Below are 44,770 nucleotides of genomic sequence, written 5' to 3'. Positions count from 1 at the left end.
GGCCCCGCGCTTCGACCACCTTGCAGGCGTCCTCAAGGGACCAGACCCCCGCAACATGCGCCGCCGCCAGCTCACCGATCGAATGACCAAGCAGGAAGTCGGGCTTCAGACCCCAGGACTCCAGCAACCGGTACACCGCGACCTCAACCGCAAATAACGCCGGCTGCGTCCACCGCGTCTCATCCAGCGCAGCACCCTCGACGTCCCGCAGACCCTCGATGTACGCGCACACCTCGTCATACGCCGCCGCGAACACCGGGAACGCCTCGTACAGACCGCGACCCATCCCCGACCACTGCGCACCCTGACCCGTGAACAGCATCGCGTTCCCGCCGTCGCGGACCCGGCCACGGATCACCGCGTCACCGAGCAGCACCGCCCGATGCTCGAACATCGACCTGCCGGTCGCCAAAGAAAATCCAACGTCCATTGGATTCCCGGTGACCTCACGCAGCCTCGACACCTGGCCGTCGAGGGCGTCCGCGGTCCGCGCCGACACCGGCCACGGCACCACCGGCAACGCCACCCGATCCTCCACCGGGGCCGCGGCGGCAGGCGGCTCCTCGATGATGACGTGGGCGTTGGTGCCCGAGATCCCGAACGACGACACTCCCGCCCGGCGCGGTCGGTCGGCGGCGGGCCACGGCCGGGCGTCGGTGAGGATCTCGACGGCGCCCGACGACCAGTCGACGTGTGACGACGGGGCGGCGACGTGCAGGGTCCGCGGCAGCTGACCGTGCCGCATGGCGAGGACCATCTTGATCACGCCCGCGACGCCGGACGCGGCCTGGGTGTGGCCGAGGTTCGACTTCACCGACCCGAGCAGCAGCGGTGTCCGCCGGCCGGGCCCGTATGCGGCGATGAGCGCCTGCGCCTCGATCGGGTCGCCGAGGCTCGTGCCCGTGCCGTGCGCCTCGACGGCGTCCACGTCGGACGGCTGGAGGTCCGCGGCGGCGAGCGCGGCGCGGATGACCCGCTGCTGCGACGGGCCGTTCGGGGCCGTGAGGCTGCTGGAGGCGCCGTCCTGGTTGACGGCCGAGCCCTTGATCACCGCGAGGACCGGGTGGCCGTTGGCGACGGCGTCGGAGAGCCGCTCCAGGAGCAGCAGGCCCACGCCCTCGCCCCAGCCGGTGCCGTCGGCGTCGTCGGAGAACGCCTTGCAGCGCCCGTCGGGGGCCAGGCCCCGCTGACGGGAGAAGCCGACGAACGTGCCGGGCGTCGACATGACGGTGACCCCGCCGGCGAGGGCCATGCCGCACTCGCCGCGGCGCAGCGCCGCCGCCGCCAGGTGCAGCGCGACCAGCGACGACGAGCAGGCGGTGTCGACGGTGACCGCGGGTCCTTCGAACCCGAACGTGTACGCGACCCGGCCGGAGGCGACGCTCGGGGCGCTGCCGTTGCCGAGGTGCCCTTCCAGGCCGTCGGGGACGTCGTGGACGCGGGCGGCGTAGTCGCTGTACATGAGGCCGACGAACACCCCGGTCGGGGTGCCGCGCAGCGTGGCAGGGTCGATCCCGGCGCGCTCCAGCAGCTCCCACGACGTCTCCAGCAGCAGCCGCTGCTGCGGGTCGGTGGCGAGGGCCTCGCGGGGCGAGATGCCGAAGAAGTCCGCGTCGAACGCCGCCGCGTCGTACAGGAAGCCGCCCTCACGCGCGTAGCTGGTGCCGCGGTGGTCGGGGTCGGGGTGGTAGAGCCGGTCGACGGGCCAACCGCGGTCGCCGGGGAACGGGCCGACGGCGTCGATGCCGTCCGCGACGAGCCGCCACAGGTCCTCCGGGTTGCCGACGCCGCCCGGGTACCGGCAGCTCATCGCCACGATCGCGACCGGTTCGTCGGCGGCGGACGCGGTGCCGGTGGCGGGCGGTGCGGTGGCCGCGGCGGGCGCCAGGCGCAGCTCGTCGAGGAGGTGCCGGGCCATCGCCGCCGGCGCCGGATGGTCGAACAGGACGGTGGCGGGTAGCGTCAGCCCGGTCGCGGCGGCGAGCCGGTTGCGCAGTTCGAGGGCGGTGAGCGAGTCGAACCCGGCCTCCAGGAACCCGCGGTGCGGGTCGACGTCGTCGCCGGCGGCGTGGCCGAGGACCGTCGCCGCCTCGCCGCGCACCAGCCGCAGCAGTGCCGGGATCCGGTCGCCGTCGGGCATCCGCAGCAGCCGCTGCCGGAGCGTGTCGTCGTCCTCGCCGCGGGCCGCCCGCCGCCCGGCGACCGCGAGTCCACTGAGGACGGCGGGACCGTCGGCGGCCGGACGCAGCCGGGCCGGGACCGCCAGGGCGGCGGGCGCGGCGCAGGCGAGGTCGAGCAGGGCGAGCGCGTCCGCGGCCGGCAGCGGCGCGACGCCGTTGCGGGCGAGGCGGCGGCGGTCGGCGTCGTCGAGGTGGGCGGTGATGCCGCTGGCGGTGTCCCACAGCCCCCAGGCGAGCGACAGCGCCGGCAGTCCTTCGGCGCGGCGCTGGGCGGCGAGGGCGTCCAGGACGCTGTTGGCGGCGGCGTACCCGGCCTGCGCGGCGCCGCCGAGGATCCCGGCGAGCGACGAGTACAGCACGAACGCGGTCAGGGGCAGGCCCCTGGTCAGCTCGTGCAGGTGCAGGGCGCCGTCGGCCTTGGGGCGCAGGATCGCGGCGACCCGGTCGGCGGTGAGGTCGGTGACGACGGCGTCGTCGGCGACCCCGGCGGTGTGCACGACGGCGGTCAGGGGGTGCGCGGCGGGCACGGCGGCGAGGAGTGCGGCGACGGCGGCCCGGTCGGCGACGTCGCAGGCGGCGACGGTGACGGTGGCGCCGTGCCCGGCCAGTTCGTCGCGCAGCGCGGCGGCGCCGTCGGTGGCGAGGCCGCGGCGGCCGGCGAGCAGCAGGTGCCGGACGCCGTGGACGGTGACGAGATGCCGGGCGGCGAGCGCGCCGAGCCCTCCCAGCCCGCCGGTGACGAGCACGGTCCCGTCACCGCCGAACGTGGCCGCCGGCGCTGCTTCCGCCGCGGCGGCGACGGCCCGGGCGAGCCGCGGGACGAGCACGTCGTCGCCGCGGACCGTGACGGTCGGCTCATCGACAGCAAAGGCGTTGGCGAGGGCCTCGCCGGTGGGCTCCTGGTCGTGGACCTGGATGACCCCGAACGTCCCGGGGTGCTCGGCCTCCGCGGAGCGGATCAGCCCGGCCACGCCGGCCGAGGCGACCGCGTCCGCTCCGGAGGCGGGCACGACGACCCGCAGCGCGGCCCCGGCGGGCGGGTCGGCGAGCCACTCCTGGACGACTGCGAGGGCGGCGGAGGTCCGCCGGTGCACGGCCGCCACGAGGCCGTCGCCGGCGGCGTCGATGGTGACCACGACGCGGCCCGGGGCGGGGGCTCCCCCGGCGACGGCGGCGTGGAGCGTGGTGAGGTCGGCGTACGCGTCGACCGTTGCGCCGGCCTCCGCCAGCGCCGCCGCGACCCCGGACGGGTCGGCGCCGAGCACGGCGTAGCGGTGCCGGTGTCCGCCGGTGGGGCGGGCGGGGACGAGGTCGAGCCGGAACAGGTCGGTGGCGCGGCCGGCGGCCAGTTGCCCGGCGGTCACCGGGCGCAGGTCGAGCGCGTCGATCGACACCACCGGCCGGCCGGACTCGTCGGCGACGTCGACGGCCACGGTCGTGGCGCCGGTGAGCGTGAGGCGGGCGCGGACGGTGACGGCGCCGGTCGTACACAGGGAGACGCCACGGAACGCGAACGGCAGCAGCGTGTCGCCGGCGGTGTGCTCCGCCAGGCCCAGGGTGTGCAGGACGGCGTCGAGCAGGGCGGGGTGGACGCCGAAGCGGTTCACGTCGTCGCGGGCCGTCTCGGGGAGCGCGACCTCGGCGAACAGGTCGCCGTCGCTGCGCCAGACGGCCCGCACGCCCCGGAACGCGGGACCGTAGTCGAGTCCGGCGCCGGCAAGCGTGTCGTACAGACCGTCGACGGGGACCGGGGTCGCGCCGGCCGGCGGCCACACGGCCAGGTCGGTGGTGTCCCGGGGCTGCCCGGGCCGCAGCCGCCCGGTCGCGTGCCGGGTCCAGTCGGCGGTGGTGTCGTCGGCGCCGCGGGAGTACACGGCGACGGGGCGGGCCCCGGTGTCGTCGGGGGCGCCGACGGTGAGCTGCAGGTGCACGGCGCCCGGGTCGGGCAGAGCGAGGGGGGCCTCCACCGCGAGCTCGTCGAGGCGCCCGCAGTCGAGCATCTCCCCGGCGCGCAGCGCCAGGTCGACGAGGGCGGTGGCGGGCACGAGCGGCACGCCGAGCACGACGTGGTCGCGCAGCCACGGCTGGTCGCGCAGCGAGAGCCGGCTGGTGAAGACGAAGCCGCCGCCGTCGGCGAGGCCGAGCGCGGCGCCGAGCAGCGGATGGTCGACGGGCAGGAGCCCGGCCGCGGCGGCGTCGGCGCGGGCGGCGGGGTCGTCGAGCCAGAACCGGGTGCGGCGGAACGCGTACGTCGGCAGGTCGACGACATTGCCGCCGAGGACCCGCGTCCAGTCCGGGGACCAGCCGGTGACGTGCATCTGCGCGACGGCGGTCATCAGCGTCAGCGGCTCGTCGCGGCCCTTGCGCATCGCGGGGACCCCGTCGACCATCGCCGACAGCACCCCGTCCGGACCGACCTCCAGGAACCTGGTCACGCCCTTCGCGGTCAACCTGGAAGCGGCGTCGGAGAACCGGACCGTCCCCCGAACCTGACCCACCCAATACTCCGGGTCAGTGACATCACCGGTCGACGTGATCGCGATCGGAATCCCCGGCTCGTTGAATTTCACGGTCGCCAGGACCTCACGGAACGCGTCGAGCATCCCGTCCATGCGTGCCGAGTGGAACGCGTGACTCACCTTGAGCCGGCGCGTCTTGGCGAACCCCGCGGCGACCGCTTCGACCGCTTCCTCGTCACCGGACACGACCACGGCGTCCGGGCCGTTGACGGCGGCCAGCGAAACACCGTCGACCAACGCCGCCCGAACCTGCTCCTCCGAAGCCTGGATCGCCACCATCGCACCACCGGCCGGCAGCGCCTGCATGAGACGGCCGCGAGCCTCCACCACCTTGCAGGCGTCCTCCAGGGACCAGACCCCCGCAACATGCGCAGCGGCCAGCTCACCGATCGAGTGACCGAGGAGGTAATCGGGGCGCAGACCCCAGGACTCCAGCAGCCGGTACACCGCGACCTCAACCGCGAACAGCGCAGGCTGCGTCCACTGTGTCTCATCCAGGTCGGCGCCCTCGACGTCCCGCAGGCCCTCGATGTGGGAGCACACCTCGTCATACGCCGCAGCGAAGACCGGGAACGCCTGGTACAGGCCGCGACCCATCCCCGACCACTGCGCGCCCTGGCCGGTGAACAGCATCGCGGAGCGGCCGGGCGTCACGACACCCGTGACCGTGAGGTCGTCGAGTGCCGCCCGCAGCGAGGACCGGTCGGCGCCGAGCACGACCGCCCGGTGCTCCGTCGTGGTCCGCGCCGTCGCCAGGGTGAACGCGACGTCGGCCGGTTCGAGGCCGGGCGCCGCGTCCAGGGCGGCGGCGAGCCGGCGGGCCTGCGCGGGCACCGTCGCCGCGGTACGGCCGGACAGCAGCCACGGGACGACCGGCGGTGCGACCCTCTCCCCCGACGGGGTGGCCGCGGCCGGCGGCTCCTCGATGACGACGTGGGCGTTGGTGCCGGACACTCCGAACGACGACACCCCCGCCCGGCGCGGGCGGCCGGTGGACGGCCACGGCTGTGCCTCGGTCAGCAGCCGGACCGCGCCCGCGGACCAGTCCACATGCGACGACGGGGTGGTGGCGTGCAGGGTCCGCGGCAGCCGCTCGTGCCGCATGGCGAGGACCATCTTGATGACGCCGGCGACGCCGGACGCCGCCTGGGTGTGGCCGAGGTTCGACTTCACCGACCCGAGCCACAGCGGCTCGTCGCGACCCTGCCCGTAGGTCGCCAGCAGCGCCTGCGCCTCGATCGGGTCGCCGAGGCTCGTGCCGGTGCCGTGCGCCTCCACGACGTCGACGTCGGCGGGGGCGAGGCCGGCACTCGCCAGGGCGGCCTTGATGACGCGCTGCTGCGAGGGGCCGTTCGGGGCGGTGAGGCCGCTGGACGCGCCGTCCTGGTTGACGGCGGAGCCTCTGAGGACCGCGAGGACCGGGTGGCCGTTGGCGACGGCGTCGCTGAGCCGCTCCAGGAGCAGCAGGCCGGCGCCCTCGCCCCAGCCGGTGCCGTCGGCGTCGTCGGAGAACGACTTGCAGCGGCCGTCGGCGGCCAGGCCGCGCTGCCGGCTGAAGCCGATGAACGTGTTCGGGGTCGACATGACGGTCACACCGCCGGCGAGGGCGAGGCCGCATTCGCCGCGGCGCAGCGCCGTCGCCGCCAGGTGCAGCGCGACCAGCGACGACGAGCAGGCGGTGTCGACGGTGACCGCGGGTCCTTCGAGGCCGAACGTGTAGGCGATGCGGCCGGAGGCGATGCTGGGTGAGCTGCCGTTGCCGACGTAGCCTTCCATGCCTTCGGGGATCTCGCGGAGGCGGGCGCCGTAGTCGTTGTACATGACGCCGACGAACACGCCGGTGCGGCTGCCGCGCAGCGTGGCCGCGTCCAGGCCGGCGCGTTCGAAGGCCTCCCACGCCGTCTCCAGCAGCAGCCGCTGCTGCGGGTCCATGCCGAGCGCTTCTCGGGGTGAGACGCCGAACGGGGCGGGGTCGAACTCGTCGGCGTCGTAGAGGAAGCCTCCTTCGCTGCCGTACGACGTGCCGCGGTGGTCCGGGTCGGGGTGGAACAGGTTGTCCAGGTCCCAGCCGCGGTTGCCGGGGAACGGCCCGATGGCGTCGCGGCCGTCGGCGACGAGCCGCCACAGGTCCTCGGGTGTCTGGACGCCGCCGGGGTACCGGCAGCTCATCGCGACGATCGCGACGGGCTCCTGCGCCCGGTCCTCGACCTCCTTGAGCCGCTCCCTGGTCCGGTGCAGATCAACCGTCACGCGCTTCAGGTACTCGCGCAGCTTGTCTTCGTTCATCGGTGACCGGACCTTTCTGAAAGCGGTGGGCGTCGCTACGACAGACCGAGGTCGTTGTCGATGAACGCGAAGATGTCGTCGTCGCTGGCCGAGTCGAGGCGTTCGGCGACGCCCGCCCCGGAGCCGGCCCCGCGGTCGGTGAGCTTCGTGAGCAGCAGCTGCAGCCGGTCCGTGAGCCGGTCCCGGGTGTCGTCGTCGATCGCGTCGACCGCGGCCTCGAGGTCGTCGAGGACGGCGAACGGCGCGTCGGCGTCGTCCTGGACGAGCTGGCCGAGGACGTGCCCGGCCATCGCGTCCGGCGACGGGTAGTCGAACAGCAGCGTCGCCGGCAGCCGCAGCCCGGTGGCGGCGGCGAGCCGGTTGCGCAGTTCGAGGGCGGTGAGGGAGTCGAAGCCGAGCTCGAGGAACCCGCGGTCCGGCTCGACCGCGTCCGGCCCGGGGTACCCGAGGACGACCGCGGCCTCGGCCCGGACCAGGTCCAGGAGGGTGCGCTGCCGTTCGGCGCTGCTCAGCCGGGCGAGCCGGGCGGCGAGGGTCTCCGCCTCGGCGGCGGCCGGTCCGGTGGTGACGGCCTGCCGGGCGGGGCGGCCGACGAGGCCGCGCATGATGGCCGGCACCGCCTCGGTCCCGGCGGCCGCCCGGATCGCGTCGACGACGAGACGGGCCGGGATGAGCACGGCCTCGTCGACGACGCAGGCGACGTCGAACAGGGCGAGCCCCTCGGCGTGCGACAGCGGGGCGAGCCCGCCGCGGGCCATCCGCCGCAGGTCGCCGCCGTCGAGCTTGGCGGTCATGCCGTTGCCCTGCTCCCACAGGCCCCAGGCGAGCGACAGCGCCGGGAGGCCGGCGGCTCGGCGCTGGTGCGCGAGGGCGTCCAGGAACGTGTTCGCGGCCGCGTAGTTGGCCTGGCCGGTGCCGCCGAACGTGCCGGCCATCGAGGAGAACAGCACGAACGCCGACAGCGGCAGCCCGCGGGTGAGCTCGTCGAGGTTGAGGGCGGCGTCGACCTTCGGCCGCAGGACGGTGTCGACCTGCTCGCGGGTCAGCGCGGACACGACCCCGTCGTCGACGACCCCGGCGGTGTGCACGACACCGGTGAGGGGCCGGTCCGCGGGGATCGCGGCGAGCACCGCGGCGAGGGCGTCCCGGTCGGCGACGTCGCACTCGGCGATCGTCACCTCGGCGCCGAGGTCGAGCAGCGCCTGCCGCAGCTCGGCGGCACCCTCGGCGGCGGGGCCGCGGCGGCTGGTGAGCAGCAGATGCCGGACGCCGTGCTCGGCGGCGAGGTGCCGGGCGATGAGACCACCGAGGTCACCGGTGCCGCCGGTGATCAGGACGGTGCCCTTCGGGTCCCACGTCGCCGACGGGGTCACGCCGGGGGTGGCGGCGACCCGGGCGAGCCGCGGCACATGGACGCCGCCGACGCGGACGGCGACGTTGCCTTCGCCGCAGGTGAGGGCGGCCGGCAGCGCGGCGTAGGAGACGTCGCGGTCGTCGAGGTCGAGCAGGACGAACCGGTCCGGGTTCTCGGTCAGCGCCGACCGGACCAGGCCCCACACCGGCGCCCAGGCGAGGTCGTCGACGGTGTCGCCGCCGGTGCTGTGGGTGACGAACACCAGCCGGGACCCGGTGAGGCGTTCGTCGGCGAGCCACCCTTGGACGAGGTCGAGCGCCCAGTAGGTGGCGTTGCGGGCCCGCGCGGCCATGTCGGCGCCCTCGGGCCGGTCCGCGCAGGAGACGATGGCCCGGTCGGGGACCGGCGCGCCGGCGGCCACGGCGTCGCGGAGCGCGTCGAGGTCCGGGTAGGTCTCGACGGCGGCGCCGGTGGCGCCGAGCGCCTTGACGAGCTTGACCGGGTTAAGCCCGAGGACCGCCCAGCGCTGCCCGGTGTGGTCGCGGGCCGGCACGACCGGGTTCATGACCATGTCGACCCGGAACAGCGAGTCGTGGTGCTGCGAGCGGGCCGCCTTCACCTGGCTGGCGGTGACGGGGCGCAGCGCGAGCGCGCCGATCGCCGCGAACGGCCGGCCGGTCTGGTCGGCGAGGTCGACGGCGACGGTGTCGGTGCCGCTGGCGGTGAGCCGGACCCGCACGGCGGTGGCCCCGACGGCGCTGAGCGCCACCCGCTCGAACGAGAACGGCAGCACCCCGCGCCCGGCGACGCCGTCGGCGAACGCCAGCGTGTGCAGGGCGGCGTCGAGCAGCGCCGGGTGCAGCAGGAACCGGCCGGCCTCGGAGCGCTCGGGGTCGGCGAGGGCGGCCTCGGCGTAGACGACGCCGTCGCGGCGCCACACCCGGTGCAGTGCCTGGAACGCCGGCCCGTATTCGAACCCGGCGTCGGCGAGGGTGTCGTAGAGGCCGCCGATGTCGACGGGTTCGGCGCCCCCGGGCGGCCACGCCGTGAAGTCCGGGGCGTCCCAGGTGCGGGCGGCGGCGAGGCGGCCGGTGGCGTGCGCGGTCCACGTGTCGTCGGTGCCGCCGGCGTCGCGGGAGTGCACCTGGACCGTGCGGGTGCCGAAGCCGTCAGCGGCGCCGACGGTCACCTGCAGCTGCAGCGCGCCGGGCTCCGGCAGGACCAGCGGCGCCTGGAGGGTGAGCTCCTCGATCCGGTCGCAGCCGACGGCGTCGCCGGCGGACAGGGCGAGCTCGACGAGGGCGGTGCCGGGCAGCAGGACGGTGTCCATGACCCGGTGGTCGGCGAGCCACGGCTGGTCAGCGATCGACAGCCGGTTGGTGAAGAGGTGGCCGCCGGTGTCGGCGAGGGGGACGCCGGCGCCGAGCAGCGGGTGCCTGACCGTGCCGAGGCCGAGCGCGGCGGGGTCCGCGGCGTCGGCGGGGTCCGCGGCGTCGGCGGGGTCCGCGGCGTCGGCGGGGGCGTCGAGCCAGTACCGCTGCCGCTGGAACGCGTACGTGGGCAGGTCGACGCGGCGTCCCCCGGCGAGGAGCCGGGTCCAGTCCGGCGACCAGCCGGTGACGTGCATCTGCGCGACGGCGGTCATCAGCGTCAGCGGCTCGTCGCGGCGCTTGCGCATCGCGGGGACCCCGTCGACCATCGCCGACAGCACCCCGTCCGGGCCGACCTCCAGGAACCTGGTTACGCCCTTAGCGGCCAGCGTGGAAGCGGCCTCCGCGAACCGGACCGTCCCCCGGACCTGGCCCACCCAGTACTCCGGGTCGGTCACGTCGCCGGTCGACGTGATCGCGATCGGAATCCCCGGCTCGTTGAATTTCACGGTGGCCAGGACCTCACGGAACGCGTCGAGCATCCCGTCCATGCGTGCCGAGTGGAACGCGTGACTCACCTTGAGCCGCCGCGTCTTGGCGAACCCGTTGGCCACCGCCTCGACCGCGCCCTCGTCGCCGGAGATGACGACCGCGTCAGGGCCGTTGACGGCGGCCAGCTCAACGCCCTCGACCAACGCCGCCCGGACCTGCTCCTCCGAAGCCTGGATCGCCACCATCGCACCCCCACGCGGCAGCGCCTGCATCAACCGGCCCCGCGCCGACACCACCTTGCAGGCGTCCTCAAGGGACCAGACTCCGGCGACGTGGGCCGCCGCCAGTTCACCGATCGAATGACCAAGGAGGTGGTCGGGGCGCAGCCCCCAGGACTCCAGCAGCCGGTACACCGCGACCTCAACCGCGAACAGCGCAGGCTGCGTCCACTGTGTCTCATCCAGGTCGGCGCCCTCGACGTCCCGCAGGCCCTCGATGTGGGAGCACACCTCGTCATACGCCGCGGCGAACACCGGGAACGCCTCGTAGAGACCGCGACCCATCCCCGACCACTGCGCACCCTGACCGGTGAACAGCATCGCGTTTCCGCCGTCGCGGACCCGCCCCCGGACCTGCACGTCACCGAGCAGCACCGCCCGGTGCTCGAACATCGACCTGCCGGTCGCCAAAGAAAATCCAACGTCCATTGGATTCCCGGTGACCTCACGCAGCCTCGACACCTGGCCGTCGAGAGCGTCCATGGTCCGGGCCGACACCGGCCACGGCACCACCGGCAACGCGGCTCGCGAGCCCGTCGCGGCGAGCACCGCGGGCGGCTCCTCCACGATCACGTGGGCGTTGGTGCCGGAGATGCCGAACGACGACACCCCCGCCCGGCGCGGCCGGTCGGTGGCCGGCCACGGCCGCGCCTCGGTGGCGAGCTCGACGGCGCCGGACGACCAGTCGATGTGCGGGGAGGGCGCGTCGACGTGCAGGGTGCGCGGCAGCGTCCCGTGGCGTAGGGCCAGGACCATCTTCATCAGCCCGGCGACGCCGGACGCGGCCTGGGTGTGGCCGAGGTTCGACTTCACCGACCCGAGCCAGAGCGGCTCGTCGCGGTCCTGGCCGTAGGTGGCGAGGATGGCCTGCGCCTCGATCGGGTCGCCGAGGCTCGTGCCGGTGCCGTGCGCCTCCACCACATCGACGTCGGCGGGGCGCAGCCCGGCGTCGGCGAGCGCGGCTCGGATGACCCGCTGCTGCGCCGGACCGTTCGGAGCCGTCAGACCGTTGGAAGCGCCGTCCTGGTTGACGGCGGAGCCGCGGATGACGGCCAGGACCGGGTGGCCGTTGGCGACCGCGTCGGAGAGCCGCTCGACCAGCAGCAGGCCGACGCCCTCGGCCCAGCCGGCGCCGTCCGCGGACGCGGAGAACGCCTTGCACCGCCCGTCGGGCGACAGGGCGCGCTGCCGGCTGAACTCGACGAACGTGTCGGTCGAGGAGATGATCGTGACCCCGCCGGCGAGGGCGAGGGTGCAGTCGCCGCGGCGCAGCGCCTGCATGGCGAGGTGCAGCGCGACCAGCGACGACGAGCAGGCGGTGTCGACGGTCAGCGCCGGTCCTTCGAGCCCGAACAGGTACGCGATCCGGCCGGACGCGACGCTGCCGGCGCTGCCGAGGGCGAGCTGCCCCTCGAAGCCTTCGGGCGCGACGTGCAACCGGCAGACGTAGTCATGGTAGTTGGAGCCGACGAAGACGCCGGTGCGGCTGCCACGGGCGGCGGCGGGGTCGATCCCGGCGTGTTCGAACGCCTCCCACGCCGTCTCCAGCAGCAGCCGCTGCTGCGGGTCCATGGCGAGGGCCTCGCGCGGGGAGATGCCGAAGAACGCGGGGTCGAAGGCGGCGGCGTCGTGCAGGAAGCCGCCTTCGCGGGTGTAGAAGGTGCCCGACCGCTCGGGGTCCGGGTCGTAGAGCCCGTCGAGGTCCCAGCCGCGGTCGGTGGGGAACGGGCCGACGGCGTCGACCTCGTCGATGAGGACCCGCCACAGGTCCTCGGGGCCGGCGACGCCGCCGGGCAGCCGGCAGGTCATCGCGACGATCGCGATCGGGTCGTCGCCGTCAGCCGCCCGCACGGCGGTCTCGGGCGCCGGGGCCTCGCCGCCGACGAGCTCCCCCAGCAGGTGCCGGGTGAGGGCCGTCGCGGTCGGGTGGTCGAAGACGAGCGTCACCGGCAGCCGGAGCCCGGTCGCGGCGCCGAGCCGGTTGCGCAGCTCGACGGCGGTGAGGGAGTCGAAGCCGAGGTCGCGGAACGCCCGGCCGGGGTCGACGGCGGTGTCGTCGGGGAAACCGAGGACTGCGCCGGCGTGCCGGCGCACGAGCTGCAGCAGCCGCGCCTCCCGCTCGGCGGCGGGGAGCCCGGCGAGCTCGCGGCCGAGCGGGACGCCGGCGCCGTCCTCGGCCGGTGCCGCCTCGGGCAGGTCGCGCAGCGCCGGGCTGGGCCGGGACGCGGTGAACGCGGGCGCGTACCTGGGCCAGTCGACGTCGGCGACGACGACGCAGGTGTCGCCGTCGTCGAGGGCGCGGTGCAGGACGCTGATCGCCTTGCCCGGGTCCATCGGCAGCATGCCCTGGCGGCGGGCGGACTCGCCGATCTCACCGCCGGCGAGGCCGCCGCCGGCCCAGACGCCCCAGGCGACGGCGGTGGCGGGCAGTCCCGCGGCGTGCCGCTGCTGCGCGAGGGCGTCCAGGAGGCTGTTGGCGGCGGCGTAGCTGCCCTGCCCGGGGCCGCCGAGGGTGCCGCCGAGCGAGGAGAACAGCACGAAAGCGGTCAGGTCCAGCTCGCGGGTGAGCTCGTCCAGGTGCAGGGCGGCGTCCGCCTTCGGCGCGGCGACGGCGGCGGCCCGCTCGGCGGTGATGCCGTCGATGACGCCGTCGTCGAGGATCGCGGCGGCGTGGAACACCGCCCGCAGCGGCCGGTCCTCGGGAATGCTCGCGAGGAGGCCGGCGAGGGCGGCGCGGTCGGCGACGTCGACGGCGGCGATGGTGACGTCGCAGCCGGCGTCCCGCAGCTGCTGGGCGAGTTCGGTGGCGCCGGGCGCGTCCGGTCCGCGCCGGCTGGTGAGCAGCAGGTGCCCGGCGCCCTCGGCGGCCAGCCACCGGGCCAGGTGCGCCCCGATCCCGCCGGTCCCGCCGGTGACGAGCACGGTGCCGTCGGGCCGCCACCGGCCGGCCGCCGGGGAGCCGCCGCTCGCGCGCACGAGGCGGCGGGCGTAGGTCGCGGCGCCGCGGACGGCGACCTGGTCCTCGCCGTCGTGGCCCGTGACGACCGATGCGAGTCTGGCGACTGTCGCGGCGGTGACCTCAGCGGGCAGGTCGACGAGGCCGCCCCAGCGGTCGGGGTGTTCGAGGGCGGCGATGCGGCCCAGGCCCCATGTCATCGCCTGCAGCGGTGCGGTGACGGTGTCGGCGGCGCCGACCTGCACGGCGCCCCGAGTGACCGTCCACAGTGGAGCATGGCACGCCACGTCCCCGAGCGCCTGCAGCAGCGCGACGGTCGCGGTGAGCCCGGACGGCAGCGCGGTGCCGACGCGGCACGGGTGCTCGTCGAGGGCGAGCAGCGACAGAACCCGGTCGGGGGCGGGGTTGCCGTCCAGGGCGGCGCGCAGGTGCGCGGCGGTCGTCGCCCGGTCCGCCTGTGCGGGCAGCGTCAGCACGTCCGCGCGCACCTCGGCGGCGAGCAGCTGGGCGACGAGGTGCTCGGTCCAGGCGCCGGCCCGGTCGGCGGCGGGCAGCACGACCAGCCATCGCCCGGCCGGAGTGGTGGGCAGGTCGGTGAGGGGCTGCCAGCGGATGCGGTACCGCCACCCGTCCAGCGCCGCCCGGCCGGCCTGTTCCCGCCGCCAGCGCGACAGCGCCGGCAGGAGCCCTTCGACGGCATCGGGCGCCACCGCGAGGGTCGCGGCCAGTTCCTGAAGGTCCTGCTGCTCGACGAGCTGCCAGAACCGGGCGTCGACACCGTCCCCGGCGCTCATGATCGGTGGGGCGTCCAGCCAGTACCGCTGCCGCTGGAACGGATACGTGGGCAGGTCGACGATCCGTCGCCCCGCGCCGAACGCGGTCGTCCAGTCCACGGCGGTGCCGTGCGCGTGCAGGGTGCCCAGCGCGGTGAGCAGCCGGACCGGCCCGCCGTCGTCGCGGCGCAGCGTGCCGGTGACCACCGCGTCGACCCCGGCGGCGTCGACGGTCTCCTGGATGCCGGGTGTCACCACCGGGTGGGCGCTGACCTCGACGAAGACGGTGACGCCGGCGTCGGCGAGCGTGCGCACGGCCGGCGCGAACTGGACGCTGTGGCGCAGGTTGCGGTACCAGTACTCGGCGCCGCCGACGTCGATGCCGGTGATGTCGGCGCCGACGGTGGAGTGGAACTCGACCCGCGCCGGCCGCGGCTCGACGGGCGCGAGGACCTCCAGGAGCCGGTCGTGGATCGCCTCGACGTGCGCGCAGTGCGAGGCGTAGTCGACCTCGACCCGGCGGGTCCGGACCCCGTCCGCGGCGCACGCGTCGGCGAGCGAGGCGAGCGCGTCGACGTCGCCGGAGACGACGACGGAGCCGGCACCGTTGACGGCGGCGACGCTGAGCCGGTCCGCCCACGGGGCGAGCCGGTCGGTCGCCTGCTCCGGCGGGAGCGCGACGGAGAGCATGCCGCCGCGGCCGGCGAGGACCGACAGCGCCTGGCTGCGCAGCGCGACGACCCGGGCGGCGTCGCCGAGGGTGAGGATCCCGGCGACGCAGGCCGCCGCGATCTCGCCCTGCGAGTGGCCGACGACGACGTCGGGGGTGACGCCGCGGGACTCCCACCACGCGGCCAGGGACACCATGACGGCCCACAGGACCGGCTGCACGACGTCGACGCGGTCCAGGCCGGGCGCGCCGGCGTCGCCGCGCAGGACCGCGGTGAGGGACCAGTCGACGGACGGCGCGAGGGCCGCCTCGCACGCCTCGATCTGCTCCCGGAACACGGGCTCGGCGTCGAGGAGCTCCACGCCCATGCCGAGCCACTGTGATCCCTGCCCGGGGAACACGAACGCGACCTTCCCGCCGGCCCGGATGACCCCTGTGACGGTGGCGGCGGCGGGTGTACCGGTGGCGAGCCCGTCCAGTTGCCGCACGATGCCGTCCCGGTCGCTGCCGGCGACGACCGCGCGGTGCGCCAGGGCGGCCCGTGCGCTGAACAGCGTCCAGGCGGCGTCGGCGAGGTCGTCGCCGGTCGCCGCCAGGTGCGCCGCGAGCCGGGCGGCCTGCGCGCGAAGCGCCTCGTCGCTGTGCGCGGACAGCAGGACCGGCACCGCGGCGGGTCCGGCGGCCGCGGCGGGTCCGGCGGCCGGGACGGGAGCGGCCTCCGGCTCCTCGGCGGCCTCCAGGATGAGGTGGGCGTTGGTGCCGGACACCCCGAACGACGACACCCCGGCGCGGCGCGGGCGGCCGGTCTCGGGCCAGTCGCGGGCCTCGGCGAGCAGCTCCACGGCGCCGGCGGTCCAGTCGACGTGCGTCGACGGCCGCCCCACGTGCAGGGTCCGCGGCAGGGTGCCGTGCCGCATCGCGAGGACCATCTTGATGATCCCGCCGATCCCGGCGGCGGCCTGGGTGTGCCCGACGTTGGACTTCAGCGACCCGAGCCACAGCGGGGTCTGCCGGTCCGCGCCGTAGGTGGCGAGGAGTGCCTGCGCCTCGATCGGGTCGCCGAGGGCGGTGCCGGTGCCGTGCGCCTCGACCGCGTCCACATCGGACGCCTCCAGGCCGGCGGCGCGCAGGGCCGCCCGGATCACCCGCTGCTGCGCCGGGCCGTTCGGGGCCGTAAGGCCGTTGGAGGCGCCGTCCTGGTTGAGGGCCGATCCACGCACGACCGCCAGGACGCGGTGGCCGCGCGCCCGGGCGTCGCTGAGCCGCTCCAGCACGAGCATGCCGGCGCCCTCGGCGAGACCCATGCCGTCGGCGTCGTCGGAGAACGCCTTGCAGCGGCCGTCGGCGGCGAGGCCGCGCTGCCGGCTGAACCCGACGAACGCCGCCGGTGACGACATCACGGCGACCCCGCCGGCGAGGGCCAGGTCGCACTCGCCGCGGCGCAGCGCCTGGGCGGCCAGGTGGGTGGCGACCATCCCCGAGGAGCAGGCGGTGTCGACGGTGACGGCCGGTCCTTCGAGCCCGAACGTGTAGGCGATGCGGCCGGACGCGACGCTGCTCTCGGTGCCGATGATGAGGTGGCCCTCGGCGCCGTCGGGGACCTGTTGCAGGCGGCTGCCGTAGTCGCCGCCGGCGGCGCCGACGAACACCCCGGTGGGGGTGCCGCGCAGCGTGGTGTGGTCGATGCCGGCGGCCTCGAACACCTCCCACGCGACCTCGAGCAGCAGCCGCTGCTGCGGGTCCATGGCGACGGCCTCCCGCGGCGAGATCCCGAACAGCTGCGGGTCGAAGCGGACGGCGTCGCGCAGGAAGCCACCGTCGCGGACGTAGCTGCGGCCGGGCCGGTCCGGGTCCGGGTCAAACAGGCCGTCGACGTCCCAGCCGCGGTCGGTGGGCATCGGGCCGATCGCGTCGCCGCCGTCGCTCAGCAGCGCCCACAGGTCCTCGGGTGACTCGACGCCACCCGCGAACCGGCAGCTCATGCCGACGATCGCGATCGGCTCGTCGGTGGCGGCGGCCTGGGCAGCGGCGGCCGGCAAGGCGCTGGTCGCGCCGCCGAGCTCGCGGTGCAGGTGCGCGGCGAGGGCGTCGACGTTGGGGTAGTCGAAGATGACGGTCGTCGGCAGCCGCAGGCCCGTGGACCGGGCCAGGGAGTCGCGCAGTTCGAGGGCGGTCAGGGAGTCGAAGCCGAGGTCCCGGAACGAGCGGGTGCCGTTGACCGCGTCGATGCCCCGGTGGCCGAGCGCTTCGGCGGCGCCGGCCCGGACGAGCTCCTCCAGCGCGCCGAGCCCGAGCTGCCGGGCGTCCACCCCGCCGGGGGCGGGCGCGGCGGGCGGCGCGAGCAGCGACGCGACCTCGGGCAGGTCGGCGATGAGCGGGCGGTGCCGTGCGGCGGTGAACAGCGGCGCGAACTGGGCCCAGTCGACGTCGGCGACGACGGCGGTGCCGGGGTCGCGGTCCAGGACATGGTGCAGGGCGTCGAGGGCGGCGGCGGGGTCCATGAACTCGATGCCGTGCCAGTTCGCCGACGCGCGGACGTCGGCACGGGCCATGCCGCCGCTTTCCGGGCTCCAGATGCCCCACGCGATCGACGTGCCGGCCCGGCCGCGGGCGCGGCGGGCCTGGACGAGCCCGTCGAGGTAGGCGTTCGCGGCGGCGTAGGCGCCGTGGTCGCCGCTGCCCCAGACCCCGGCGACGGACGCGTACGTGACGAACCGGTCGACGGTGTCGCGGTCGAAGACGGCGTCGAGGTTCGCGGCGCCGCCGAGCTTCGCCGCGGTCGCGGCCGCCAGGTCGGCGGCGGTGGTGTCGCGGAGCCGGCCGAGGACGCCGACGCCGGCGGCGTGCACGACGGTGCGGATCGGGCCGTGCTCGGCCTCGACCGCCTCGACGACGGCGGTTAGGGCGTCCCGGTCGGCGACGTCGCAGGCGGCGACGGTGACCCCGGCGCCGAGGGCGGTGAGCTCGTCGCGCAGCGCGGCGGCGCCGGGCGCCGCGTCGCCGCGGCGGCTGAGCAGGACGAGGTGGGTGGCGCCGTGCCCGGCGAGCCAGCGGGCGGTCTGGGCGCCGAGGCCGGTGGTGCCGCCGGTGACGAGCGCGCCGCCGCGGGGCCGCCAGCCGGCCGGTGCCCCGCCGGCGCCCCGGGTGATCCTGCGCGCGTGGACGGCGCCGTCGCGGACCGCGACCTGGTCCTCAGAACCACCGAGGAGGCCGGGCACCGGCGACAGGTCGCCGGTGACGTCGATGAGGCCGCCCCACCGGTCGGGGTGTTCGAGGGCGGCGACCCGGCCGAGGCCCCAGACGGCGGCCTGCATGGGGTCGCGGACGTGGTCGCCGGGGCCGGTGCTGACCGCGCCGCCGGTGACGCACCACAGGGGCGCGCCGATGCCGGCGTCGCCGAGGGCCTGCACGAGGGTGAGGGTGTCGGCGACGCCGGCGGTGACGGGCGCCGGGCCGGGCGCCGGGGTCGCGGACGCGGCGAGGGTCGACACGACGCCGGTGAGGCCGGTCGCGGCGGCGGCGAGGAGACCGGTCATCGCCGCCCGGTCGGTGTGCTCGACGACGGTGAGCGTCCGGACGGTGGCGCCGGCACGGGTCAGGGTGTCGTGCAGCGCCTGGTCGCCGGTGTGGGTGACGAGCAGCCAGGTGCCGTCGAGCGCCGCTCCGGTCGCGGGGAGGCGCTTCCAGGTCTCGCGGTAGAGCCAGCCGTCCACTGTGGAGTCGCGGCGGGTCTGGGTGAGCCAGAACCGGTCCCGCTGGAACGCGTAGGTGGGCAGCTCGACCCGCCGGCCCGGGAGGAACGCGGCCCAGTCCGGGGACCAGCCGGCGACGTACGCGGCGGCGACGGCGGCCATGAGGGTGGCGGGCTCGTCGCGCCCCTTGCGCATCGCGGGGATGCCACCGACCAGCGCCGACAGCACCCCGTCGGGCCCGACCTCCAGGAACCTCGTGACACCCTTCGCCTTCAAGCTTTCGTAGGCGTCAGCGAACCGGACGGTCCCCCGGACCTGATCCACCCAATACGACGGGTCGGTAACGTCGCCGATCGACGTCGTCGCGATCGGGATCTGCGGCGGGTGGAACGTGACCGTGTTCAGGACCTCGTGGAACGCGTCGAGCATCCCGTCCATCCGCGCCGAGTGGAACGCGTGACTCACCTTCAGCCGGCGCGTCTTGGCGAACCCCGCCGCCACCGCTGAGACGGCTTCCTCGTCGCCGGAGATGACGACCGCGTCGGGACCGTTGACCGCGGCCAGCGAAACACCGTCGACCAGCGCCGCGCGGACCTGCTCCTCAGACGCCTGGATCGCCACCATCGCGCCACCGGATGGCAGCGCCTGCATCAGACGACCGCGGGCGTCAACCACCTTGCAGGCGTCCTCAAGGGACCAGACCCCCGCAACGTGCGCCGCCGCCAGCTCACCGATCGAATGACCGAGGAGGAAGTCAGGTCGCAGACCCCAGGACTCCAGCAACCGGTACACCGCGACCTCAACCGCGAACAACGCAGGCTGCGTCCACTGCGTCTCATCCAGCCGCGAATCGTCCACCTCGACGAGGGCGCACACCTCGTCATACGCCGCCGCGAACACCGGGAACGCCTCGTAGAGACCGCGGCCCATCCCCGGCCACTGCGCACCCTGACCGGTGAACAGCATCGCGGAGGCGGCCTCGAGGTCGGCGGTGCCGGTGATGACGTCCGGATCGCGGAGGCCGGCGGCGAGGGCGTCCAGGGCGCGGGTCAGGGCGGCCCGATCGGCGCCGAGCACGACGGCCCGGTGCTCCAGGTGCGCCCGGGCGGTGGCCCGGGTCCGGGCGACGTCGGCGGCGTCGAGGTCGGGGCGGCCGGCGAGGTGCTCGGCGAGCGCGGCCGCCTGCGCCGGCATCGCCTCGGCGGTGTGCGCCGACACGGTCCACGGCAGCACCGGAATCGACGGCACCAACGGCAGAGCGTCCACCGGTGCGGGAGCCTGCTCCAGCACGACGTGCGCGTTGGTGCCGCTGGCGCCGAACGCCGACACGCCGGCGCGGCGGGGCCGGTCGACGGCGGGCCACGGCTGCGCGGCGGTCAGCAGCCGCACGGCGCCCGCCGACCAGTCGACCTTCGACGACGGGGCGTTGACGTGCAGGGTGCGGGGCAGGACGCCGTGCCGCATCGCGAGGACGGCCTTGATGACCCCGGCGACCCCGGCGGCGGCCTGGGTGTGGCCGAGGTTGGACTTGAGGGTGCCGAGCCACAGCGGCCGTCGCGGGTCGCGGCCCTGCCCGTACGTGGCGAGCAGCGCCTCGGCCTCGATCGGGTCGCCGAGGGCGGTGCCGGTGCCGTGCGCCTCGACGGCGTCCACATCGGACGCCTCCAGGCCGGCGTCGGCGAGGGCGGCCCGGATGACCCGCTGCTGTGCCGGGCCGTTCGGGGCCGTAAGGCCGTTGGAGGCGCCGTCCTGGTTGACCGCGGAGCCGCGTACGACGGCGAGGACCCGGCGGCCGCGCTCGACGGCGTCGGAGAGCCGCTCGAGGAGCAGGACGCCGACGCCCTCGCCCCAGCCGGTGCCGTCGGCGTCGTCGGAGAACGCCTTGCAGCGCCCGTCGGGGGCCAGGCCCCGCTGGCGGGAGAACTCGATGAACGACTGCGGGACCGCCATGACGGTGGCGCCGCCGACGACGGCCATGCCGCACTCCCCCGCCCGCAGCGAGCGGACGGCGAGGTGCAGCGCGACGAGCGACGACGAGCACATGGTGTCGACGGTGACGGCGGGGCCGCGGGTGCCGAACGTGTAGGCGAGCCGCCCCGACAGCACCGCGGCGGCGCCGCCGGTGAGCAGGTGCCCCTCGACGCCGTCGGGGGCGCCCTCGGCGGCGGCGCCGTAGCCCTGGTGGCTGGCGCCGACGAACACCCCGGTCTCGGTGTCACGGATGCGGGACGGGTCGAGGCCGGCGTCCTCCAGGGCCTCCCACGTGGTCTCCAGCAGCAGCCGCTGCTGCGGGTCCATGGCGAGGGCCTCGCGCGGGGAGATGCCGAAGAAGCCGGCGTCGAACGCGTCCGCGTCGTGCAGGAACCCGCCGTCACGGGCGTACGTGCGGCCGGGGCGGCCCGGGACCGGGTCGTAGATGCGCTCGAAGTCCCAGCCCCGGTTGAGCGGCACGCCGCCGACGGCGTCGCGCTCGCCGGCGACGAGGTCCCACAGCGCGTCGGGGCCGGTGACGCCGCCGGGGAACCGGCAGCCGATGCCGACGACGGCGATCGGCTCCCGGTCGCGCTCCTCGAACTCGCGGATGCGCCGGTTGGCCTGGCGCAGGTCGGCTGTCACGCGCTTGAGGTAGTCGCGGAGCTTGTCCTCGTTCGCCATCTCGCTCGGCTCCTCATGACAGCGTGCGGACGCCCGGCGGCCGGGCGGCACATGGTGATTGGTCGGCGCTGGGTGGTCGGTCGGGGTCCGGCGTCAGGCGCTGACGGCCTCGGCCGGCAGCTCCGCGCCGGGCCGCGTCGCCGGTTCTTGCGACACTCCGGTGGGGGTCGGCGAGAGGGCGGCGCGGGCGATGGCGGCGACCCGGGCGATCGTCGGCTCCCGCACGATCTCGCCGAGCCGGGCCATGAACAGCGGCTCGGCGTCGGCACCGACGATGTCGCGGCAGACGGCTGCGACCATCGACAGCATCAGCAGCGAGTCGCCGCCGAACTGGTGGAAGTCGGTGTCGTCGGCGAGCCGGTCGGGGTCGGCGCCGAGCGTCGCGGCCCAGATCGCGGCGACGGCGCGGGTGACGTCGTCGCGGTCGGAGTGGTCGGCCGGGGGCTCGTCGGCGCCCGCGAACGGGTCCGGAAGGGCCCGCACGTCGATCTTGCCGTTGACGGTCCGGGGTAGCTCCTCGACCACGGTCACGGTGGCGGGCACCATGTAGCGGGGCAGCCGTTCGGCCACGAACGCCTGCAGCTCGGCCGGGTCGGGCGCGGTGCCGACGACGTAGGCGCACAGCAGCTTGTGGTCGCCGCCGGGGCGGCTGCGGGCGAGGACCGCGGCCCGGCTGACCGACGGGTGGTCCTCGAGGGTCTGCGCGATCTCGGCCGGCTCGATCCGGTTGCCGAGGACCTTGACCTGGTCGTCGGCGCGGGTGAGGAACTCGACCACGCCGGCGTCGGTGACCCGGACGATGTCGCCGGTGCGGTAGACGCGGGTGCCATCGGCGAGGCGCACGAACCGGGTCCGGGTCAGGTCGGGCCGGCCGCGGTAGCCGCGGGCCAGCTGCGCGCCGCCGACGTACAGCTCGCCGGCCTCGCCGGGGGCGACGAAGCGGTGCTGGGCGTCCAGGACGTGCGCGGTGCAGTTGTCCGGCGGCAGCCCGATCGGCACCCCGGCCGCGGTGTCGGTGGCGGGGTCGAAGGTGTGGGCGAGGCACTCGATGGTGGCCTCGGTCGGGCCGTACAGGTTCATCACCCGGCATTCGGGTCCGAACATGTCGAGGGCCCGCAGGGCGACGCTGCGGCGCAGGACCTCGCCGGCGGCGGCGACGACCCGCACGGTGCCGGGACGCACGTCGAGCTCGCCGATGAGCTCCAGCAGCGACGGCGTCATCGTCAGCACCGTCGGCGCGCCGTCGGTGAGCAGCGAGCGCAGCGTCGCGTGGTTGAGCTCGCCGTGCGGGAGCAGCACGGACCCACCCGCCAGCAGCGGCAGGAACAGCGACGTACACGAGACGTCGAAGGCGAACGAGGTGAGCAGCGGCATCCGGGTCGACGCGTCGACCCCGAGCGAGCGGGTCGCCCAGGCGACGTAGTTGGCGAGCGATCCGTGCTCGATCTCGACGCCCTTGGGCCGGCCGGTCGAGCCGGACGTGTAGATGACGTAGGCGAGGTCGCCGGGCTCGGTGGCGGGCTCGGTCCAGCCGGCCGGCGGCTCGCCGGTCAGCTCGTCGAGCAGCACCGTGCGGCAACCGGCCGGGACGACGGTCCGGGCGTCGTGTGGGCGCTGCACGAGGCAGACCGGCGCGCCCGCGTCGGTGAGGATGTCGTTGAGGCGGGCGTCGGGGTGCTGCACATCGAGGGGCAGGTACGCGGCGCCGGACCGCACGACGCCCCAGATCGCGGCGACGGCGGCGGCGGTGCGGTCGGCGAGCACCCCGACCACGTCCTCCCGGCCGATGCCGAGGTCGCGCAGGGCGGCGGCGACGACGCGGGAGCGCCGGTCAAGCTCGGCGTAGGTGAGGTCGCCGTCAGGGCCGCTGACGGCGAGCGCGTCGGGGGTGGCGGCGCACTGCGCGGCGAACGCCGGCAGCACGGTGCCTGGCGTCGAAGGCGCGGCGAACGCAGGCAGCCCGGCGGTCGGCGGTGTCCGCAGCGCCGCCGGGGACAGGGCTTCCTCGATCCGGTCCAGCAGCGCGGTCGCCTTCTCCTCGATGCCGGGGCCGTCGTGCCAGCTGAGCGTGATCTCGGTGTGCCCGGCGCACTCGACGACGTCGAGCTCGACGGGGCCGCCGGCGGGGCTGCTGGACAGCGAGTACAGTGCGGTCGCGGCGAACGAGGCGGTGCTGAACTCCTCCACGTCGACCCGGCCGAGGTGGGCGAGGGACGCGTGCGACGGGTACCGGTTCTGCTTGGTGGCCTTGCTCTCCAGCGCGCCGTTGATGAGCCGCAGGACCGGCTGCGGGATCTTCAGCACCGCCGGGTCGAGGCGGGCCTGCGCGTCGCGCTCCTCGGCGAGCATCGTGAGGAGGCGTTCGTGGGTCGCCTCCCAGTCCTGCCCGGCCGGCACGGTGAAGGGCAGGCTGTGGGAGAGGCTGGCGGTGGAGCGGGTCTGCGGGGCGTACCGGCGCAGGTTCACCGGCACCGCGAACTGGGCGTCGCCGTCGCCGCACAGCGGGGCGATCGTGGTGGCCAGGCGGGCGATGAGCCCGGGGTGGTAGCCGTCGACGCTGCGGCGCAGCCACAGGGTGCGGCGTTCCTTGCCGGGGGCGCGCCCGCCGAGCAGCGCCGGGTACTGCAGCCCCGGCGGGGTCGGCTTCTGCGTCAGCGGCGGCAGCAGGTCGGACTCGGTGACGGTGTCGGTGGCGCCGACGAGCGGCTCGCCGCGCAGGGCCCGGAACACGTCGCCCGCCCACAGCAGCACCCCGCCGGCGTCCATGACGGCGTGGGAGGCGCGGAAGACGACCGCCGGCGTGGGGCCCTCGACGTGCAGCACCTCGCAGGTGGGGCCGCCGCGGTGCAGCAGCGGCTCCTGCACCTCCGGCAGCCGGTGTACGGGCACCCCGCCGGCCTTCGCGGTGCGGACCGCGGGCGGCCGGCCGGTGTCGACCCACTCGCGGCCCTTGCGGGCCAGGCGGGTGCCGGGGCAGGCGTCCGACGCGGCGGCGACCGCCTCGGCGAGCCGGCCGGGGTCGAGCGCACCGGTGCCCTCGACCGCGACCTGCAGCACCGGCACGGTGCCGCGCGGGTGCGCCGCGATCCACCATTCGACGGGCGACACCGCCCGGCGGAACGTGGGGCTCTGATCGGTGGACGGCAAGTCAGCCTCCCTTTCGCCGCGCCGGCGAGCGACACCAGTCGCGTCCCGGCCGCCGCTGCGGCACGTCCGTGCGGCGGCGTCGACTTCTGCAGACGAAGTATGGTGCGCCGTCACAGGTCGCAGCGGCGCCGACGACGATCTCTAGGAGAACCCTTAAGCCGCAACGCGTTTCGCGGTGCGGATGACGTCCTCGACCAGTTCCATGGTGCGCACCATGGACCGCAGCCCGGCCGCCTCGGCCGGGTGGCCGGCGCCGTGGCCGGCGGTGACGGCCGCGGTGAACGAGGCGATCGCGGCGGACCACTGGTCGCCGGCGGGCAGGACGAGCTCCTCGCTGTGGTCCTGCTCCTCGATGCGCAGCACCGGCTGCCAGGTCGCCACGGGCGTGAACGCCTTGTCCACGGTGAGCCTGGCGGCGCTGCCCCACAGGGTGTACGAGGCGCCGTAGGTGTGCTCGAAGCCGAACTTGACGTCGGCGAGGACCCCGGCGGCGGAGACCAGCAGCGCGTGCCCGGCCACGTCGACGCCGGTGCGGCCGTCGACGCGCAGGCTGCTGCCGGCCACCGTCAGGTCGTCGCCGAGCAGCAGCTGCGCGGCGCGGATCGGGTAGACCCCGGCGTCCAGGAGGCTGCCGCCGCCGAGGCCGGCGTCGTAGCGGATGTCGGTGGCGGGCAGCGGCGGGAAGCAGAACGCGCCGCTGAAGGACCGCAGCTGCCCGAGCCGGCCCTCGGCGAGCAGGCGCGCGACCGTGGCGTGCTGGGCGTGGTGCGGGAACGTGAAGTTCTCCCGCAGCACCAGGTCGCGTTCGGTGGCGGCGCGGACGAGCTGGCGGGCACCGTCGGCGGACGTCGCCGACGGCTTCTCCAGCAGCAGGTGCTTGCCGGCGGCGAGGACCTTCAGGCCCCACGGCACGTGCAGCGCGGTGGGCAGCGGCAGGTAGACCGCGTCGACGTCGTCGCGGGCCAGCAGTTCGTCGTAGCCGGTGGCGTCGCAGCCGAACTCGGCGGCGAACGCCTTAGCCTTCTCCGGGTCGCGGCTGGCGACCGCGGTGAGGGTGGCGCCGGGGTGTGCGACGAGGGCCGGGATGCTGCGCCGCCGGGCGACCGACGAGCAGCCCAGGATGCCGAACCGGACCGTCATGCGCCCGGCCTCGCCGCGGAGACGATGTGGACGCTGCCCCCGACGAAGACGTCCTCCTGGAACACCTTGGTGCTGAAGCCCTGCGCGTGCAGCAGCTCCACGACGGCGTCGAGGTTGCCGTCGACGGCGTGCACCTCGGCGACGACCCGGCGGACCCCGGCCCACTGCTCGGCGCGCAGCCCGCGCAGCACCGGCAGCTCCCCGCGCTCGACGTCGATCTTGAGCAGGCCGACCTCGGTGATGCCCGCCTCGTCCAGGACCTCGGCGAGGGTGCTGACGCGGACCTCGTACCGTTCGGCGCCCTCGCGGAACTCCCGCCAGAACTGCTCGCTCGCCTCGCCGTCGACGCCGAAGTTGCGCAGCACCGCGGTCATGTTGCGGTCGTCGTCGGCGTCGTCGCTGACGATCGTCGCCATCATCGTGTGGTTGGGCAGGAACGTCAGCTCGGCGGTGCCCGGCTCGGCGCCGAGCGCCACGTCGAAGACGCGGACGCCGGGCATCAGCCGGGCGGCGTTGTCGGCCAGGCACGCGTTGGTGCGGCGGGCCGGCTCGAAGGCGAGGACCCGCACGCCGGGGACCTTGTCGGTGAAGTACAGGGCGGTGAGCCCGATGTGCGCGCCGACGTCGATCACGACGTCGCCGGCGCCGAGGCCGGCGACGCCGTCGGCGTAGGGCGAGTCCTCGCTCAGGCTGGGCCAGACCAGGACGTCCTGCGGGTTGGTGACGGCGACGAGGCGGCCGTCGTCCGGCAGCGCCACGCGCTGCGGCTCCGGCGGTGCTGCGGTCATGGTGGCCCAGTCCTCTCGGGGGTTCAGTGGATAGCCGTGGCCGGCTGCAGCGAGGCCTCGACGCAGTCGGCGGCCGCGACGGCACCGCCGGCGGCCCGGGTGGCGTCGCGCAGCTCCAGTGCCCGGCGCCGGATCGCGGTGTCGGCGAGCATCCGCTCGATCTCGGCGCGCAGCGCCGGCGCGGTGAGCCCGTCGGTGGCGAGGACCCGGCCTGCGCCGACCTCGGCGATCCGGTCGGCGTTCGCCCGCTCCTCGGCCATCTGCGGCACGGCGAGCATCGGCACGCCGTGGTACAGCGCCTCCATGGTGCTGCCCATCCCGGCGTGGGTGATGAACAGGTCGGCGTGCTCCAGCACGTGCAGCTGGGCGACGAACCGCCGCAGCTCCACATTGGGCGGTGGGGTGCCCAGCGCGTCGAGGTCGACGCCGTCGCCGACGGCGATGACGACGTGCCCACCGAGGTCCGCGCACGCGTCCATGCAGGTGCGGAAGAACTGCGGGTTCTGGTTGTAGATGGTGCCGAGGGTGACGAGGATCAGCGGCCGGCGGTCGTCGGCGCGCTCCCAGGTGCCGAGGAACCTGCGCTCGAACAGGCAGGGCCCGACGAACCGGTAGGTGTCGTCGAACGTCTCGCCGCGGAACTGGAACTCCCGCGGGATGAACACCACCCGCCGGGGCGCGCCGTCGCCGGTCAGCAGCTGCTTCGGGGTGACGTCGGTGCCGAGCTTGCGCAGGAAGCCGCCGAGGCGGGCCAGGAACAGCCACAGCCTCGGCTGCAGGGCGCTGAGTTTGGTGTACCGCTCGCTCATCGACCAGTGGTCGTTGGAGACGAGCATCGGCGAGACCTGCACGGCCGGGGTCTTCCACTCGGCGGCGAGCAGCCGGCCCCACCAGGCGGCGTTGTCGTAGACGACGGCGTCGGGCGGGTGCGGGAACGCGTCGCGCAGCACCGGCAGCAGCGCCTCCGTCTCGGCGAGGCTGGCGGCCATGGCGTCGACGAGACTGCGGCCGGAGAACTGGAAGGAGCGGAAGTCGCCGGCGAAACGCTCCTCGTATTCGACGACGTCGGAGCTGACCTCGCCGGCGCGGGCCGCGTATTCGGCGGTGGTGGCGTAGGTGACGCGGTGGCCGCGGCGCAGCAGCTCGGCGGCGAGGCCGAGGGTCGGGTTGAGGTGGCCCGCCGACGGCGGGGTGAAGAAGGCGATGTGCGCCATCAGCCACCGTCCCGGGTCTTCGTCCACCGGAACGTGACCAGGCACAGGATCGTGCCGAGGACGACCCAGCCGCCGAGGGACACCGCGACCCAGCCGAGCTGCCAGCTGTGCGCGGCCTCGTGGGCGGCGTAGCTGTCGGGCAGGAACACCGAGCGCAGGCCCTGGCACATCCACTTGAGCGGGAAGACCGACGCGACCCACTGCAGCCACGCCGGCAGGTCGGTGAAGACGAGCGCGGCGCCGGAGATGAACTGCAGCACGAACGCGAACGGCGCGACGACCGCGGGCGCGGAGCGGCTGTTGCGGGGCAGCGACGACAGCGCGATGCCGCACAGGGCGCAGGCGGTGACGCCGAGGATGCTGACCCAGCCGAAGGTGAACCACGCGTCGGCGGTGCCGGGCAGGTGCGTGCCGTACAGCAGCACCGACACCGCGATCAGCACCGCGGTCTCCACGACGCTGGTGACGAGCACCATGATGACCTTGCCGATGAAGTACGCCGAGCGGGGCATCGGGGTGGCCGCGATCCGCTTCAGCCCGCCGCGGTCCCGCTCGATCGCGATCGAGATGGCCAGGGTCTGGAAGCCGGTGACCATGAGACCCGTCGCGATGATGCCGGGCACCAGGTAGTCGCTGTAGGTGACGCCGGGGGCGATCTCGCCGTCGAACATCGAGCTGAAGATGACCAGCGCGAAGACCGGGAACAGCAGGGAGAACACCACGGTCTCGGTGCCGCGGAAGAACTGCAGCAGCTCCAGCTGGCCGCGGTAGAGGCCGAGCGAGACGATGCGTCGCAGCCGGGCGCGGGGCAGGCGCCGGGCCGGTGCGACGGTCAGGGCGGTCATCGGTCCTCCGTGGTCACGACAGTGGTGCCAGCGGCGGCCGCGGTACCGGCGGCGCCGATCATCTGCAGGTAGACGTCCTCGAGGCTGGGCCGGTGCACGGTGAGCCCGGGCGCCTCCCCGCCGAGCCTGGCGTGCAGGTCCGCGGCGAACTTCGTGGGCGTGGTGGTGTGCACGGTCTCGGGCCCGTCGGGGCCCATCCACGACACGACGGTGGCCTCGGTGTCGCGGCCGCCGAGGGTCTGCGGCACGCCGATGTCGACGATGCGGCCGCCGGCGATGACCGCGACCCGGTCGGCGAGCTGCTCGGCCTCCTCCAGGTAGTGCGTGGTCAGCACGATCGTGGTGCCGCCGGCGGCCAGGTCGCGGATCAGCTGCCAGAAGTCGCGCCGGCTCTGCGGGTCGAAGCCGGTCGTCGGCTCGTCGAGGAACAGCACCTCGGGCCGGCCGATGATGCCGAGCGCGACGTCGAGGCGGCGCTGCTGGCCGCCGGAGAGCTTGGAGGCGCGGGCGTCGCGCTTCTCGGTCAGCCCGACCCGGTCGATGAGCTCGTCGGGGTCCTGCGCGTCGGGGTAGTAGCGGGCGAAGTGCCGCACCACCTCCCCGACGTTGAGGTCCTCGAACTCGCCGGTGGTCTGCAGGACCACGCCGATGCGGGCCCGCCACTCCTCGCCGGCCCGGAACGGGTCCTGGCCGAGGACCTCGACGGTGCCGCCGTCGCGCGGGCGGAACCCTTCCAGGATCTCCACGGTGGTGGTCTTGCCGGCGCCGTTGGGTCCGAGGACAGCGAAGATCTCGCCGCGGTGGACCTCGAAGTCGATGTCGTGCAGCGCGACCGTTTCGCCGTACAGCTTGCGCAGCCCGCGCACCTCGATGGCCGGGCTTTCTCCGAGCGGCCTCACGGCGCCCCCTCATCTGTGGTTTGCAGCGTTTCGCGGGCAACGGCGCTGACCCCGTCGAGGGTCGGCCGGCGGATGATGCGGCCGAGCTCGGCCATGAACGCGGCCTCCCCGGCGGCGCCGACGACCTCGTCGCAGACCCCGGCGAGCATGGCCAGCAGCAGCACCGAGTCGCCGCCGAGCTGGTGGAAGTCGGTGCCGCCGTCGATCCGGCCGGGGTCGACGTCCAGGACCTTCGCCCACACCTTCGCCACGGCGTCGCGGACGTCGTCGGCGTCCTCGTCCACGGTCGCGGCACCGGCGAACGGCGCCGGCAGCGCCGACAGGTCGATCTTGCCGTTGGGGGTCTGCGGGAACGCGTCGACCCGGTGCAGGGAGGCCGGCAGCAGGTACCGCGGCAACGACCCGGCCAGGAAGGCCCGCAGCGCCTCCAGGTCGGTGCCCGGGTATGCGGCGACGTAGGCGCACAGGACCTTGCCGGTGCCGGTGGGTGCGGGGCGGGCCACGACGACCGCGCGCTGCACCTCGGGGTGCGCCTCCAGGGCCGCGGCGACCTCGGCGGGCTCGACCCGGTGGCCGGCGATCTTCACCTGGTCGTCGGCCCGGCCGAGGCACTCGATCTCGCCGCTGGGCAGGACCCGGGCGAGGTCGCCGGTGCGGTAGACGCGGGTGCCGTCGGCGAGGTGCACGAACCGTTCGCGGGTGAGGTCGGGCCGCCCCCGGTAGCCACGGGCCAGCTGGGCGCCGCCGATGTGCAGCTCGCCGGTCCCGCCCTCGGCGACCGGGCGCCGGTCGGCGTCCAGGACGTGGACGGCGCAGTTCGCGGCGGGCCGGCCGATCGGCACCGTGGCGGTGTCGTAGCGCCCGGCGTGGTGGGCGTGCACGACGCAGCCGACGGTGGCCTCGGTCGGCCCGTAGTGGTTGAACAGGCGGGTCCCGGACCCGAACTGGGCCTTGGCGCGGGCGGCGACGGCCGGGCGCAGCGGCTCGCCGCCGACGACCAGCAGGCGGAAGCCGGCGGGGGCGACGTCGAGCCGGCCGATGAGGTCCAGGTGCGACGGGGTGAGCTTCAGCGCGTTGGCCCCGGACTCCTCCAGCAGGTGCCGCAGGGTCACGTGGCTGGGCTCGCCGGGGACCAGCACGAGGGTGCCGCCGGCGAGCGTCGACAGGAACAGCGCCGTGTTCGGCAGGTCGAAGGCCGGCGAGGTGAAGAGCGCGAAGTGCGTGTCCCGGTCGACGGCGAACACCCGGCCGGCCCAGTCGGCGTAGTTGGCGAGGGCGCGGTGCTCGATCTCGACGCCCTTCGGCGCGCCGGTCGAGCCGGACGTGTAGATCACGTACGCCAGGTCGCCGCCGGACGGTTTCGCCGCGACCGGGTCGGCACCGTCCGCGGGCAGGTCGTCGAGGACGACGGTGGTGCAGCCGGCCGGGGTCCGGGCCGCGTCCGCCGTGCGCACCAGGCACACGGCCGCGCCCGCGTCGGCCAGGAGCGCGGCGATGCGGGCGTCGGGGTGCCCGGCGTCCAGCGGCAGGTACGCCGCGCCGGCCTTCAGCACGCCCCACAGTCCGGCGATCGTCCACATGGAACGGTCGGCGAGGAGCCCGACGACCGCCCCGCGGCCGACGCCATCGGCCGCCAGCCGGGCCGCGACGACGTCGGAACGGGCGTCGAGCTCGGCGAACGTCATCGAGCCGCCGGGCCAGCGCAGCGCCACGGCGTCCGGATGCGCGGCGACCACCTCGGCGAACCGGTCGACCACGGTCCAACCGGGCGCGGCGTCCACGACGGCGGGGCGCGGCGCGGGTGGTGCCAGCGTCGCGGCGACGGTGTCCAGGACCGCCTCCATGCGTTCCTTGACGCCCGGGCCGTCCCGCCAGGTGAGGGTCAGCTCGGTGCGGCCGCCGCACTCGACGGTGTTGACCTCCGGCGCGCTGACCGCGGCGAGCAGCGGCAGCAGGTACGTGGTCCGCGCCTCGAACGTCGCGGTGGAGTGCTCGGCGAGGTCGGCGCGGCCCAGGTGCGACAGCACGGTCGCGGACGCGTGCCGGTCCTTGCGGCCGGACTCCATGAACCGGATCAGGGTCCGCAGCGCCGGGACGGGCATCTTCAGCAGGTTGGGGTCCAGCCGCCAGGTGACTTCGCGGCGCTGCGCCATCGCGGCGAGGAGCCGCTCGTGCAGCGCCTCCCACGGCTCACCGGCCGCGAGGTCGAACAGCTCGGTCTGCAGCAGGTTGCCGGTGGTGCGGGTCTCCGGCGCGTGCCGGCGCAGGTCGAAGGCGACCGCGAAGCGCGCGGTGTCCAGGCCGTAGGCGTCCCGCAGCGCGGCCGCGACCTTCGCCGTCAGCGCCGGGTGGTAGCCGTCGACGGTCCGCCTGGCCCACACGGTGCGCCGGCCGCGGCCCGGCCGCCCGAGCGGCGACGGGAACCACACGTCCGGCTTGCTCTCGGCGTTGGTGATGCCGAGCCGGTCGAAGACGTCGCCGTCGGTGACCGTGCCGGTGGCGCCCGCGAGTGGCTCGCCGCGCAGGGCCCGGAACACGTCGGCGATCCACATCGCCTTGCCCCGGCCGTCCATCACGGCGTGGGAGGCGCGGAACACCAGCGCCGGGCGGTCGCCGGGGCACCACAGCACCTCGCACCAGGCGCCGTCCGGCGTCGGCAGCGGGTCGTGCAGGGCGGCGACGCCGGCGATCGGGCCGGTGCCACCGTCGATCACCCGTACACCTGGCGCGCGGCCGGAGTCGACCCACCACTGTCCCTGCCGCCGCAGCCGGCTGCCGGGGTTCGCGGCACCGGCGGCCGCCACGGCGGCGGTGAGCGCCGCGACGTCGACGGTGCCCGTGCCCTCGACGACGGTCTGGATGACCGGCGGGATCCGGCGCGGGTGCGCGACGAACCACCAGTCGGTCGCGGACACGGCCCGCCGGTAGCCGGTGTCCGCGGGCGCCGTCACCGCGTCCCGGAGGTCCGCGGTCATCGGCCGGCTCCGCCGGTGGCGACGCTGACCAGCGCCGCGGTGAGCATGGTGTCGGCGCGGCGGCGGGCCAGCAGCGCGAACGCCGCGGTGAGCACGACCAGGTCCCAGCCGGGGACGTCGCCCCGCACGTCGGCGTCCAGCGGACCGTTGCCGCCGGCGGGGACGGTGACGACGACGCTCACGCCGGCGGCGCTCAGCGTGCCGGTGAACCGGCTCCGGTCGCGGGTCACCTCCCAGCGCGCCCCGGGCAGGCCGGGAACCACGCTGCCGTCCGGGTCGAGCCGCAGCACGGGCGCGTCCTCGTCGCCGGCGCACGCCGAGCGGCGGCGCAGCCCGCCGCTGTGCACCGCGACGCTGCCCGCGGCGGAGACGGTCTCGCCGTGGCGGAAGCGGCGGTCGGCGGCGAGCGAGCCGAGCACGGTCCCGTCGGGGCCGGTGAGTATGTAGGCACCCCTGGCGTTGTCACGGCTGAGTGTCAGTGCGGTCATGGTGCCTCCCCGGTCGTGCTGGTGGGTGGATCGGTCAGCCGGCCGCGGGCACCAGTGCCCCGTCGCGGGCCTGGCGGGCGATGGCGCTGACCCGCTCCAGCGTGGGTTCGCGGATGATGCGGCCGAGCTCGGCCATGAACGCCCGCTCGGCGGCGGCGCCGACGACGTCGCGGGACACCCCGGCGAGCATGGCGAGCAGCTGCACCGAGTTGCCGCCGAGGTGGTGGAAGTCGGCCGCGGGGTCGAGGTGGGTGTCGCCGAGGCTCAGCGTCGTGGCCCAGATGCGGGCGACCGCCGACTGCACCTCGTCGCCGGCCGCGGCCACCCGCGCCGCTTCCTGACGGTGCGGGTCCGGCAGGGCGGCGACGTCGACCTTGCCGTTGGCGTTGTGCGGCACGGCGTCGATGACGGTCGTCGCGGTCGGCACCATGTACCGCGGCAGGTGCTCGCCGAGGAACGCGTCCCAGTCGGCGGCCTCCGCGCCGGGTTCGAGCACCACGTACCCGTACAGCTGCTTGTGCTCGGCGCCGGGGCGGGTCCGGGCGACGACGACCGCGGTCCGCACCGCCGGGTGGCGTTGCAGGACCTCGGCGATCTCGGCCGGCTCGATCCGGTAGCCGTTGACCTTGACCTGGTCGTCGGAGCGGCCGATGAACTCCAGCTCGCCGTCGGGGCGCACCCGGGCCAGGTCGCCGGTGCGGTACACGCGGGTGCCGTCGGCGAGGTGCACGAACCGTTCGCGGGTGAGGTCGGGGCGGTTGCGGTAGCCGCGGGCCAGCTGGGCGCCGCCGAGGTACATCTCCCCGGTCTCCCCCGCCGCGACGAAGCGCCGCTGCGGGTCGAGCAGGTGCACGGTGCAGTTGTCCATCGGCAGCCCGATCGGCACCGCCGGGCCCGCGTCGTCGGCCTCGCCGCACTCGTGCAGCGTCAGCCCGACGGTCGCCTCCGTCGGCCCGTACATGTTGAGGACGCGGCAGCCGGGGCCGAACATCGACCGGGCCCGGGCCGCGACCGCCGAGCGCAGCTGCTCACCGACGACGACGAGGACCTTGAAACCGGCCGGGCGCACGTCGAGCTGGCCGATCAGGTCCAGGTGCGACGGGGTCAGCGACAGCGTGTCGGCGCCCGAGTGCTCCAGCAGGTGCCGCAGCGTGAGGTGGTTGGGCTCGTCCGGGACCAGCACGAGCGTGCCGCCGGCGAGCATCGGGGTGAACAGCGCCGTGTTGGACAGGTCGAAGGCGAGCGACGTGAACACGGCGAAGGCGGTGCCGGGGCCGCAGCCGAAGCGGGCGGTGGTCCAGTCGACGTAGTTGGCGAGGGCGGCGTGCTCGATCTCCACGCCCTTCGGCCGGCCGGTCGAGCCGGACGTGTAGATGACGTACGCGAGGTCGCCCGGGGCCGGCGTGACGTCGACGGGCGGCACCCCGCCGGTGGCCAGCTCGTCCAGGCGCACGACGGTGCAGCCGGGGCCGGTGACGGGCCGCTCGGCGTAGTCGCCCTGCACCAGGCAGACCCGCGCGCCGGCGTCGGCGAGCAGGCCGGCCAGGCGGGCGTCGGGGTGCTGCACGTCCAGCGGCAGGTAGGCGGCGCCGGCCTTCAGCACGCCCCACATGCCGGCGATCGCCCACATCGACCGGTCCGCGAGCAGGCCGACGACCGAGCCGCGGCCGGCGCCGAGCTCCAGCAGCCGGGCCGCGACGACCTCGGAGCGGGCGTCCAGCTCGGCGAAGGTGAGGCGGCCGCCGGGCCAGCGCAGCGCCTCGGCGTCCGGCCGGCTCGCGACGACCTGCCGCAGCCGCTGGACCACGGTCGCCGGGTCGGCCGGCTCGTCCGTCGCGTTGCCGTCCCAGCGCCGGATCTCTTCCGGTGACAGCGCCTCGGCGACGGCGTCGAGGACGGCCTGCATCCGCTCCGTGCTGCCTGGGCCGTCGCGCCAGGTCAGGGTCAGCTCGGTGCGGCCGCCGCACTCGACGAGGTTCAGGTCGGGCGGGCTCGCCGCGGTGAGCAGGGGCACCGGGTACAGGGTGCGGGCCTCGAACCCGTCGGTGCACAGCTGCTCGGGCTCGATCCGGCCGAGGTGCGCCAGCACCGTGGCGGAGGCGTACCGGCGCTTCTCCGGCGGGCTCTTCTCCATCGCCCTGACCATCGTCCGCAGGATCGGCCGGGGCAGCTTGAGCAGACCGGAGTCGATGCGGCCGCTGACCTCGCGGCCCTCGGCCATCGCGGTGAGGACCCGCTCGTGGAACGCCTCCCACGGCTCGCCGGCGGCGCAGTCGAACAGCTCGACCTGCGACAGGCTGCCGGTGCTGCGGACGCCGGGGACGTGCCGGCGCAGGTCGAACGCGACCGCGAAGCGCGCCGCAGGCAGGTCGTAGGCGGCGGTGAGCGCCGCGGCGACCTGCGCGACGAGGCCGCGGTGGTAGCCGTCGACGGTCCGCCGGGCCCAGGCGGTGCGCTTCTCGCCCGTGGGCTGGCCGAGCGGCGACGTCCACTCGATCTTCGGGTTCGGCGGCTGCTGCTCCGGCGCCGGGAAGCGGGCGAAGACGTCGTCCTCGGTGAGGTCGTCGGCGGCGCCGAGTGGCTTCTCGCCGCGCAGCGCCCGGAACACGTCGGCGATCCACAGCGCCATCCCCGGCCAGTCCATGACGGCGTGGGACGCGCGGAAGACGACGGCGGCCGGGTCGCCCGGGCAGTACAGCACCTCGCACCAGGCGCCGTCCGGCGTCGGCAGCGGGTCGTGCAGGGCGGCCACGTCGGCGACGGCGACCCCGTCGGCGGTGCCGCCGACCGCCCGGACCCGCGGCGGGGTGCCGCCGGCGAGCCAGGCCTTGCGGGTGTACCGCAGGGCCGTGTCGGGGCAGGCCGCGGCCACCGTGGTGACGGCGGCGCGCAGCGCGTCGGCGTCGATCGACCCGGTGCCCTCCACGACGGTCTGGATGACCGGCGAGATGGTGTCCGGGTGCGCGAGCCACCAGCGGTCGCTGGCCGACACCGGTTTCCTGGAGGCACGGCCCCGAACGCTCATGGGTCCGTTTCTAACAGCGCCGGTCCTGGTGGATTCCTTAGAGCAGGCCCGGATCGGGCCGCCGCGGGCGGCCAAGACTGTGAAGACGACCAGTCGTGCTGTGCATCCACAGCCACGCGCGCGGCGGCGTCGTAGCGTGCGGTCGGCGTGGTGGAGATCGTCGCCACGCCGTGCCCTGCAGCCGTGCGACGGCAGCACCGAGGAGGTGGCACGTGACTCGAGCATCTTCACTGCTGGATCTGCGCCGAGACCAGCCCGGAGCCGGTGACGGCCGCGGGTCGCTCGCCGAGCGGTTCACCGCGTCGGCGACGGCGCAGGGCCGGTTCCGGTCCACCGACGAGTGCCTGCGCTGGCTCGGCGAGCAGCGGGAGCTGCAGTCGTACGCCGTGGAGCGCGTCCCGTTCGACAAGCTGCAGGGCTGGCGGTTCACCGAGGACTCCGGCAACCTGGTGCACCACAGTGGACGGTTCTTCACCATCGAGGGGCTGCACGTCGGCCTGCAGCCGTTCCGGGTGCCGTCGTGGACGCAGCCGATCATCGTGCAGCGCGAGATCGGGATCCTCGGCATCCTCGTCAAGGAGTTCGACGGCGTCCTGCACTGCCTGATGCAGGCCAAGATGGAGCCGGGCAACCGGAACCTGGTGCAGCTGTCCCCGACGGTGCAGGCGACCCGCAGCAACTACACGCGGGTGCACCAGGGCCGGGCGATCCCCTACCTGGAGCACTTCGTCGCGCCCCGGCGCGGCCGGGTCGTCGCCGACTCGCTGCAGTCGGAGCAGGGCGGCTGGTTCCTGCACAAGCGCAACCGCAACATCGTCGTCGAGGCCGACGCCGACGACGACATCGAGGTGCTGCCCGGCTTCTGCTGGATGACCGTCGGGCAGGTGCAGCAGCTGCTGGCGCTCGACGACGTCGTCAACATGGACGCCCGCACGGTGCTGTCCATCATGCCGTTCGCCCGGCCGGAGTCCGACACCGGCGGCGACGACCCGTTCCGGTCCGCGCTGATCCGGTCGCTGGACCCGGAGGCGTCCGCCGTGCACACGGTGACCGACGCGATCAGCTGGCTGACGGAGAACAAGGCCCGCTTCGAGCTCACCCAGCGCCGCATCCCGCTGCTGGACACCGCCGGCTGGCACCGCGGCGCCGACGAGATCGCCCACCTGTCCGGCGGGTACTTCAGCATCGTCGGCGTCGACGTGCGCGCCAAGGACCGCGAGGTCGGCGCCTGGATGCAGCCGCTGCTGCGGCCGGCGGCGCCGGGCCGGCTGGCGTTCCTGGTCCGGCGCATCGACGGCGTGCTGCACGTCCTGCTGCAGGCCCGGCCGGCCGCGGGCGCGCTGGACATCGTGGAGGCCGCGCCGACGCTGCACTGCACGCCGCAGACCTTCCGGACGCTGCCGACGGCGCACCGGCCGCAGTTCCTCGACTACGTGCTGGACGCGCCGCAGCGGCAGATCCGCTTCGACACGTGGCTGTCGGAGGAGGGCGGCCGCTTCCTGCACGCCCTCAACCGCTACCAGGTCATCGAGGTCGAGGACACGTTCCCGGTGACGCCGCCGCCGAACTTCATGTGGCTCACCGTGCACCAGCTGATGACGCTGCTGCGCTTCGGCAACTGCCTCAACGTCGAGGCCCGCAGCCTCCTCGCGTGCCTGCACACCCTGTGGTGACAGCGGCACCGGTCCTCGGCGTCCTCGGGGGCATGGGCCCGCTCGCCTCGGCGGCGTTCCTGCAGACCGTCTACGAGGTCGCCGTCGAGCAGGTCGCGCCGGCGGCGGAGCAGCAGCTGCCCCGCTGCCTGCTCGACTCCGACCCGGCGATGCCGGACCGCACCGAGGCGATCCTGTCAGGGCGCACCGAGGAGCTGACCCGGCTCGTCTCCGAGCGCATCGAGGCGCTGGTGCGGCTCGGCGCGACCCGGGTGGTGATGACGTGTGTCACCGCGCACCACCTGATCGACCGGCTCGACCCCGGCCTGCGGGCCCGGCTGATCTCCGTCGTCGACGCGGTCTTCGCCGAGCTGGACGTGGCGGGCGAGGGGCGTTTCCTGATGCTCGCGACGACCGGCACCCGCAAGGCCCGCACGTTCGAACGCTCGGCTCACTGGCCGGCGGTCGCGCACCGGGTCGTGGTCCCGCCGCCGGACGCCCAGGACGAGATCCACTACCTGCTCTACCGGCTGAAACGCGAACCGGTCGGCGCGGAGCTGGTCGAGCGCTTCGAGCGCCTCGCGGACCGCTTCGACTGCCAGGGCGTCATCGCCGGCTGCACCGAGATGCATCTGGTCACCCGCTGGCGGCGGGCGCACGGTGGGGGTCCGGTCGTCCTCGACCCCCTGCTCGGCATCGCCACCGGCCTGAGGAAACTCACGGACGAGGAGACTGACTGATGTTACCCACCGCTCAGCAGTACTGGCGGGATCTGCTGCACGGCTTCGAGGAGCCGACGACACTGACGCCGCAGCGGCAGGTCCGGCGGCCCGGCACCGTGCACGCCGCGTCGGTGGCCTGGGATCCCGCGCAGACCGCGGCGCTCACCGCCTCCGCCGGGCGCCTCGGCCTGCGCGCCGAGGACCTCGTCGTGGCCGCGTGGGGGCTGCTGCTGGCCGTCCAGGCCGGCGCCGACGACGTCGTGCACGGCGCGCTCGTCGACGGCGACACCACCGAGCCCGTGCCGGTCCGCGTCCGTCCCGTCCCGGCGCGGCTGCTGTCGGCGCACCTGCGCGACGCCGCCGAGCAGTACGCGGCCAACGTCCGGCACGCCGGCGTGCCCGCCTCGCAGCTGCCGCACAGCACGTCGCTCGTGCGCTGCGGCCGGCCGGTGCCGGACCCCGCGGACCTGGTGCTGTTCCAGGCCGACCTGGCGGGGCCGGGCGGGCGGCTGCGGCTGAGCGCGCCGGCCGACCTGCTCACCGAGGCCGACGTGCGGCTGCTGCTGGTGCACGCCAGCCAGCTCCTCGCCGCCGTCGCCGCCGCGCCGGTCACCGCGCGGCTGCGCGACGTCGGCCCGCAGTCCGGGTTCGAGCGGCACCGCGCGGTGCGGCAGTGGAACGCGACCACCACCGGCCGGGAGGCCGGCCGCTGCATCCACGAGCTGTTCGAGCGGCAGGCCGCCCTCACCCCCGACGCGGTCGCCGTGCTGCAGGGCGCGGACCGGCTGACCTACGCGCAGCTCGACGCCGCCGCCGGCCGCCTCGCGCGCCGCCTCGCCGCGGCCGGGGTCGGCCCCGGCGACTTCGTCGCCCTGCACCTGTCCCGGACGGTGCAGACCGTGGTGGCGCTGCTCGGCGTGCTCAAAGCCGGCGCCGCCTACGCCCCCGTCGACGCGGCGCAGCCGGTCGAGCGCATCCGGGGGCTGCTGCGGACGCTGCGGGTGCCGGTGGTGCTCACCGACCCGGCGGCGCTGCCGACCGTGCACGCCGTCACCGAGGCGGTGCCGGCGGTCCGGGAGGTGCTGTGGCTCGGCGCGCCCGGCCTCGGCCCCGACGACACCTGGGCCCTCGCCGAGCCCGCCGCCGACGCCCCGGCACCGCGCCGGGCGGTCGACACCGACGTCGCGTACGTCATCTTCACGTCCGGCTCGACCGGCACGCCGAAGGGGGTCGTGCTGACCCACGCCCCGGTGGTCAACCTCATCGACTGGGTCAACGAGACGCACGCGGTCGGTCCCGCCGACCGGGTCCTGTTCGTCACCTCGCTCGGCTTCGACCTGTCGGTGTACGACATCTTCGGCGTCCTCGCCGCCGGCGGCAGCATCCGCGTCGCCTCCGACGCGGAGGTCCGCGACCCGCAGCGGCTGCTGACCGTCCTGGACAGCGAGCCGATCACCTTCTGGGACTCCGCCCCGGCGGCGCTGCAGCAGTTGGAGCCGCTGTTCGCGCTGCGCGCCGCGACCACCGCCAGCCGGCTGCGGCTGGTGTTCCTCAGCGGCGACTGGGTGCCGCTGACCCTGCCGGACGCGGTCCGCGGCGCGTTCCCCGGCTGCGAGGTCGTCGCGCTCGGCGGCGCGACCGAGGCGGCGATCTGGTCCAACTCGTTCCCCGTCGGCGCCGTCGACCCGGCGTGGACGAGCGTGCCGTACGGCCGCCCGATCGCCAACGCGCACTACTACGTGCTGGACGCGGCGCTGCGGCCCGCCCCGGTCGGCGCCCCCGGCGACCTGTTCATCGGCGGCGACTGCCTGGCCCTGGGCTACCACGGCGACGCCGAGCTCACCGCGGCGAAGTTCGTCCCCGACCACCTGTCGGGCCGGCCGGGCGCGCGGCTGTACCGCACCGGCGACCGGGCCCGGTACTGGGCGGACGGCACCATCGAGTTCCTCGGCCGGCAGGACCAGCAGGTGAAGGTCCGCGGGTTCCGCATCGAGCTCGGCGAGGTCGAGGCGGCCCTGGCGACGCTGCCCGGGATCGCCACCGCCGTCGCCGCGGTCCACGGCGCCCGCGCGGACGCGCAGCTCGTCGCCTACGTCGTGCCGGAGCCCGGCGTCTACCCGGACCCGCGCGACATCCGCGAGCACGTCGCCACGCTGCTGCCCGCGTACATGGTGCCGGCGCACGTCATGACCCTGGACGAGCTGCCGGTGACCGCGAACGGCAAGCTGGACCGCCGCGCGCTGCCGGAGCCCGGCGACGACGGGCCGGCCCGCCCGCCGTACGTGGCGCCGTCGACGGCCGCGGAGAAGGCGATCGCCGCGACGTGGGCGGAGCTGCTCGGGGTCGACCAGGTCGGCCTCGACGACAACTTCTTCGACCTCGGTGGGCACTCGCTGCTCATCACCCAGCTCATCGCCCGGTTGAAGGCGACCCTGGAGATCGACGTGCCGGTCCGCGCGGTCCTGGACCACCAGACGGCGGGCGCGTTCGCCGCGGTCGTCGAGGCGGCGCTGATCGCCGAGCTGTCCCCAGCCGCCCTCTGAGCACCGCCATCCGCTGACGACAGGAGCCGCCCGATGAACGACGCCTTCCGCGTGGTGCGCAACGACGAGGAGCAGTACTCCATCATGCCGTCGGACATGACGAACCCGCCGGGGTGGCGGGACGAGGGCACCGCCGGCACCCGCGCCGCCTGCCTCGCCCGCATCGGCGAGGTGTGGACCGACCTGCGGCCGCGCAGCCTGCGCGAGTCGGTCGCGGCCCGCGCCGCGCAGTAGAACGGCCAAGCGGTAGAACGGCCAACGGGCCGGCACCACCGACGGGAGGAGTCGGGGTGCCGGCCCGTTGCTGTGCGCCGGTGGGGTCAGTCCGAGGGGGTGGCGGACCGATCCCTGGCGCTGATCAAAGCGGTGCGCAGCGTCGCGGACACGGCCCGCGCCTGGGCGAGGGCGTCCTCGATCCGGTCGACCCGCCCGGCGGCGCCGGTGCACCGGGCGACCTGGACGGTCCCCCGCAGCTCGTCCAGCAGCTGCGTGACGTGCCGCAGCGCGGCGTCGTCGAGCGACGGCAGCGATGCCGGCGGCAGTGTGGACGGCGCGGTCACTTGGCTCGCCGGTAGAGCGTGCCCTCTTCCCACACCAGGTCGACCTTGTCCCAGCCGATCGCGGTGGCGGCGTCGGGGAAGAAGCCGCTGCCGTTGAAGTTCGCGCTGGTGTTGCACAGCACGGGGACGCCGCTGACCTCGTGGTACGCCCGGAGGATCTCGGTCAGGTCGGGGTCCTGCGCCGGGCTCACGGTCTGCAGCCGGGCGGTGCCGTCCAGGTGCAGCACGGCCGGGATGCGCTCGACCCACGCGGGGCGCACGTCGTGCTCGAACAGCATGTACGGGTCGGGGGTGCCCGGCGAGAAGATCTCCGGGGCGTGCTCCTCCAGGCAGATCGGGGCCACCGGGCGGAACGGCTCGCGCCGCTTGATCTCGTTGAGCCGGTCCTTCATCGCCGCGTCGACGGGGGCGGCGAGGATGCTGCGGCCGCCGAGGGCCCGCGGGCCGAGCTCGGCGCGGCCGTTGAGCACGACGACCGGCTCGCCGGTGGTGTGCAGCAGCCGGCCGAGCTGCGCCGGGCTGCACGGGGCGGCGGACCAGCCGGCCGGGATCTGCGGCGTCGGCAGCAGGCACGGGCCGGAGCGCACGTGCCAGTCGATGGCGCGCAGGCCGCCGGTGACGCCGAGGTGCGCGCAGGCGGTCCCGATCGCCGAGCCCGAGTCGTCGGGGAACGGCGGCACCCACATCGCCTTGATCATCGGGTGGCCGCGCAGGGCGCTGTTCCACTTGATGTTCAGCGCGCACCCGCCGGCGAAGCACAGGTTCCAGGGCTCGTCGCCCTTCCACGCCCGGATCTTCGCGGTGACGCGGTCCATCAGCAGTTCCTCGAGGAACTCGTGGACGGTGGCGAGCACGTCGTCGTCGCTGACGCCGAGCCGGGCGACGTCGGTGGCGACGTCGTCGAGGAACGCGTGGACGTAGCCGTGCGACGGCTCGCCGTTGCTGCCGCAGCCGATGATGGCCGCGCGGTACTTGCAGACCCGGTCGGTGTCGGCCTCGAAGTGCTCGTGGAACCGCTCGGCGAGGACGCCCTTCACCGCGTCGCTCGGCTTGCCGTAGGCGATGTACGCCATCAGCTTGCCGGCCACCGACAGGTCGTCGACGTTGCGGGACTTGTCCCGCCGCGCGTACGGGCCCCAGTGCTGCGACGCCATCGAGTACGTATGACCGATCAGCGGGAAGACCTCGCCGCCGGGCTCGATCCGGCCGCGTCCGTCCACACAGTACAGACGCGGGAAGCAGCCGCCGTCCCAGACGAGCACCATCGACGGCTCCTGCCGGACCGCGAACGGGCTGGTGCTGTAGGCGACCGACAGGTGGCTGGCGACGTGCACGAAGCTGGTGAACGGCCGGATGGTGCCGTCGATGTTCAGCTCGCCGCGGTGGGCGGGGCGGCCCGGGTCGGGCACGGCCGGCGTCTCCCGGTATGGCGCGACGGTCAGGTCGACGGCGCCGGCGATCGTCTGCACCTTGATGTGGCCGTTGCGGGCACCGTCCCAGCCGTCGACGACCCAGTGGTCCACATCGGACACCTGGTAGCCGTGGTCGGCGAGGATGCGTGGCACCAGCTGCAGATCGTCGAAGTTGCTGTACCGGGAGTTGTTGTCCAGCTTCTGCATCTCGATGTTGAACTCGAGACGGTCGCCGTCGATCAGGGCGATGCCGCCGCTCTGCGTGAATTTGAGCCCGGCTGTGATCACGTAGGCCTCCTGTGCCGTGCCGCTCGGTGCGTCTCGTTGGGTGGTGCGCCTGGCGTGCGGCACCGCCGACCCTGACCATTGGACCGGCTTTGAGCTTGGGAAATTGCTAAGCCAGCCGCGCCAGGCGCAGCACGCTCGCCGACCCGCCGGTGAGCCAGGCGGCGAGCGGCACGTCGGCGCCGCAGCGGGCACGGATCAGGTCGAGGACCCGCACCGCGCCGAGCGAGTCGCCGCCGAGGGCGAAGAAGTCCGCGGTCTCGTCCACCGGGCGGCCGAGGACCTCGGCGACGACTTCCCGGACGGTCTCGCGGACGGGGTCGGCGGGCAGGAGGTCCCGGACCCGCACGGTGGCGTCGGCCGCGACGGTTCGCAGGATCCGCTGGTACGTGCCGGCGAGCCGCTCGATGCTGTCCGGCGTGAACAGGTCCGCGGCGTAGGTGACGTCGCAGCGCAGCCCGCCGCCGTCGGCACGGATGTCGAGCTCCAGCTCGTGCCGGGCGTGCGCCGGCGCGCCGGCGTCGAGCGGGTCCAGTCGCAGCGGGCCCGCCTCCCGCACCGGCGGCGGGGTGTTGTGCAGCGTCATCGCGACCCGGAAGAGCGGGTTGCCGCCCGGGGGCCGGTCCGGGGCGAGGTGGCGCACGACGGCGTCGAAGGGCACCTGCTGGTGCTCGTACGCCTGCAGGGACCGCGAAACGGTGCGCGCCAGGAGGCTCGTGAACGTCTCGTCCGGCGTGACGTCGCCGCGGAGCACGACGACGTTGGCGAGGAAGCCGATGAGGTCCCGGACCTCGTCGTGCGGCCGGTTGGCGACCTGCGTGCCGAAGCACACGCCGGTGCGGCCGGTCCATCCGGCGAGCAGCACGTGCAGCGCCGCCGCCAGCACCATGAACGGGGTCGCGTCGTGGTTGTCGAGGCACCCGGCGGGGATGGTGAAGCGGTGCGTGCCGGCGCGCAGCGGTAGCGGGGCGGGGGCCGAACGGTCGTAGGGCAGCGGGGCGTCCGGCACGCCGGCGAGCTCCCGCCGCCAGTGGGCGAGGCTCTCCCGGGCGGCGGGTCCCTCCAGCCACTCGTGCTGCCAGCGGGCGTACTCGCCGTGCTGCGGCACCGGCGGTGGCGGGGCGGCGCCGGTCCGGTAGTGCTCGGCGACCTCGGCCGCGAACACGCCGATGGACCAGCCGTCGACGACGGCGTGGTGAAACGTCAGCAGCAGCGCCGCGTCGGCGCCGCCGAGCCGGACCAGGCGGGCCCGCACGAGGGGGCCGGCGGCGAGGTCGAACGGGTCCTCGGCGGCGGCGAGCCGGTGCAGCTCCGCCTCGGCGGCGGCGGGGTCCAGGGCGGTCAGGTCGTGCACCGGCAGCGGCACCGGAACCGGTGGCAGGACGACCTGGACGGGGTGGCCGTCGTGCAGTCGCAGGACGGTGCGCAGCACCTCGTGGCGGTGCACCACCGCGGTGAGCGCGGCGTGCAGCCGCGCCACGTCGAGGGGGCCGGTGAGGCGGGTGTGCGCGGTCGTCAGATATGCGGTGCCGTTCGGGGCCAAACGGTCCAGGAACAGCATCGCCCGCTGGCCGCCGGACGCGGGCGCCGGGTCGGCGGGCGGGTCGCCGAGGTCGGCGATGCCGCGCCGCCAGGCCCGCAGGCGCAGCTCGGCCCGCTCGTGCGGTGCCAGCGCCGCGACGGCGGCCGCCGAAGCGAGGGCGGTGTCGTCGCCGCCGGTGACGCGGCCGTCAAGGAGGCCCGCGAGGGCGGTGCGGTCGTCGCCGCCGGTGACGCGGCCGTCAAGGAGGCCCGCGAGGGCGGTGCGGTCGTCGCCGCCGGTGACGCGGCCGTCGAGCAGGCCCGCGAGG

At 75.1% G+C, this 44,770-nt stretch carries 18 protein-coding genes; 4 read left to right on the top strand and 14 right to left on the bottom strand.

Annotated features, from left to right (window positions below):
• The 11 genes from AB0I21_RS49030 to AB0I21_RS48980 all read right to left on the bottom strand — a co-directional run.
• A partial coding sequence (locus AB0I21_RS49030; protein ID WP_360571614.1) for a type I polyketide synthase occupies positions 1-6,985 on the bottom strand: 6,985 nt, incomplete at its 3' end.
• Positions 6,986-7,020: 35 nt separating this feature from the next.
• Complete coding sequence (locus AB0I21_RS49025) at positions 7,021-21,225, bottom strand: type I polyketide synthase (RefSeq protein WP_360571612.1); 14,205 nt, start codon at positions 21,223-21,225, stop codon at positions 7,021-7,023.
• Between the two features lie 93 nt (positions 21,226-21,318).
• Entirely contained in the window at positions 21,319-24,372 is a 3,054-nt protein-coding gene (locus tag AB0I21_RS49020) for a non-ribosomal peptide synthetase (protein WP_360571610.1), read from the bottom strand.
• A gap of 153 nt (positions 24,373-24,525) precedes the next feature.
• Positions 24,526-25,512, bottom strand: coding sequence for a Gfo/Idh/MocA family oxidoreductase (locus AB0I21_RS49015; protein WP_360571608.1), 987 nt, complete (start codon positions 25,510-25,512; stop codon positions 24,526-24,528).
• The gene (locus AB0I21_RS49010; protein WP_360571606.1) at positions 25,509-26,300 is read right to left on the bottom strand and encodes an FkbM family methyltransferase; all 792 of its coding nucleotides are present in this window, start codon (positions 26,298-26,300) and stop codon (positions 25,509-25,511) included. The genes AB0I21_RS49015 and AB0I21_RS49010 overlap by 4 nt, the downstream gene beginning before the upstream one ends.
• A 23-nt stretch (positions 26,301-26,323) precedes the next feature.
• Complete coding sequence (locus tag AB0I21_RS49005; RefSeq protein ID WP_360571604.1) at positions 26,324-27,514, bottom strand: macrolide family glycosyltransferase; 1,191 nt, start codon at positions 27,512-27,514, stop codon at positions 26,324-26,326.
• Positions 27,514-28,359: an ABC transporter permease gene (locus AB0I21_RS49000; RefSeq protein ID WP_360571602.1), complete on the bottom strand. Its 846-nt coding sequence runs from the start codon at positions 28,357-28,359 to the stop codon at positions 27,514-27,516. Before AB0I21_RS49000 ends, AB0I21_RS49005 begins: the two co-directional genes overlap by 1 nt.
• Complete coding sequence (locus AB0I21_RS48995; RefSeq protein ID WP_360571600.1) at positions 28,356-29,258, bottom strand: ABC transporter ATP-binding protein; 903 nt, start codon at positions 29,256-29,258, stop codon at positions 28,356-28,358. Before AB0I21_RS48995 ends, AB0I21_RS49000 begins: the two co-directional genes overlap by 4 nt.
• Positions 29,255-32,233, bottom strand: coding sequence for a non-ribosomal peptide synthetase (locus AB0I21_RS48990; RefSeq protein ID WP_360571598.1), 2,979 nt, complete (start codon positions 32,231-32,233; stop codon positions 29,255-29,257). The genes AB0I21_RS48995 and AB0I21_RS48990 overlap by 4 nt, the downstream gene beginning before the upstream one ends.
• Positions 32,230-32,721 (bottom strand): hypothetical protein, encoded by a 492-nt coding sequence (locus AB0I21_RS48985; protein ID WP_360571596.1) that lies wholly within the window; start codon positions 32,719-32,721, stop codon positions 32,230-32,232. Before AB0I21_RS48985 ends, AB0I21_RS48990 begins: the two co-directional genes overlap by 4 nt.
• Positions 32,722-32,755: 34 nt before the next feature.
• Positions 32,756-35,746, bottom strand: a complete 2,991-nt coding sequence (locus AB0I21_RS48980) for an amino acid adenylation domain-containing protein (protein ID WP_360571594.1) — start codon at positions 35,744-35,746, stop codon at positions 32,756-32,758.
• 212 nt (positions 35,747-35,958) lie between these two features.
• Between AB0I21_RS48980 and AB0I21_RS48975 the strand changes: the two genes are divergently transcribed.
• Genes AB0I21_RS48975 through AB0I21_RS48960 form a run of 4 tightly spaced genes read left to right on the top strand, consistent with a single transcriptional unit; the run spans position 35,959 to position 40,897 of the window.
• Positions 35,959-37,419, top strand: coding sequence for an NDP-hexose 2,3-dehydratase family protein (locus AB0I21_RS48975; RefSeq protein WP_360571592.1), 1,461 nt, complete (start codon positions 35,959-35,961; stop codon positions 37,417-37,419).
• On the top strand, positions 37,398-38,138 hold the full coding sequence (locus tag AB0I21_RS48970) for an amino acid racemase (RefSeq protein WP_360571590.1): 741 nt from the start codon (positions 37,398-37,400) through the stop codon (positions 38,136-38,138). The genes AB0I21_RS48975 and AB0I21_RS48970 overlap by 22 nt, the downstream gene beginning before the upstream one ends.
• Positions 38,138-40,663, top strand: a complete 2,526-nt coding sequence (locus tag AB0I21_RS48965; protein WP_360571588.1) for an amino acid adenylation domain-containing protein — start codon at positions 38,138-38,140, stop codon at positions 40,661-40,663. The genes AB0I21_RS48970 and AB0I21_RS48965 overlap by 1 nt, the downstream gene beginning before the upstream one ends.
• A gap of 33 nt (positions 40,664-40,696) precedes the next feature.
• A complete protein-coding gene (locus AB0I21_RS48960; RefSeq protein ID WP_360571586.1) occupies positions 40,697-40,897 on the top strand; it encodes an MbtH family NRPS accessory protein in 201 nt (66 codons plus the stop codon).
• 86 nt (positions 40,898-40,983) lie between these two features.
• Here AB0I21_RS48960 and AB0I21_RS48955 read toward each other — a convergent pair whose 3' ends face one another.
• The 3 genes from AB0I21_RS48955 to AB0I21_RS48945 all read right to left on the bottom strand — a co-directional run.
• Entirely contained in the window at positions 40,984-41,223 is a 240-nt protein-coding gene (locus tag AB0I21_RS48955) for a hypothetical protein (protein WP_360571584.1), read from the bottom strand.
• Positions 41,220-42,923 (bottom strand): carbamoyltransferase N-terminal domain-containing protein, encoded by a 1,704-nt coding sequence (locus AB0I21_RS48950; protein ID WP_360571582.1) that lies wholly within the window; start codon positions 42,921-42,923, stop codon positions 41,220-41,222. The genes AB0I21_RS48955 and AB0I21_RS48950 overlap by 4 nt, the downstream gene beginning before the upstream one ends.
• A 106-nt stretch (positions 42,924-43,029) precedes the next feature.
• On the bottom strand, positions 43,030-44,770 hold a 1,741-nt coding region (locus AB0I21_RS48945), incomplete at its 5' end, for a condensation domain-containing protein (RefSeq protein WP_360571580.1).

This window comes from Dactylosporangium sp. NPDC050588, assembly GCF_040654975.1.
Lineage (GTDB): Bacteria > Actinomycetota > Actinomycetes > Mycobacteriales > Micromonosporaceae > Dactylosporangium > Dactylosporangium maewongense.
Note: the sequence above shows the minus strand (reverse complement) of the source record. Positions and strands in the feature narration are given on the sequence as shown.

What these genes read in the sequence shown, in the direction of transcription:
- AB0I21_RS48990 (WP_360571598.1), bottom strand. Translation starts at nt 32,233, where the DNA reads ATGACCGCGGACCTCCGGGACGCGGTGACGGCGCCCGCGGACACCGGC.
- AB0I21_RS49015 (WP_360571608.1), bottom strand. Translation starts at nt 25,512, where the DNA reads ATGACGGTCCGGTTCGGCATCCTGGGCTGCTCGTCGGTCGCCCGGCGG.
- AB0I21_RS48960 (WP_360571586.1), top strand. Translation starts at nt 40,697, where the DNA reads ATGAACGACGCCTTCCGCGTGGTGCGCAACGACGAGGAGCAGTACTCC.
- AB0I21_RS48985 (WP_360571596.1), bottom strand. Translation starts at nt 32,721, where the DNA reads ATGACCGCACTGACACTCAGCCGTGACAACGCCAGGGGTGCCTACATA.
- AB0I21_RS49005 (WP_360571604.1), bottom strand. Translation starts at nt 27,514, where the DNA reads ATGGCGCACATCGCCTTCTTCACCCCGCCGTCGGCGGGCCACCTCAAC.
- AB0I21_RS48980 (WP_360571594.1), bottom strand. Translation starts at nt 35,746, where the DNA reads ATGAGCGTTCGGGGCCGTGCCTCCAGGAAACCGGTGTCGGCCAGCGAC.
- AB0I21_RS48965 (WP_360571588.1), top strand. Translation starts at nt 38,138, where the DNA reads ATGTTACCCACCGCTCAGCAGTACTGGCGGGATCTGCTGCACGGCTTC.
- AB0I21_RS49010 (WP_360571606.1), bottom strand. Translation starts at nt 26,300, where the DNA reads ATGACCGCAGCACCGCCGGAGCCGCAGCGCGTGGCGCTGCCGGACGAC.
- AB0I21_RS49025 (WP_360571612.1), bottom strand. Translation starts at nt 21,225, where the DNA reads ATGGCGAACGAGGACAAGCTCCGCGACTACCTCAAGCGCGTGACAGCC.
- AB0I21_RS49000 (WP_360571602.1), bottom strand. Translation starts at nt 28,359, where the DNA reads ATGACCGCCCTGACCGTCGCACCGGCCCGGCGCCTGCCCCGCGCCCGG.